Genomic DNA, 57,671 nt, shown 5'->3' with positions numbered 1-57,671 from the left:
GCTGGTCTATCCGGTCACGGTCGAGACCCACAAGGACGAGGCCGATTATCGCGGCCCGATCGCCGATTTCTTCGATCGCTCCGCGGACGACATCGCCACGCTCCTCGATGCCGGCAAGAATGTCGCCGTGCTGAGCGAGGGCGATCCGCTGTTCTACGGATCCTACATGCACCTGCATGTACGGCTGGCCGACCGCTACCAGGCGGAAGTCGTGGCAGGCGTCACCGCCATGTCCGGCTGCTGGTCGATGACCGGAATGCCGCTCGTCCAGGGCGACGATATCTTGAGCGTGCTGCCCGGCACACTGTCCGAAGAGAAGCTCGCGGAGCGGCTCGGAAACACCGACGGCGCAGTGATCATGAAAGTCGGCCGCAACCTGCCAAAGATCCGGCGAGCGCTGGCCTCGGTCGGCAAGCTGTCCGGCGCGCTTTACGTGGAGCGTGGCACCATGGCAAACGGGACCGCTCAAAGACTGGAAGAGCGCGACGAGAGCCCGGCTCCCTATTTCTCGATCGTCCTCGTGCCCGGCTGGAAGGCCCGGCCATGAAAGCGGGTTCGCTGACCGTCGTTGGCCTCGGCCCCGGCAACCCGGACCAGATGACACCGGAGGCTCTCACCGCAGTTGCGGCCGCAGAGGATTTTTTCGGCTATTTTCCCTATATCGACCGGCTGAACCTCCGGCCCGACCAACGCCGCCATGCATCCGATAACCGGGAAGAACTGGCGCGCGCCCGCGCCGCGCTCGAAATGGCGGCTGGCGGAGGCAAGGTCTGTGTCGTCTCGGGCGGCGATCCCGGCGTATTCGCCATGGCCGCCGCGGTCTGCGAGGCGATCGACGAAGGTCCAGCCTTATGGCGCCAGATCGATTTTTCGGTCGTTCCCGGCATCACCGCCATGTTGGCCGTCGCGGCCAAAGCCGGTGCGCCGCTCGGTCATGATTTCTGCGCCATCTCGCTTTCGAACAATCTGAAGCCCTGGGACGTGATCGAGAAACGGCTGATCGCCGCGGCGACGGCCGGTTTCGTGATGGCCTTTTACAATCCGGTCAGCAAGGCGCGTCCGCATCAGCTCGGCGAGGCCTTCGATATTCTGCGCGCCCATCTGCCCGCCACCGTGCCGGTGATCTTCGGCAGAGCCGCCGGCCGGCCGGATGAGGCTATCCGTGTCGTGCTGTTGTCAGACGCGAGAAGCGACATGGCCGACATGGCGACCTGCGTGATCGTCGGCACCGCGGAAACGCGGGTGATCGAGCGGGAGAACCAGCGGCCAATCGTCTATTCCCCGCGTTATTTCAAAGGCGCTGGCACATGATCGAGCCAAGCCAGCATTTCACCGACAGTTTCGACGGACGGCACATCCGGCAGGTCCGGACGGCGGATCAGAATGACGTCGATGCCGAGATCGCGCGCAGCGGCGATCTTCCCGTAGCTCGCCGGCCCGCCGCTGTTCTTGGCGACGATGACCTCGATGCCATGGTCCTGCAGAAGGCTGGCCTCGTCCGCCTGCCGGAACGGACCGCGCGCCGTCAAATAGACCGCGTTAGGGACGGCAAGCGGCGGCTCGACCGGATCAACGCTGCGGACCAAATAGGCGTGCTGCGGCGCAGCCTCGAAGGGCAGAAGCTCCTGACGTCCGAGCGTCAGGAAGGTTTTTCGCGGGACCACTCCCAGGATGTGGACCGCATCGGCAACGCTCTCGACTTCGATCCAGCGATCACCGTGCTGCCGCAGCCAGGGCGAGCGCCGCAAGGCGACCAGTGGAACGCCGGAAATCTCGGCAGATCGAGCAGCATTGCGGGAAATCTGCGCCGCATAAGGATGCGTCGCGTCGATCAGGATAGAGACGCCTTTTTGTCGGAGATAAGCGGCAAGCCCTTCGGTACCGCCAAAACCGCCGACACGCACCGGCACGGGTTGCTCGGCCGGCATGCGCGTGCGGCCGGCAAGCGACAGCTCGACAGTAAACCGTGGATCACCAGCGAGCTTTCCGGCCAGCGCGCGAGCTTCCGCCGTGCCGCCGAGAATGAGGATGGAGCGTTGCACGATGCCTCCTGAATCAGCGCAGAAACCTTTAAACCAAAGCCGCTGGCTGTCCATCGTCGGCATCGGCGAGGATGGGGTCGCGGGCCTCGGCGAAAATGCCCGCGCGGCGATTACCTCTGCCGCCGTGGTCTTCGGCGGCAGACGGCATCTGGAACTGGCAGCCACCCTGATCACCGGCGAGGCCCGGCCGTGGCCGACACCGTTTGACCCGACGATGCGCGATGTCGTCGCGCTGCGTGGCCAGAACGTCTGCGTGCTGGCCTCCGGAGACCCCTTTTTCTTCGGCGTCGGCGTCACGCTGTCCCGCCATGTCGCGCCTGAAGAATATGCCGCCTATCCGGCCCCCTCGGCCTTTTCGCTGGCCGCCTCAAGGCTTGGCTGGCCGCTTCAGGACATCGAAACGGTGTCACTGCACGGTCGGCCACTCGAACTCATTCGGCCGTCGCTTCATCCGGGTCGGCGGATCATCGCGCTCACATCCGATGAGAACGGGCCGGCGGCGCTGGCGGAGCTATTGTCCCGCACCGGTTTCGGGCCTTCTCGGATAACCGTTCTGGAATCTCTGGGCGGCGCGGCGGAACGTATCCGTTCGCAGCGGGCAGATAAGTTCGCGCTATCGGATATCGATGTGCTGAATGTCGTCGCCATCGACGTAAAGGTCGAAGCCGGGGCCTTTATCCTTCCGCGCGTCGTCGGGTTGGACGATACGCTGTTCGAACATGACGGGCAGATCACCAAGCGTGAAATCCGGGCGCTGACGCTCTCGGCACTGGCTCCGCACCGTGGCGAACTGCTGTGGGATATCGGCGCCGGATCGGGTTCGATCGGCATCGAATGGATGCTGGCCGATCCTTCCCTGAAAGCCATTGCGATCGAAGCCAACGCCAATCGTGCAGCACGGATCAGGCGGAATGCCGCGGCATTCGGCGTGCCGGGCCTGCGCATCGTCGAAGGCGAAGCCCCGGTGGCTCTGGCCGGCCTGCCGCCGCCGGATGCGATCTTTATCGGCGGAGGTGGCAGCGAGCCCGGCGTTTTCGACACGGCCCTGGATGCGCTGAAGCCAGGCGGGCGGATAGTCGCCAATGCCGTGACGCTGGAAATGGAGGCAGTCCTTCTGGCGGCGCATGCGAAACTCGGCGGCGAGCTGATCCGCATGGAGGTTTCGCGCGCGGCCCCGATCGGCGGCATGTCGGGCTGGAAACCGGCCATGCCGGTTACCCAATGGAGCTGGACGAAACCCGGAGTGAAGCCATGATTGCCGCGGGTCTCGGCTGCCGCAAAGGGACATCTGCGGAAGCGTTGCTTTCGGCGCTGACTGCTGCCTGCGCCGAGGCGAATATTCCGCGTGAATCCGTTTCCATACTGGCGACCGGCGAGATCAAGCGGCATGAGCCGGGAATGATCGAGCTCGCCGAACGGCTGGGCCTGACCTTGCGCATTCTCGACGCGGCTGCACTCAAACACGCTGAAGCCCGCACTAAAACCGTTTCGAAACACAGCCTTGCCCAAACCGCCACACCGAGCCTTTCCGAAGCCGCGGCACTGGCGGCTGCCGGCGAGGCTTCGGAACTGATTGTCGCGCGACTGATCGCCGATGGCGCTACCTGCGCGCTGGCACGCTCGAAGGACCATTCATGACCGTGCATTTCATCGGCGCCGGGCCAGGCGCCGCCGACCTCATCACCGTGCGTGGCCGCGATATTCTCGCCCGCTCGCCCGTCTGCCTCTACGCCGGCTCGATCATGCCGAAGGAACTGCTCGACTATTGCCCGAGGGATGCACGGATCGTCGATACCGGCTCTCTGTCGCTGGACGATATTGAGGCGGAATACGTGTCGGCACATCAGGCCGGCAAGGATGTCGCACGGCTGCATTCCGGCGATCTTTCCGTCTGGAGCGCCGTTGCCGAACAGATCCGCCGGCTGGAAAAGCACGGCATCGACTATACCCTCACTCCCGGCGTGCCCTCCTTTGCCGCCGCCGCGGCAGCTCTGCGGCGAGAGCTGACCATTCCGGAAGTGGCGCAGAGCCTGGTGCTTACCCGCGTTTCCGGTCGCGCTTCGAAAATGCCGGACGGCGAAACGCTGGCGGCCTTCGGCGCGACCGGCGCCACGCTGGCGATCCACCTCGCCATCCATGCGCTCGACCGTATCGTAGCCGAACTGACGCCGTTTTATGGCGCCGATTGCCCGGTCGCGATCGTGGTGCGCGCCTCCTGGCCGGAGGAACGGATCATCCGCGGCACGCTTGCCGACATCGAAGCGAAGCTGGCTGAGGAGCCCGCCGAACGCACGGCATTGATCTTCGTCGGCAAGGGCCTGGGCGCTGCGGATTTCGTCGAGAGCCAGCTTTACAATGCCGATTACGTGCGCCGCTTCCGGCCCGGCTGGCCTCAGGCCGGCGATAAGGATTCCGAATGATCGGACGGCGTAAACGCGGTCTGGCCGACCAACCGGCCCTCGCGATCGTAGACCAGGATTTCCAGCGCGATCTGCGGATCCTTGAGCGCCTTGGCGGCAGTCTTCCAGGCGAGCGCAGCAATCCGGTCGCCCAATGCCAGGCCGTTTTCGCCAGCGAGTGCGAATGCCTGCGACACGGTGTTGGCAGCGGCAATCTGCGCCGCAAGCTCATCGCTCGCCCCGGCTTCGCTTGCCAGTTTCGCCAGAGCCGCGAGATCGGCCAATCCACGCTTGGAATGAACGTCGAGCATGCCCTGAGCGAGCTTGGTCATCTTGGCGACACCGCCTGCGATGGTAACCTTCGGCACTGGATGGTCGCGCAGATATTTCAGCATGCCGCCGACGAAATCGCCCATGTCGATCAGCGCGATCTCGTGCAATCCATGATGCGCCTGCACCGCCTTTTCGGACGTGTTGCCGGTGGCACCCGCCACATGGGTGAGGCCGGCCGCACGCGCGACATCGATGCCGCGCCAGATGGAATGAATCCAGGCCGAGCAGGAAAAGGGAATGACGATTCCCGTCGTGCCGAGGATGGAAATGCCGCCCAGGATCCCCAGCCGGCCGTTCAGCGTCTTCTCGGCGATCTTCTCGCCATCGGCGACGGAAATCTCCACCTCAAAATCGGCCTCGGCGCCGGCGACCTCGGCGATCGCCTGGGCGATCATCTTGCGCGGCACCGGATTGATCGCGGGCTCGCCGACGGGGAGAGGCAGGCCGGCACGGGTGACGGTGCCGACGCCTTCGCCGGCCTTGAAGGTGATGCCGCTGCCCGCCGCGCCGCGCCGCACGGTGCTTTTGATCAGCGCGCCGTGCGTGACATCCGGATCATCGCCGGCATCCTTGACGATCCCGGCTCTCGCAAATCCCTCGCCGGTTTCTTCGACGGCGAGCGCGAAGGATGGCGTCTGCCCGCCGGGCAAAGTCACCTCGATCATATCGGGGAACTTTCCGGAAACGAGGGCAAGACAGGCCGCCTTGCTGGCCGCCGCCGCGCAGGTTCCCGTGGTCCAGCCACGACGCAGGTTCTTGCCATCCGCTTCCATGGCCGTTTCTATAGCCCGACCGGGGCCAAGCGTCACCGGTCAAAGGTCCGCATATGAATGAAAGCATCGAATCCATCGTCGCAGCACCCGTCTTCGAACCCGGCCATGTCTGGCTGGCCGGCGCCGGCCCCGGCCACCCGCGTTACCTGACGCTGGAAGTCGCCGACGCGCTTCGCAAGGCTGACGTGATCGTCCATGACGCGCTGGTCTCCGACGGCGTGCTGTCGCTCGCGAAAACCGTCGAGCTTATCTTCGTCGGAAAACGCGGCGGCAAACCCTCCGTCGCCCAGGACGATATTACCGGCCTGCTAATCGAACTCGCCCGCAAGGGCAAGCGCGTCTTGCGGCTGAAGGGCGGCGATCCCTTCGTGTTCGGGCGCGGCGGCGAGGAAGCGGAAGCGCTTGCCCGAGAAAACATCCCGTTCCGCATCCTGCCGGGCATGACCTCGGCGCTGGCGGCTCTCGCTTCCGCCAATATTCCCGCGACAATGCGGGGAATGAGCCGCGCGATCACCCTTGCCACCGGCCATGCGGCGGGAAGCCCCGGCGATCTGGACTGGAAGGCGCTGGCGAAAACCGGCGAGCCGATCGTCGTTTACATGGGCGTCGGCACGATCGGCACCATCGCCAGGCTGCTGGTCGAAGGCGGGCTGTCGCCGGAAACGCCGGTCGCGGTGCTGATGGCGGCAACCACGCCGGACGAACGCTCGCTGACGGCAACGCTCGCAACCGTGGAAGTGGAAGTCGAGCGGCAGAAATTCGCCGCTCCCGCCTTGATCGTCATCGGCCGGATCGTCTCCATGCAGACCGTCTTGTCGGGTGGCAAGTCATGACCGCCCGCGCGCTCATCATCGGTGCGCCGCGCTCCGGCTCCGGCAAGACCAGCATCACGATCGGCCTCTTGCGCGCCTTCGCCCGCCGCGGCGTCAAGGTCCGCGGCATCAAGACCGGGCCGGATTATATCGATCCCGGTTTCCATGAGGCCGCAACGCATCTGCCGGGCCTCAACCTCGACAGCTGGGCGATGGCGCCGGATCTGCTCCGGCATCTCGCGCGCGGCCAGGCGGAAGATGCGGAACTGCTTTTGATCGAAAGCGCCATGGGCCTGTTCGACGGCATCGTCAGCGAAGAGAACCGTTCGGGCGCCGCCTCCGATCTCGCACGGCTGTTCCATCTGCCCGTGCTGCTGGTGCTGGACGTCTCCGGTCAGTCCCAAACCGCCGGCGCGATCGCCTACGGCTTTGCCCATTATGATCCGACCGTGAAAATCGCGGCCTGCGTCCTCAATCGTGCCGGCAGTGAAAGGCACAAGAAGCTTTGCGGCGATGCCATCCAGGCGGCCGGAATTCCCGTTGTCGGCACCGTCCTGCGCGACCCCTCGCTTATCCTGCCCGAACGGCACCTCGGCCTCGTCCAGGCGAGTGAGCATCCGGAAATGGACGCACATATCGAGCGGCTGGCCGATGCCATGGAAGCCTCGCTCGACCTCGATGCGATCTATGCCGCTGCAAAACCCTTCAATATTCCCAGCGGCTCGACGGAAAAATCACTGCGGCCGCCGGGCCAGCGCATCGCTTTGGCGCAGGATGCCGCCTTCACCTTCCTCTACCCGCATCTGATGCGCGAATGGCGCTCCGCCGGCGCGGAGATCGTCCCCTTCTCGCCGTTGAGCGACGAGGCGCCACCAGCTGGCTGCGATGTCTGTTGGCTGCCGGGCGGGTACCCCGAACTGCACGCGGGACGGCTTGCGGCAGCCGAGAGTTTCAAGACCGGCCTGACGCGATTTGCGGAAACGAAACCGATCCATGGCGAGTGCGGCGGCTACATGGTTCTCGGCGAGACGCTGGAGGATGCCGAGGGCGTGACGCACGCCATGACCGGGCTGCTTTCCCACCGCACCAGTTTCGCCAAGCGCAAGATGAACCTCGGCTACCGCCAGGCGGAACTTGTCCAGGATAGCCCGCTCGGCCGAAAGGGCGACACCATCCGCGGCCATGAATTCCACTATGCCAGCGTGGTCTCGCCAGGTACCGACGCCGCCTTTGCGACGATCGCCGACGGTGGCGGCAAGCTGATCGGTCCGACAGGCGGCCGGCGCGGCCTGGTCAGCGGCGCCTTTTTTCACGCGATTGCTCGCGGTTAACGGCAAGACCGGATTCGCCCCGGAAATAATCGCGAAAGTCGTAAATCTGCCTTGCGCGGAGGATGCCAGCTTCTAGTCTGCGTTGCTTCGGAGCTTAGCTCCCCTCAAACGATTGGTTTCGAACAGCAAGGTGTTCCGGTGACGGATTTCGAAAAGACCCGCTCGCTCTTCTATCTGCCGGAAGGCGTGATCTATCTTGACGGCAATTCGCTCGGACCGCTGCCGCTTGCAGCCAGGGAACGCGTCGCCAAATTGATGACCGATGAATGGGGCGAGCTGCTGATCAAGGGCTGGAACAAGGCCGGCTGGATGATGATGCCGCGCCGGATCGGCGACCGGGTGGCCAAGCTGATCGGGGCGGCGGAAGGCACGGTCGTCATGGGCGACACGCTGTCGATCAAGGTTTACCAGGCGCTCGCTTCCGCATTGGAACTGGTGCCGGAACGCAAGGTCGTGCTGTCCGACAGCGGCAATTTCCCCTCTGACCTCTATATGGCGCAGGGCCTGATCGGCTCGCTCGGCAAGGGTCTTGAGCTGAAGATCGTCGAGCCGGAAGGCGTCGAAGCCGCGATCGACGAAACCGTCGCCGTGGTCATGCTGACCGAAGTCGACTACCGCACCGGCCGGCTGCACGACATGAAGGCGCTGACCGAAAAGGCGCATGCCGCAGGTGCGATCACCGTCTGGGATCTTGCCCATACGGCCGGGGCCCTGCCGGTCGATCTTTCCGGTGCGGACGCGGATTTCGCGGTCGGCTGTACCTACAAGTACCTGAACGGCGGGCCCGGAGCGCCGGCCTTCATCTATGTCGCCCCGCGTCATGCGGACAAGGTGCGGCCGGCGCTGTCCGGCTGGCTGGGACACGAACAGCCCTTCGCCTTCGATCTTGGCTATCGTCCGGGCGGCGGCATCGACCGCATGCGGGTCGGCACGCCGCCGATCATCGGGCTTGCGGCGCTCGACGCCGCACTCGATGCCTGGGACGGGGTCGATATGGCGGACCTGCGGCGGCAGTCGATAGAACTCTGCGATCTGTTCGTCGCGGAAGTCGAAAAGCGCTGCCCGATGCTGAAGCTCGGCTCGCCCCGCGATGGGATGAAGCGCGGCAGCCAGATTTCCTTCCTTCACGATGAAGGCTACGCGATCATGCAGGCCCTGATCGCCAGGGGCGTGATCGGCGATTTCCGCGCCCCGAACGCCATTCGGTTCGGCTTCACACCGCTCTATATCGGCGAGGCCGAGGTATTGGGAGCAGTGGGCATTCTCGAAGACATCATGACCAATCGCCTCTGGGATACCGCCGAATATAGACAGCGGGCGCTGGTGACCTGATCGGATGACGGAAGAACGACCCACGTCCCCCCGAAAGCTCTCCAAGGTCGTGCCTTACAGGCTGGCGCGTAGCAATGCGGAAATGGTCAAGCTGGTCAGCCTGCTCTGCGAGGCCAACGGTTTCAAGCTGAATATCTGGCGGGTCATGTCCGCGATCGGCACCTATAAGTCGATTTCGCCGATGGAAATCGGCAAGCTCACGACCATCGACAAGGCGATGGTATCGCGCGCGATCCGCGAACTCGTCGATCGCGGCCTGATTGACCGCCGCGCCGATGCGCGGGATGCGCGATGGGCCCAGATCGAGCTGACAGCATCAGGAACGGCCGTCTTCGAGAAGATGGCAGCCAGCATCGATGCCCTTGAGAAACATATGTTCGGCGATCTGCCCCCCGAAAAGACCGAGGCATTCATGGAGATGCTCGAACTGATCGAACGGCGCGCCAGATCGGCACGCGATATCGTGGAATTGAACGGCAAAGCCGGGTTCACGCGGCTGCTGGGGCACGACTTCGGTTAGAGAATTTTCAACAGCCGGCTCTATCCCAGGGGCGAATGTAAGCTTTCCATAACCAATATCTGAATTGTTTACAAAGAAACAATCTCCATGTAAACAAATGACAGGGCGGGAGGAGATCGCCCGCTTTTGTTCTGGGAGGATCCTATGAAGAACCGGTTTTTTGCTGGGATGGCGCCCGTTGCCGCCCTGTCCTTGTCCCTATTTGCAAGTTCTGCGCTTGCCGACATCACGATCGGCGTAACCATATCATCGACCGGCCCGGGTGCGGCGCTCGGCATCCCGCTCAAGAATTCCGTCGAGTTGTGGCCGACCGAAGTGGGCGGCGAAAAGCTGAAGGTCATCGTTCTCGACGATGCCGGCGATCCGTCCATCGCTACCACCAATGCCCGCCGCTTCGTCAACGACGACAAGGTCGATGTGATGGTCGGCTCGGCGCTGACCCCCGCTTCGATCGCCGTCGCCGGGGTCGCCGCTGAAAGCAGCACACCGCATCTCGGATGCTCGCCGGTTCCGCCGAACATTTCCAAGGGCAAGTGGACCTTCATCATGCCGCAGGATGCCGGCCTGATCGCCAAAAACCTGTTTGCCAAGATGAAGGCCGACGGCGTCAAGACAGTCGGTTATATCGGCTTCTCGGATAGCTACGGCGACCTGTGGATGGGCCAGTTCAAGGCAATCGGGGAACAGTACGGCCTGAAGGTCATCGCCGACGAGCGTTACGCCCGCCCGGACACCTCCGTTTCCGGCCAGGTGCTGAAACTCGTCGCAGCCCGTCCGGATGCCGTTTTCGTCGGCGCTTCCGGCACCGGCGCGGCACTGCCGCAGATCGGTCTTCGCGAACGTGGCTTTACCGGCAAGATCTACCAGACCCATGGCGCCGTGACCTTCGACTTCCTGCGCATCGCCGGCAAGGCTGCCGACAACACCATCTTCGCCTCCGGCCCGGCCATGGCGCCGGAAGCCCTGCCCGATACCGCCGAGACCAAGGCGGAAGGCATGGCCTATGTCACGGCCTATGAAAAGAAGTTCGGCCCCGGCACCCGCACCCAGTTCGGCCCGCATATCAACGATGCCATGGCCATCCTCAAGAAGGCCATCCCGATCGCGTTGAAGAAGGCAAAGCCCGGCACGCCGGAATTCCGCGCCGCACTCCGTGACGCGATCGAAACCGGCGGTCCGTTCGCGGCAAGCCAGGGCGTCTTCAACTTCAAGGCCGACGATCACCTTGGCCTCGACGACCGCGCCGTCGTGCTGTTCACGGCCAAGAACGGCAAGTTCGAAATCACCAAGTAAGCCAGCAACGAACGAGGCCCGGCGTCCGCGCCGGGCCTTTTTGCAGCGTCTTTTCGCTTATCGGGGGGAAATTCTTTGGACGCGATGATTGCGACCTTCCTGATCCAGGATGGTGTCACCAACGGCGCGATCTATGCGCTTCTGGGCCTCGCGCTGGTCCTGCTCTTCTCGGTCACGCGGGTGATCTTCATTCCCCAAGGCGAATTCGTCGCCTATGGCGCATTGACGCTGGCGCTTCTCGACGGCGGCAAGGTCCCTGCCACCATCTCGCTCCTCGTCTGCTTCGGCGCGATTGCTTTCCTGTTCGATCTCTGGAGCATGCGCCGCGGCACCGATGCACGCACGTTTCTGCGCAGCCTCGCCCTCAACCTGGTACTCCCCGGTGTGATCTACGGCATCACCATCATGCTTGCGCCGCTGGATCTTCCGTCCGTCGCCAAGGCGTTGCTCACCATCCTGATCATCACCCCCATGGGCGCCTACATCTACCGTATCGCCTACCGGCCGCTTGCTGATGCTTCCGTGCTCGTCCTGCTGATCGCTTCGGTTGGGGTACATCTCGCCATGATGGGGCTTGGTCTCGTCTTCTTCGGCGCCGAGGGGCTGCGCGCCGAACCGCTCGCGGACGACAACTTCAGCATCGGTTCGCTGATGGTGAGCGCCCAGAGCCTCTGCATCTACGGCGCGACGATCGCAATCATCGTCGGCCTCTACCTGTTCTTCGAGCGGACGCTGCTCGGCAAGGCGCTGCGCGCCACCGCCGTCAACCGGCTCGGCGCCCGGCTGGTCGGCGTGCGCACCCATCTGACCGGCGTCACCGCCTTCACGCTGGCGGCTGCGATCGGCGCTGTTTCCGGCGTGCTGATCGGCCCGATCACCACCATCTATTACGACACCGGCTTCCTGATCGGCCTCAAGGGCTTCGTGGCGGCGATCATCGGCGGGCTTGCGAGCTTCCCGATCACCGCGATCGCTGCGATCGGCGTCGGCCTGGTCGAAGCCTTCTCCTCCTTCTTCGCCAGCAGCTACAAGGAGGTCATCGTCTTCGGGCTCATCATCCCCGTGCTGATCTGGCTGTCGCTGAGCCACGGTTTCCACGAGGAGGAGTGAGCGATGAAGATCGAGCGTTGGCTTCCCGGCCTTGCCGGCATCGTTTTCCTGGCGGTCATCCCCCTCCTGCCGGTGCCACCCTACTGGCTGACGATCCTCAACAATATCGGCCTCGCCTCGCTGGTGACGATCGGCCTCGTGCTGCTGACCGGCGTCGGCGGCCTCACCTCCTTCGGACAGGCTGCCTTCTGCGGCTTCGGCGCCTATACGACCGCCGTGCTGAGTACCAATTACGGCGTGTCGCCGTGGCTGACCCTGCCGCTATCGCTGATTGTCGGTGCCGCAACCGCCCTGCCGCTTGGTCTGATCACCGTGCGCCTTTCCGGCCATTTCCTGCCGCTCGGCACCATCGCCTGGGGCCTGGCGCTCTATTATCTGTTCGGCAAGATCGACCTCCTCGGCCGTTATGACGGCATTTCCGGCATCCCGCCGGTTGAAGTCGCCGGCTATCGCTTCCTGAGCGACGGGTCGATCTATTACCTCATCTGGTTCTTCGTGATTGCGGTCGCGATCGGCGCGAAAAACCTGCTCGACTCGCGGATCGGCCGCGGCATCCGCGCCTTGCGCGGCGGCGGACAGGCGGCAGAAGCGTTCGGCGTCAACATCGTTCGCGCCAAGCTCACCGTCTTCGTCTTTGCCGGCGTCGTCGCCGCCCTTTCCGGCTGGCTCTACGCCCATATGCAGCGCTCGGTGAACCCGACGCCATTTGGCCTCAGCATGGGCATCGAATATCTGCTGATGGCCGTGGTCGGCGGTTCCGGCCATGTCTGGGGGGCGATCTTCGGTGCCAGCATCGTGCTGATCCTGAAGGACGTGCTGCAGCGTTTCCTCCCGGATCTGATCGGCACGACCGCCAACTTCGAAATGGTGGTTTTCGGCATCCTGCTGGTGGTGACCCTGCAGCTCGCCCGTGACGGCCTCTGGCCCTTCGTGCTGAAGCTCCTGCCGAAGCGGCCCGCGCGCGCCCTGCCGACCTCTGACGACAAGCTTCCCAAGCGCACGCTCGCGCCAGCCGGCTCGTCCCTCATCAAGGTGGAAAAGGCGCGAAAAGCCTTCGGCGGGCTGGTCGCGGTCAACGACGTCAGTTTCGAAGTGCGCGCTGGCCAGGTCGTCGGGCTGATCGGCCCGAACGGCGCCGGCAAAAGCACGACCTTCAACCTGATCACCGGCCTTGCTTCGCTGACCAGCGGATCGGTGTTCTACGAAGGCCAGCCGATGACCGGCGACAGCCCCCGCGAAGTCGCCAAACACGGCATCGCCCGCACCTTCCAGCACGCAAAGATCCTGCCGGACATGTCGGTGCTGGAAAACGTCGCGCTCGGCGCCCATCTGCGCGGCTCGGCCGGCGTCTTCAGGAGTTTCCTGCGGCTGGAGCGGAGGCAGGAGGCGACGCTGCTTGCGGAGGCCGCCTATCAGCTCGAACGCGTCGGGCTCGGCGCCTATCGCGACCGGCCGGCGGGCGATCTGGCGCTCGGCCAGATCCGCATCCTCGAAATCGCTCGCGCGCTTTCGGCCGATCCAGCCGTGCTGCTGCTAGACGAACCCGCGGCCGGCCTCCGTCACGGCGAAAAACAGGAGCTTGCCAACCTCTTGAAGAAGCTGCGCGAAGAGGGCGTCAGCGTCCTGCTTGTCGAGCACGACATGGGCTTCGTCATGGGTCTCGTCGATCATCTCGTCGTGCTCGACTTCGGCACCCTGATCGCCGAAGGCAAGCCGGCGGACGTGCGCAAACATCCGGCGGTCGTCGCCGCCTATCTCGGAGGTGTCGCATGAACGCGAACCTGCTCGAACTCTCCGGCATTCACGTTTCCTATGGCCGCGCCGAAGTGCTGCACGGCATCTCGCTGAGCATGAAACCCGGCAGCATCGTCACCGTGATCGGCGCAAACGGCGCCGGCAAGTCGACGCTGCTCAATGCCATCATGGGCATCGTCCCCTCCTCCGGCACGATCGTCTACGACGGGAAGCCGGTGCCCCGCTCTGTCGAAGGCCGCGTCGCCGCCGGCCTCTGCCTCGTGCCCGAAAAGCGCGAACTGTTCGCCACCATGTCGGTCGAAGACAATATCGAGCTCGGCGGTTTTCTGCGCAACGCCTCGGAACGCGCCGAAACGCGCGAAGAGGTCTACGCGCGGTTCCCGCGCCTGGCCGAACGCCGCAAGCAGCTGGCCGGCACGCTGTCCGGCGGCGAGCGGCAGATGCTGGCGCTCGGCCGCGCCCTGATGAGCCGGCCGCGCCTGCTGCTCCTCGACGAACCGAGCCTCGGCCTGGCGCCGAAGATCGTCATCGATATCCTCAACATCGTTTCGGAACTGCGTAAGACCGGCGTCTCCATTCTGCTCGTCGAGCAGAATGCCCGCGCAGCGCTCGAAATCGCCGACGAAGGTTATCTGGTCGAACTCGGCGAAGTCCGCCTTTCGGGTCCCGCCAGCGAACTCTCCGTCAATCCGGCGCTGATGGAAAGCTATCTCGGCACCCATTCCTGAGACAGCTCGTCAATCGAAACTCTCGACCAGCTTCCGGCGGAATTCGTCCATGCGATAAACCGGCGTCGCCTGTAGCGGAATCATGCCCTTCTGCCAGCTCCATTCATCGAGCCGCTTCAGGAGATCCGGATTGCCGGTAACGATATGCATCGGCACGTCGCGCGAGGCGACTTCGCCGGTGATGATCGATGCCGGCTGGTGGTCGCCGAGCAGGATGAACAGCGTGTTCTTGCCGTAGCGCGCCATGTAGGAACCGAGTGTTTCGAGCGTGTAGTCGATCGAGGTGAGGTATTGCGCCCGAACGCGGTTCGGATCGGCCCAGACGACCGAGGGTGGATCGCCGCTTTCCGCCTGCGCATTAAAGACCGTACCATCGCCGATCCGGTCCCAATCGACCAACGAGGGAAGCGGTGTCCAGGGCGCATGGCTGGAGATCAGCGCCATTTCCGCCATGACCGGCTTGTGGCCGGGTGACCGCTCCAGCCTCTCGAAAGCTTCGAGCGTGAACTGGTCCGGCATCGTCACCCAGTTGAACGGCTTGCCGTGATAGCCAAGGCCAGCGGCGGCATGGATGCCATCATAACCGAAATAACCGGCCTCCGGCCAGTCGAGCGTGATAGCCGGCATCACCGCCGTCGTGCGCCAGCCGGAGGAGCGGAAGAGGTTGTTGAGGCTCGTCCGCTCGCTGGTGATCATCCGGTCGTAACGCCCCTGATTATCGACCCAGAGGCCTGACAACAGGGTGCCATGCGCCAGCCAGCTGATGCCACCGACTGTCGGCGACGTGAGCCAGCCGCTGCGCGCCTCCAGCCCCGCCGCTTCGATCTCTTTCTCCACGGAGGTCAGCCGGCTGTTGATGCGCGCCGCATAACGCGAATCCTCGATTGCGTTGCGGCCATAGGATTCGATGAAGATCAGGACGACGTCGGTGCCGGCAAGCGCCGAGAAATGCGGACCGGGGGGAATCGGATCCTGCTTCAATTCGTCCTCGAAGCGGGTGAGATCGGCAATCGAGTCCTTCACCATGCTGATGCGGTTGACGACATAGGAAGCGGCATGCGCTTCGACCCCGAGATCGCGACGATCGGGGTTCTGCACCACCAGCGCAGCAAGTCCGATCAACAGCGCCGCGCTGCTGATGAGAACGGACTTGCGCCGGCCTCCGAATGAGAGGCGCCGAAAACCGCCGAGCGACCAATAAACAATGACGGCGACAACCAACCAGGCCAGAAGACCAACGCAGACGATTCCAACCGCCTCGGTGATGCCCAGGGCGCCGCTCAGGAGATTCCAGCCGTCGGTCAGGATCTTGAGGTCGAGATAGGGATTGAACGGCCGCTGGAAGGCGATGCCGGTGCCGATATCCGCAAGCTTCAGGAACAGCATTGCGGCAAGCAGCAGGGTGACGATCCAGCGCAGAAGAGAAAAGCTGATCCCCGTCATCACCGATGCCAGCAGCGCGATCCCGACAACCTCCAGCGGAAACCGCTGCTCCGAAAATTCGCTGAAATTGGAAGGCAGGGCCAGAATCGCGACCATGATCGCAAGCGCGATCGTGATCCTCGGAATCGGCGATCCGTTTGCCTTGCGTTGCGCGATATGCCCTATGCTGACGGCGTCACTCTGGCGGAAAGGCCTAGACTCGTTCATGCGCTGCTGTTCCTGCAAAACCCTGCGCTCATGCGTTTTCTGAAACTTATAAGCCTATCTGCGGCCCTCGCACTTCTCATTGCCGTGATCCTGCGCTTCGATCCGCAGCGGATTGCCGCAGGTCTCGCCTCGGCCAACCCGGCCTATGTGATTGCGGGGCTGCTCTTGGTGCAGGTGCAGATCGGGCTCTCGGCGCTCCGTTGGCGGTTTACGGCGGCCCGGCTGGGTCAGCACCTGGGTATGGGTCAGGCGATCGGCGACTATTATCTGGGAACGCTGCTCAATCAGCTCCTGCCGGGTGGAGTGGCAGGCGATGCGGTTCGCGCTGTTCGCAACCGCGCTCATGGTGAAGGAGGCTGGAAAGTGCCAGCTCAGGCCGTAGTCTTCGAGCGGATCGCCGGACAGGGCGTATTCTTTCTCGTCGCCACCGTCGGCGTCATGCTCTGGCCGTTTCTGGGCGGTGCGACGATCCCGGAAGACCTGCGCCATCTTCTCTCCGGCTTCGCGCTCGCCGTCGCAAGCCTCGCCATCGTGTTTATGCTGGCGCTCTGTTTCCCACCGCGCCGCATCCAGCCGAAGCTTGGGAAGCTGAAGACCGCCCTCGCGCAGGTCTTTTTGCGGGATAGAGCCTGGATCGTGCAGTCCTTGTTCAGCGTCGTCATCGTCGCAAGCTATATCGCCATGTTCATGCTCGCCTCGGCGGCTGTCGGCGCGCCCTTGCCGGCGCTTGCAACAATCACTGCCATTCCACTCTGTCTGCTGATGATGCTGATCCCTGCCACGATCGCGGGGTGGGGCGCCAGAGAGGCGGCCGCGGCGGCGCTCTGGCCGCTCTTCGGTTATACCGCGTCCGACGGCGTGGCCGCCAGCATTCTCTACGGCATCCTAGCACTTGTGGGCGCCGCGCCCGGCCTGGTGTTCGTCCTGGCGGCACTTTTCAGCAGACGGAACCGCTGATCTTTCAGCCCTCCACCCAGGCATAGATATCGCCGGACGACGTCTGGTCGGAAAGGCCGGCAATCTCGCCCAGCATGGCATCGGCGGCAATCCATTCGTCATGGACGAACCGATGCCGCTCGCCTTCGACCCGGTTGAAGCGATAGGGGCCGAGTTTCCGCAAATGGCCGATCGCCTCTTCGGCGATTTCCATCGTTGCCGGAATATATTCGAAGGCGATCAACGGGATGCGGTTGTGCAGCCCGGCGATGATATCCGCCTCCGCGCCCTCCACATCGATCTTGCAGAAGGCCGGCAGGCCGTATTCTTCGATCAGCGCATCGAGTGTCGTCATTTCCACCCGCTCGACCCGGTCCCAGGTGACGTTGCGGAACCCAGAGGTCTTCTCGACTTTCGAAATCCACGACGAGGAAATGCTCGTCACGGTCGGATGGCGGCTGGAAATGTGCAGATCGACGCTGCCGGGCTCCTTGCCGACCGCCTTGCGCAGCAGCGTCAGTTCTTCGCCGGCAAAGGATTTCGCCATGAAGTCCGCAAACACGGGCTGCGGCTCGAGAGCGACGATCCTGGCGCCGAGGGACAGAAGCGTGCGGCTGCGGCTGCCGGCATGCGCCCCGATATCAAAGACGAGATCCCCCTTGCGGATAAGGCCGGCATAAAACCGCTTCAGGGAAAAGCGCCGCCATGGCTGGCCATAATAGATCAGCAGCGAGCGCGTCAGCCCCAGAAAGGCGGAAAAATCAGGTCGCGACATGAGGGTTCCTGCTCGCGTTCACGAGGAAGACCACATCCACGGCGAAGGAATAGGTGAGCAAGGCGAGCGCCGCGGCCGCCAGCAGGGTGGAAAACGGCGAGGTAATGACCGGAAACAGCATCAGACAAAGCGCCACGCCCTGCACGACGCAAATCGCCTTGCGACGCATCGACTGCGGCAGCTCGCCCTTCAGCGCCGGAAAGATCGTCTGCGCCGCCACATAGCCATACCGCATCAGGCCGATCAGCAGGACCCAGAGCCCGGCCTTGCCGAGCAGCACGGCCGCGAGCGACAGGAAAAGGATCAGCAGTGCATCCACTTCCATGTCGAAACGCGCGCCGAATTGCGAGACGGTGTGGGTCTGCCGGGCGAGAAAACCGTCGAAACCATCGAGAAGCAGCGCGAAGGCAATCACGAAGCCAAGCATCCACGAGGCACTCTGGTCGAAACCCGCGCCAAATTGCGGCGACGCCAGCACCAGGCCGCCCATGACCGCCGTAAGTGCTGCCCGGATCGTCGTCACGATATTGGCCGCGCCGAAACGCGCGTGCCCGTGCATGCGCAGATTGCCGAGCGCGATGGCGGAGATCCCCGCATAGATGATGAAGGCACAGCCGGCGGCGGCCGTATCGATGCCGATCAGGTCGCCGAAGAAATGCATCGCCGCAACGAGCGCAGCAGCAACGGTCATGGTCACCGCATAGGCATCCAGGGAGAGCAGGCGGTGAGCTCTGCGCGCCGCCCGGCGATCCAGCGGCCCGGCATTCAGCCAGTCAGCCATCGGCCGTGCCTCGCTCATCCCATGCATGATGTGAAACATTCATGACGCTCTCCTCACAGGCATTACATGGAGAACAGTACGATGTGCAGCAAAGGCTGGATCCGCAAAACCGGCGTCAAATAAACGTGATAGCGATATCGCCCTCTCGCAGAACAACTCCCTTGCCGTCACCGTTGAAGCCTCTAGGTCTGGATTGTTATGGCGTGAAAGGTGTTACGTGTGACAAGGCGTGAAACAGCTCCGAATGCGGAGACGCAGAAGGACGGAACAGCCCTCTGGATCGAGGGGACTGGCCGTTGCGCACTTCGGCACGAGAAGCTGCCGGCGGAGGGCGAAGGGGAGGTTGTCGTCCGTACGCTTTACAGCGGCATCAGCCGCGGCACCGAATCACTGGTCTTTGCCGGGCAGGTGCCGGAAAGCGAATACGAGCGCATGCGTGCCCCGCATCAGGCCGGCCAATTCCCCTTCCCGGTGAAATACGGCTATGCCGCCGTGGGCGTGGTCGAAGAAGGGCCCGAACGCCTCGTCGGCAAAGCGGTGTTCTGCCTGCATCCCCATCAGGACCGTTTTCGCGTGCCCGTTTCCGCCACCCACCTCCTTCCGGAAGGCTTATCCCCACACCGCGCCGTGCTGGCCGCCAATATGGAAACCGCGCTCAATATCACTTGGGACGCAGGCATCCAGCCGGGTGACCGCGTGGCCGTTTTCGGCGCTGGCGTCGTCGGACTTCTGGTCGCCTACCTCGCCTCGCGGATCATCGGCACCGAAGTGGTGATTTCCGATGTCGAGCCGGAGCGTGCCGAAACCGCCAAGGCTCTCAGTCTCCGATTTTCGCTTGCCGATGATGTGCCCCATGACTGCGACGGGCTGATCAACGCTTCCGCTTCGGCCGACGCTCTGGTATCCGCGCTCGATCATGCCGGTTTCGAAGCACGGATCGTCGAGGCAAGCTGGTATGGCGAAAAGCACGTGGAGATCCCGCTTGGGCATGCTTTCCATGCCAAGCGCCTTTCCATCGTGAGCTCGCAGGTCGCCTCGCTGCCGCCCGGGCGGCGGGCCCGCTGGGATACGAGGCGACGCATGGGCAAGGCGCTTCAGCTTCTCGCCGACGACAGGCTCGACCACCTGATTTCGGGCGAAACGCCGTTTGTAACCCTCGCCGCCGATTATGCCGGGATTATCGGCTCGGCCGCCACGCTCTGTCATCGCATCAGGTACTGAAGGAAATCCCGCATGTTCGCCGTCGAAGTCCGTGATCACATCATGATCGCGCATAGTCTGGCCCGCCCGGTTTTCGGCCCCGCCCAGGGCATGCATGGGGCAACCTTCGTGGTCGACGCCGCCTTCTTCACCAGCGATCTGGACGACAACGGCCTTGCGGTGGATATCGGGCTCGCGACCGACGTTCTGAAGGAAGTGCTGGCACCGCTCAACTACCAGAACCTCGACACGCTGGAGATTTTCGCCGGCAAGGTGACGACCACCGAATTCCTCGCCAAACACATCTTCGACCGTATCGCCGAGGCCATCAGGAATGGTCGGCTCGGCGAGGGCGGCACACGCATCCGCAAACTGCGGGTCATGCTGCATGAATCGCATACCGCTCGCGGCTGGTTCGAGGCCGAGCTGTGAACCGCCTTCTGTATTTTGCCTATCCTGGCGACCTAGAAACCCGCACCGGTGGTTATGGTTACGACCGGCGCGCCGCTTCGGCCCTTGGCGATCTCGGCTGGAATATCCAACTTATTTCCCTCGGAGAAGGTTTCCCAAATCCGAACCCCAGACAGCTCGACGATGCCGGGCGAAGGCTTTCCGAACTTGCAGATGACAGCTTTGTGCTGATCGACGGCCTGGCCTTCGGCGTGATGGACGAATGGGCGAGCCGCGAGGCAAAACGCCTGAAGATCATGGCGCTCGTGCATCATCCGCTGGCACTGGAGACGGGGCTCGACAGTGGCCAGCAGGCAGCAGCGGCCGCCCGGGAGAAGACGGCATTGGCACAGACCCGCGGCGTGATCGTCACGTCACATGCCACCGCTGCCGAACTCGCCGCCCATTACGCTGTTCCCGCCGAAAGGATTACGGTTGCCATTCCGGGCATGGACCCCGCACCACTGGCCGCCGGTGGCGGCGACCCGCCCTTGATCCTCAGCATCGGCACACTGACCCGCCGCAAGGGGCACGACGTTCTGATCGCTTCGCTCGAAAAGCTGCGTGATCTGCGATGGAATTGCCGCATCGTCGGCAGCAAGACACTCGATCCTGGCGTCGCAGCAGAACTCGAACGCCAGATCGCCCAATCCGGGCTCGGTGACCGCATCGAACTTACCGGCCAGATCGACGACACGCGCTCGGAATTCGCCAAGGCTGACATCTTCGCGCTCGCGAGCCGCTATGAAGGTTACGGCATGGTGTTTGCCGAAGCGCTCGCCCAGGGCCTGCCGATCGTCGGCTGCGTGGCAGGGGCCGTGCCGGACATCGTGCCGAAAAGCGCGGGCTTCCTTGTGCCACCAGACGATCGGCAAGCTTTTGCCGCCGCTCTGCGACGGCTGCTGGAGGAACCCGAAACCCGCGTTTCCATGGCCGATGCCGCAGCGATCGCCGGCGCCAAGCTTCCTTCCTGGCGGGACACAGCCGTTATCATCTCCAACTTTCTGGAAGAGGCGCGATGAGCGGCTTCGACAAGCATTGGCTGGCGCTGCGCGAACCCGTGGACGTTCGCGCCCGAAACGAGAACCTTCTGAAGGCGGCGCTCGAAGCGGCCGAAAGCGCATCGCCCGCAGCAATCCTCGATATCGGCTGCGGCACCGGCTCGACCTTCCGAGCGCTCTCGCCCAGGCTTCGGAAGCCGGCTCATTTTCGGCTTTTCGACTCCGACCAGCGGCTCCTGAACGAAGCGCATCGCCTGCATGGCGATGTGGTCGAACTCATCCAGGGCGATCTCAACGGGACCGAAGCGTTGCCGCTCGCTGATGTCAATCTCGTCACCGCCTCCGCGCTCTTCGACCTCTGTTCGGAACAATTCATTCGCCGCTTCGTCGCCCACGTCTCACAGACAGGCGCCAGCCTCTACGCGGCCCTGAACTATGACGGCCGGATGCGCTGGTCGAAACCGCATCCCCTGGATGAAGCGGTCGAAGCGAACTTCAACGCACACCAGCTGAGCGACAAGGGTTTCGGGGCTTCCCTCGGCCCCGCGGCCTGGAAAATCCTGGCCGATTGCCTTGAGGAGAGCGGTTATGCGGTGATGACAGCCGAAAGCCCCTGGGTGATGACCGTCGACGATCGCGAACTGCAGTTCCTGTTCCTCGATGGCGTGATCCGTGCTGTCTATGAATACGGCCAGCTGGACGAGAGCGAGATCCGGGACTGGGCCGATTTCCGGCGGAAAATGGTCGATCGGGACGGCAGCCTATGCGAGGTCGGCCATCAGGATATCCTCGCGATCCGCTGAAGCGGTCCCATGCCGCATTTCAGCGCGGAAATTACAATCGAACACGATGTCCGTGCCGATATTGTAGACCTGAACCTCCGGACGGCGTGCTTCCGACAGCCGGTCGATCGGCGAAAGCCGGATGCCAGCGGGACCCGAGCCGATGATGATCGGCGCGACCGACACATGCAGCCGGTCGATCAGCTGCGCATCGACGAAGCGGGAAATCGTATTCGCTCCGCCTTCGACGAGCACGGTGGTTAGGCCGCGTTCGGCCAGCGCTTCGAGAATATCGGGCGGCGCGAGCCCTCCATCCGCCTGGCGCGGTAGCTGGATAACCGCATGACGGCTGCTGCGGAGCGGGACGTCGTCGGCCTGCAGAACAAGCACGGGTGCGCCTCCGTCATGCAGCATCTTTGCACGCTCCGGCATGCGGCCGTTGCAATCCACCACGACGCGCACCGGGCTTCTGCCGCTGACGGCACGCACCGAAAGGCTAGGATTGTCGGCAACCACCGTCCCGACGCCGACGACCACCGCGTCCACCAGCGCCCGGCACCGGTGCAGATGAGCAATCCCGTCACATCCCGACACATCCTGGGCATCGCCGGTCGGAGTCGCGACGCGGCCATCCAGAGACTGACCGACCTGGGCCAGAACCATCGGCTCGCCGCGGATCGCGATGGGCCTGTAGAGCGACAGGCAGGACGCATCGACATCAGTGGAAAGCGCAACCGGGCGCACGGAGCCCTCACGAAGCGAAAGCAGATGCTGCCACAGCTCTTCGGTCATCCTTACTGATCGCATATTCCGCCTCGTCTTCCGGCCGAAAAGAAAGAATGCCGGCATCTCTTAAAGGTTCCTCGCCCGCAACACTCTCCTGTAGCTGTAATACGAGCGGAAAATTTCACCAGATCAACATTCCGTCAATGGTCTAGCTGGAGAAGGCATCAAGCCGATGTCCCCGCCAGTATCCGATAGTCGCGATGCGATCTGCGTGGGTATCCCCAAAGCCGCGCAAATGTAGTAGATGAAGCCCGGCCAATCGAGTGCAGCTGTGATGAGAGATACCCAGGAACAGAATATTATCGAAGGCCTGTCCCTGCGGCACGGGTTCAGCTCTGGTGTGGTCGAGCATCTTGCGATGGCCTTGACCGCCGGGCATGCCAGCCAGGCACAGTTCAACCATGTCGAGCTTGGCGGCATGGGGCAATGGTCAAGTGGTGGCATGATCATGATCGGTGACATGTTCAACAATGGGCTGAAACACCGGGTGGATATGCTTTGCTCGGAGATCGCCGCTTATATCCGGTCTGGTGAACTCTCCGGCCCGAAAGTGGATCGGCCGTATCAATCCCAGAGCCAGGGAGATGGAAACAGCTTCTTTTACCAGTCAAGTTCGCATGGCAGTTCTTGGCCGCAACAGCTCGGCCAGCCCTCATCGACCGGCGCGCAGAACAATCTTCGCTATGCTTTCTTTCCGGCAAGCCGACGCCTGGCCATTGATGTAAACGGGCAAATCACGGTTTACGATACAAGGGACCATAACATCGGCGGCTTTTCGCAGCAGCAGAGCGGCGACCAGTCGCTGACCTTCACCTCACAGCATGGCCTCGTGCGCGTATCGGAACTGGAGATCGTATCTGCCGTCGATAACGCGCCGGCCCCAAAAGAAGAGCGGCAAACGCCGTCAGCCCAGAGCGAGCAGGCCGCTATCCAATCCGTGGCGCCTCAGAATACGAATGTTCTCTCCGCGCCGGCAGGTTTCGATCCCGACGACATCTTCAGCAAGATTGAGCGACTTGCTGGTCTGCATTCGAAAGGCATACTTTCCGACGATGAATTTGCGGCCAAGAAGACCGAACTGCTTCAACGGTTGTAGGGTTTAGGCCAGCAGCTCAGATATCTCGAAATAGGTGTTCGCGACGAAGCATGGACCCGGCGGGTTCTAAACCGAAATGCCATGAGGTTTGCAGCCAGGCGGGTCGTAGCGTCAGTGTGGCTCGAGCCGATGCCCCGCCATGGTCAAGCACGTCCAGAAATGGACATCAGAGGGAAGACACGGGCAACCCAGGCGCTCGATAGGTGACATTCATAATGGCGGAGAGGGTGGGACTCTTCCCCAATTAGCCGCACGATACCCAGTTTTGCAGGGTTCTCGGCAAACCGCTGATGCAAAAGCACCGTTTGCGATACCTGAAGCGATACCACGCGCGATACCGGATCTCAAGAGAGCGAGCAGGCAAGCAGCCTAAGTATTCTACCGGCTAAACGCTGTGACTGCTTCAACGATCCGCGGGGACAAATCCGGAGGCTACACCAAGAAGGAGTTTGCCAGCTAACGGGTAGTTTTCCATCCCAAAGTATGAGAGCTCGTCGACTGGTCGCCGCGTGACGCTGAAGATGATGCTCGGTGCGATCGGCGACCTTGTTTGACCGGCGACCGTCTGGAACTTCTTGATGTACTGATCGTCAACGTACTGGTCCGCAACTCGTATACCCCACGCCCAAAACGATTCGATCCTGATCGGTGCGGGCGGGTCTGCGAACGCGGCGCCGCTCCACGACTTGACGTGCGCCGCGGTGTATCGCACCGTCGATCACAGCCTGCCTCAAAGCATCAGCGCTCGTTTCACAGCACCAGATTTGCGTCGGCGCGATTGGCAAGTGGTGGCCAGGGAAATCGGGTTGAACAGTGGGTCGAATGTTAGGCGGGTCGAGGAACTTGGGCAGCGGTTGGTAGCGAGTGCGAGGGAGTTGCGATGCGAATGTGGGAACCGCTGGCGATCCGAGAAGCTCTGGAGCGGCGACATTGCTGACGGCGCAACATTTTGTTGTGCTTTCAAGTTGCAAAACCACTTTACAGTGCGCGCTATTTGATCAAGATTTGGGGAAAATCAAATGTTTACTTCGGGCAGGAACAATCAACGATGGATGAAGTCGGGGCAGTCATAGAAAATGCGGCGAGGACATCTCTCGACTGCATGGAGAAGATTGCGCGCAAGGTTGACGCGGATGCAGAGAGGCCGCTCACCGAAGCGGTCGGGCAATTTGCGTACGTCAATTCTGTCACGGCACCTAATCAGGTGGAGGAGTATGCGAAGGTGCGCCGCGAAACCGCGGCCTCTCTCGGGCGGCTTCGCAAGGAGCCGCTCCTAGCGCGTGTCGATTTCGAGGATGAAGATGGCAGGCCTGATGCTATTTTCATTGCGCCGTCTGCGCCGCCAGGGGGACTTGGTGGGCTGCGTGTTGCCAGCCTCAATTCCCCAGTCGGAAGTATTGCATCCAGAACGCCCGGCGCTGAATACACGGTCAAGATCGGAGGTCGCGAACAAAATGTTCTGATCACTGCCGTCACGAAGCTGTATCCTGAGAAGCGCGCGAACGAGTGGGATTCCGTCAACAGCTTGATTAGCTTGCGGGGTGGGAACCGCACAGTGCCCTCGCTGGTACGCTATCTCAAAAGCGGGACATCTGGCCTTAAGCCCACTGAAGAGCAGGAGGATGTACTCGCGCAAATCCTCGCGGCAGCGGAGCAAAGCGCCCTTATGATATCGGGCATCGTTCGACCCGAGGTCGACGGTGTTACCTTGCGCCAGCAACGAATCGTCGACGAGTATCAGGACGAAATCTTCCGCATGCCAATCAACCGGAGACTGTTCCTCTCTGGTCCGCCGGGTACCGGCAAAACCACAACATTGATACGCAGGCTGGGTCAGAAAGTCGATTTAAATGAAGATGCGCTCTCAGAGATGGAACGGGCGGCAATTCGGCGAGCTGGCGAGCTTGCCGATCATCCAAGAAGCTGGATGCTGTTTTCACCGACTGAGCTGCTCAAGCAATATGTGAGGGAAAACTTTGGTCGGGAAGGCGTCCCGGTATCTGAAGAGAACATCAAAACCTGGAGCCAGTACCGTGAAGAAGTGGCCCGTGACTATCTCGGGCTATTGAACACAACCAACCGCAAGGGTCTGTTTGTTCTCGCGAAAGAAAGCCAAGATTATCTGGCTGCACGATGCGGTTCATCTCAAGACGCCACCTGGTATGATACCTTTGTAGAATATTTTTGGGCGGCTGTCGGCAATGATCTAACGTCCGAGGCAGACGCGCTTGCCCGATCGTCTGACCCCGAGGTGTCGAGGATTGGAGCAAGAGTTGCCAGCGTCATAGCCGCTCAACGGCGTGGCACCGATGGCAATATAATCGTGGAACTGGCTCGCGTTCGAGAGGAACTGCACCAGGCACTATCTCGTCTGCAGACAGAGTTCGGAAAAATATCTGACGGCTTGCTGAGAATCTTACTGACGTCGGACAAGCAGTTCTTGGATAAGTTCGGCAAGATCTCGGCAGAACTTAGCCGGGGTCAGCAGGAAGAACAGGAAGAGGAGGACGCGGACGAGGTTTTCGATGCCGAAGACGATGACGAAGCTTCAGTCCCAACGTCTCAGACCGTTCAAGCAGCTTACTTACGTTATTCGAAACTCTTGAGGACTTTCGCCAACGCTCGTTCGAACGGCAAACGGCCTGGACCGAGAACCTATGGCGGCAAATTGTCCGCTTGGCTGGGTGAGGATCGACTTCCTAATGACGAGCAGATGAAGCAGCTTGCGCAGATTTCGCGGTCCCAGCGAAGGATACGGAAATTCCTTCGCCCGGATCGCCTCATGATGCGTTCGATTATCCCAAAATTTCGGGGCTTTCGAGCGGAGGAGGCTTTTTCAAGTAAATGGTACAGGCTATCGCCATCGTCCAACTCGGTTATCTCGTGGCAGGAACTAGATCTATTGATGCTGGCCACGATGCGAATTGGCGCGGAGGTCAACAGCAGGCTTGCTCAAGTCCCTGGCGTCGAGCCCCCAAGCCGAGGTGTCCTGGCCAACATCCGCTCCCTTTATCGCAATCAGATCCTAGTCGACGAGGTGACGGACTTCTCACTTATTCAACTAGCCCTGATGCATCAGCTTGCTCATCCGAGCCTGCACTCCTTCTTTGTATGCGGTGATTTTAACCAGCGTTTGACGGAATGGGGTATAACTTCCGACCACGATTTTGATTGGATCAGCAAGAATTTCGAGCGACGCTCTGTATCAATTTCCTATCGCCAGACGCGGAAGCTGGTGGAGCTCGCAAGTGCTGTAACTGCCCTTGATGGCTCAAGCCAGGAAGTAAGTCTGCCGGACTTCAATGACCTCGAAGGGATCGCTCCGGTGTGGGGAGATGGGCTGAATACGGTCGAGGCTAAAGCTCATTGGCTCCGGGAGCGCATCGGAGAGATCGAAGCGAGGGACAATCGGCTTCCTTCCATTGCCGTTCTGGTCAACAGTGAGGACGACGTCGAGCCTTTGGCACTCGAGCTCAACAAATTGCTGCGCGACATCAATTACAATGCTGAGGCATGCAAGGACGGTAAGTCGATTGGGAGCGAGAAGACCATAAGGGTCTTCGATATCCAGCACATTAAAGGGTTGGAGTTTCAGGCGGCGTTCTTCATGGACATGGATGGCCTCATCCAGAGAAAACCAAGCTTGTTCAATAAATTCCTCTACGTTGGTGCAACGCGAGCGGCTACGTACTTCGGTCTTACTTTTTCTGGCAAAGTGCCGCCTGACATGGCCCCAATATCCGAGCACTTCACAGATCGGTGGGAAAGCTGAGATTACCTTGTGGATGCAGCAGGTTAAGGGGTCGGATCGGAAAAGTGCGGGTTAATTGCGGACGCGAGGGAGCGAACATGACTCCCTCAGTGGGTCGAACGATTAGTCGAGCGGAAATAATTTCCGCGCGTAAACACGTGCCAGTAACGAGCTGGATCCCTACCGCAATGCAGCGTTGCACAGCGCTTGTCTAGTGCCCCCACACAAGGCATATCGTTTGTGTGTGTTCCCTCGTTCGACAGATGATCCATCCATATCCAAGGCGTTCTTCAACCAATGAAAATCATCGACAACACCTCCCAGCTCCTTGGCGATGATCTGAAGGAAACGCTCAGCCGCGGCTCGCGCGTGAAAATTGCGGCGTCATGCTTCTCGATCTATGCATATGAGGCTCTGAAGTCCGAGCTCTCGAAAATCGACAGGCTCCAGTTCGTCTTCACGTCTCCGACGTTCGTACCTACGGAGGCGACTGACAAGCTGCGGAAGGAGAGGCGCGAATTCTTCATTCCCAAGGATGGTCGGGAGAATAGCCTCTACGGCACCGAGTTCGAGATCAAGCTTCGCAACAAGCTCACGCAGCGCGCTGTGGCTCGTGAATGTGCAGAATGGATCCGCAAGAAGGCACGGTTCAAGTCCAATGCAACGCAAGCCGCCATGCAGCCGTTTGCGCATGTGGAGACCGGCGGAGCCGCCGTTGCCTATATGCCGATCAGCGGGTTTACGGCCGTGGACCTTGGCTATCAGAAGGGCAACGCTGTCTCCAACTTCGTGACCCGCATGGACGAGCCTGTCCATGCGGGGGTCTATCTGCAGCTCTTCAACCAGATCTGGAACGACGCTGACAAGCTGAGGGACGTGACGGACGCCGTCTGCGACCACATCGAATCCGTCTACCAGGAGAACGCTCCCGAACGCGTCTACTTCCTGATGCTCTACAACATATTCCGCGAATTCCTGGAGGACATCAACGAAGACGTGCTGCCGAATGACCTGACCGGCTATCAGGAGAGCATCGTCTGGAACAAGCTGTTCAACTACCAGCGGGACGCGGCGACCGGGATCATCAACAAGCTCGAGACCTATAACGGCTGCATCCTCGCGGACTCCGTTGGCCTAGGCAAAACGTTCACCGCCCTTGCCGTCGTCAAATATTATGAGCTGCGCAACAAGTCGGTGCTGGTGCTTTGCCCGAAGAAGCTGGCCGACAACTGGCGGAACTATAACAGCAACCTCACCACCAATATCTTCGCCAAGGATCGCTTCAATTATGACGTGCTCTGCCACACTGATCTGTCGCGCACGTCGGGTGAGTCGTTCGGCATTCCGCTGAACCGGGTGAACTGGGGCAATTACGATCTCGTGGTGATCGACGAATCCCACAATTTCCGGAATAACGACGTCTTCAAGGATCGGGAGACCCGTTATCAAAAGCTGATGAACAAAGTGATCCGCGCGGGCGTGAAGACCAAGGTGCTGATGCTCTCGGCAACGCCGGTGAACAACCGCTTCAACGATCTGCGTAATCAGCTCGCACTCGCCTATGAAGGGCAATCGGATACACTCAGCAAGAGCTTGAAGTCGCAGACCAGCATCGAGGAGATCTTCCGGCGCGCGCAGAAGGCTTTCAACGAATGGTCAGCGCTGCCGCCAGACGAGCGGACGGCTGCCACGATTCTCAAGACGCTGGACTTCGACTTCTTCGAGCTACTCGATGCTGTGACCATCGCGCGGTCGCGCAAGCATATCGAAACTTTTTACGACACGAAGGACATAGGCAAATTCCCCCAGCGCCGCAAGCCGCTGTCGTTCCACTGCCCGATCACGCAGCGACCGGATGTGATGGGCCTAAACGAAATCTTCGGCCAGTTGTCGGTATTGAAGCTCGCGGTCTATGCGCCGATCAGCTATATCCTGCCAAGCCGGCTCAGGAAGTACGAGGAGATCTACGACACCCAGGTCGAAGGTGGCCGCGGAAAACTTCGGCAGGCCGATCGCGAGCGCAGCCTTCAGGCGCTTATGACCACGAACCTCCTCAAGCGCCTCGAAAGCTCGGTTGCGGCCTTCCGCCTGACCTTGCGCGCTCTGGGCGGCAACATCACGCGGGCGCTCGATGCCATTGCTGAGTATGAGACAACCGGGCGCGGTGGAAGCATCAGCGACCATCTGGAGGATATGAGCGATTTCGACCCGGAGGACGATGACCTCTCGGGGCTCGACGAGTTTACCGTCGGCAAGAAGATGCAAATCAGCCTCAGCGACATGGACCTACCGTCGTGGAAGCACGATCTCGCAGGGGATCGTGCCCTGATCGACGCCTTGATCGCGTCGATGGACAAGGTGGCGCCAGAGGACGATGCCAAACTTCAGCACTTGCTTTCCTTGCTGAAGCAAAAAATCGAGAAACCGCTCAACCCCGGCAACCGGAAGGTCATTGTCTTCACGGCCTTTGCCGACACTGCCAACTACCTCTATGAAAATCTGGCACAATTTGCTCATGGTCTGGGCCTGCATGTGGGCCAGGTGACAGGCTCGGGCTCCCCGAAAACCACGCTCAAAAAAGCTTATGACTTTCAGAGCGTGCTGACGCTGTTCTCACCCCGCTCGAAGGAAAAGTCGGTCGTTCTACCTCATGAGACAGCCGAACTGGATATCCTAATCGGCACGGATTGCATTTCGGAAGGCCAGAACCTGCAGGACTGCGATTTCCTGGTCAATTACGACATCCACTGGAACCCGGTCCGGATCATCCAGCGCTTCGGTCGTATTGACCGCATCGGCTCGCCTAATGACCAGATCCAGCTCGTCAACTACTGGCCGGACATAACGCTGGACGAATATATCAATCTCAAGGAGCGCGTTGAAAACCGCATGGTGATCGCCGACGTCACGGCGACCGGCGACGACAACGTGCTGACCGCCAAGTCCAGTGACATTGCCTATCGCAAGGAACAGCTCAAGCGGATGCAGGAAGAGGTGATCGAGTTGGAAGACGTGAAGGCCGGCATCTCGATCACCGACCTTGGCCTTAACGATTTTCGCATGGATCTGCTCAACTACGTCAAGGAACACGGGGACCTGGAGGCCGCGCCGTTTGGCATGCACGCCGTCGTGCCGGCGGCTGACGAGCTTGGACTGCGGCCCGGCGTGATCTTTGCCCTGAAGAACGTGCACCATGGCGTCAACATCAATCAGCAGAACCGCCTGCATCCCTTCTACCTGGTCTATATCGACGACGACGGCGAGATCGTCGCAGACCATACCGAGGTGAAGCGGCTCCTCGACCTGATCCGCAGCAGTTGCAAGGGGCGCGCCGAGCCGATCCCGGATGTCTGCCGCCTATTCAACGCGCGGACAGAGGATGGCCGCCAGATGGGGCGCTACTCCGATCTGCTCAGCCAGGCGATCCGCTCGATGATCGAGGTGAAAGAAGAAAAAGACATCGATAGCCTATTCAGCGGCGGCCGAACGACCGCGCTGACGCACACGATTAAAGGGCTGGATGATTTCGAGCTGATCGCCTTCCTGCGCGTCGAAGGAGGCCAGCGCGTAAGCGGGGGTGCCACGTGACCCTTTACGATTGGCCCCGCGCCAGTACCTTCGGGCGGATCATCCCCAAGAACAAAATCTATGAGCATTCGGGCGCCAACACTGCGCTCAAGGAGCTGTTCGTGCGGGAGATCGATCAGATCGTCTGGTCGCACAAGCTGGCACCGGAGACAATCAATCTGCCGGCGACGAGGGCCGTGACCGAAATCCAGGTGTTTCGGATCGCGCAACGGGAAAAAAACCTCAGCATTGACGTGCTGCGCGCCATCGATCGCGCTATCCCGTTTCCGTTGCTGTTCGAGCTGGCGCATGGCGGCAAGGTCAAGCTCGCCGCGGCCTATAAACGGCCGAGCGAGGCCGACAGCACGAAGTGGGTGCTGGGCGACTATTTCGAGAGCGAGTGGGTGAACGAGGACACGCAACGGACGGCGCTCCCCGTGGCGCTAACGATGGGAGCGCTGTACGAACAGATTCTCGGTCCCCTGGTCGAGGAGCAGACCGGATGGCTGGCGCCCGGCGCCACCGCCGGCTTTGCCGAAGCTCCGCAGGCTTCGTTTGCAGCGGCGCCAGTGGTACAGCCGCTGTCACTGGAGGAAAGGATTGTCCAGGCCGAGGCGATCAGGACCATGACCCGCGAGGTCGAACGGATCAAGGCGCGGTTGGCCCGCGAGAAGCAATTCAATAAGCGCGTGGCAATCAATGCCGAGCTGCGCGCTGCGAAACAGGAGCTGGAGCGGCTGGCCGGTAAAAGTCCGATGCAGGCTCTGGTGAAGGAATAAGAGGACAAAGATGGAAAAGCTGAAGATGCACAGCCCTGACTTGAGCCAGGAGAACATCGACAAGATCCGCAACTTGTTCCCCGGCTGCGTGACTGAGGCGCGCGATGAGGCGACCGGGCAGTTACGTTTGGCCGTGGACTTCGATCAGCTTCGGCAGGAACTGAGCGACAGCATCGTGGAGGGGGCGCAGGAGCGATATAGGCTGGACTGGCCGGGGAAGCAGGAGGCTGTGTTGGCCGCCAATTTGCCGATTGCAAAGACATTGCGGCCCGTCCGAGACCAGAGCATTGACTTCGATGCGTCGAACAACCTTCTGATCGAGGGCGACAACCTTGAGGCTCTAAAGGTCCTTCAAGAGTCGTTTCTTGGTCGAGTGAAATTGATCTACATCGACCCACCTTACAACACCGGCAGAGATTTCATCTACGACGATGATTACTCACAGGGCACCGCAGATTACCTGAACCTATCTGGGCAGGCGGATGAGAATGGCATACGACTCGTGGCCAACACCGAGGCAAACGGTCGATTCCATTCGGATTGGCTTTCTATGCTGTATCCTAGGCTGCGTTTGGCCAAGAATCTCCTCGCAGATGACGGCGTCGTCTTTGTCTCGATCGACGACAACGAGGTCGATAGCTTGAGAAAGATGGGAAGCGAGATTTTCGGCGACTCGAATTTTGTCGCTACAATCGTCTGGCAGAAGGTCTATGCACCGAAGAACTCCGCGAAGTGGTTCTCAGAAGATCATGATTTCATTCTGGTGTTCGCGAAGAATAAGGAGGTTTGGTTCCCCAACCCCCTACCTCGCACAGACGAGATGGAGGCGCGCTACAAGAACTTGGACAACGACTCTCGCGGGCCGTGGAAGGCCGAGAACATGACCGCGCGCAACCCTTACGATGCGGGCGTCTATTCTCTTACAACCCCATCTGGCAGGGTAATTTCCGGACCACCAACTGGAACCTACTGGCGCATCAGCAAAGAGAAATTCTTGGAGCTCGATGCAGACAATCGAATCTGGTGGGGAAAAGATGGAACCAACTCCCCAGCCGTGAAGAAATTTCTTTCTGAGGTGTCGTCGGGGCGAACACCTCAGACCCTCTGGTTCTATAATGACGTAGGCCACACCCAAGATGCCAAGAAAACACTTCTTAAATACGTTCCCTTTGAGCATACCGAAAATGTCTTGAACTCGGTAAAGCCTGTGGAGCTGCTTCAGCGCATCGTTCAACTGGCCACTAAGCCCGAAGAGGGCGCTATCGTGTTGGATTTCTTCTCCGGCAGCGCGCCGACTGCCCATGCCGTCATGCTGCAAAACCGTATGGACGGCGGCAATCGGCGCTTTATTGGTGTTCAGATTGCTGAGCCCTTGCCTATCCCCGAAACCAAGATGGAAACTATCTTCGATATGGGACGGCTTCGCCTAACCAACGTTATTGAGGAATTCAAGGCTGAGGGCGACGAGGTCACGGGCTTCCGGGTGTTAAAGCTCGACACCTCGAACATGAAGGACGTCTACTACCGCCCCGACGAACTGAAGCAGAGCGATCTGCTCGATATGGTCGACAACGTCAAGGAAGACCGCACGGCTGAAGACCTGCTGTTCCAGGTGCTGGTCGATTGGGGTGTGGATCTGACACTGCCCATCCACCGCGAGGCGGTGCAGGGAAAGACCGTGTTCTTCGTAGATGAAAACGCCCTGGTCGCCTGCTTCGATAAGGGCGTTTCCGAGGATCTGGTCAAGGAGCTGGCAAAGCGCGAGCCGCTGCGCGTCGTGTTTCGCGACAGCGGTTTCATCTCGGACGCCGTGAAGATCAATGTCGAACAGATTTTCCGCCAGCTTTCCCCGACCACTGAAGTCAAGTCAATCTGAGGTCGCGACATGGATCACGCCGCGCTTTCCGCCCTGTTGACCCAACTCATCTCCAACTGGGAGAGCGAGGTGGTCGAGTTCAAACGTGGAAAGGACGGCTTTTCAAGCAATGAACTGGGCAAGTATGTCTCGGCGCTGGCAAATGAGGCCAATCTGCACGGTCACGATCGCGCCTGGCTGGTATTCGGGGTCGATGACAAGACGCGATCTGTAGTCGGCACGTCCTACAAGGATAACCCCGCTCACCTGCAGGCCGATAAGATGCAGATCATCAATGGCACGGGCAGCTTCACGGTCCGCGATATTTACGTGCTGGATCATGCGGATGGCAGGGTCGTTTTGTTCGAAATCCCGGCAGCGCCCCGCGGCATGCCGATCAACTGGAACGGCCACTACTATGGCCGGGCCAACGAAAGCCTCGTGGCTCTGGGGCAGGATAAGTTGGATGAGATACGGTCTCAAACGCTCGCAACCGACTGGACGGCTCAGCTTGTCGAAGGGGCCACACTTGCCGATCTCGATCCGCAGGCGCTGAAGGTTGCGCGCGAACGTTTCGCTGCCAAGCATGCGAACCGCTTCAATGCTGATGAGATCGCCGGCTGGAGCGATGCGGCGTTTCTCAACAGGGCAAAGCTGACGCAGGATGGCGCGATGACGCGTGCCGCCCTCCTGTTGCTGGGCAAATCCGAATCCGCCTGGAGGCTCAATCCGCATCCTGTGGAGATGACCTGGAAGCTCGAAGGAGAAGAGCGCGCCTACGAGCATTTTGGCCCGCCCTTCCTGCTGACATCGTCACAGGTCTTTGCCCGTATCCGCAATATTCAGCTCCGGCTTCTTCCGGAAAACGAACTACTGGCCCACGAGGTGGCGAAGTACGATCAAAAGGTCGTACTTGAGGCCCTGCACAACTGCATCGCCCATCAGGACTATGCCCGCCTGGCGCGTGTCATCGTGACGGAACGGCCCGATCGGCTCATTATGGAGAATGAGGGTGGTTTCTTCGAGGGACAGCCAGAAGATTATGTTTTGCACGACCGAGTGCCACGGCGCTATCGCAATCCGTTCCTTACCCAGGCGATGACCGAGCTGAACATGATCGACCATATGGGTTATGGCATTCAGGACATCTATCGTCGCCAGCGCGAGCGCTTCTTTCCCCTGCCAGATTACGACCTCAGCGAGCCCCACTTTGTCCGCCTGACCATCCACGGCCGCGTTGTTGATGCGGCGTACAGCCAGCTTCTCATGCAGCAGACCGGGCTACCATTGGCAGATGTCCTTGCCCTGGACCGAGTGCAAAAGCATCTGCCTATCACCGACGACGCCATCCGCCACCTCCGGCAGAAGCATCTGATTGAGGGCCGAAAGCCGAATTTCTTCGTATCCGCCAGCGTGGCGAATGCGACTTCGCAGAAGGCGCGCTACATCAAGATGCGCTCTTTCGATGATTATCATTATGAGGAAATGATCGTTGGATATTTACGAGAGTTTCGACAGGCTTCACGTAAGGAACTTGATGAACTTTTAAGAGCGAAACTCAGCGACGCGCTTGATGAAACACAGAAGACACACAAAATTGGCAATCTTTTGAGTGCGTTAAGGCGCAAGGGACGAATTCACAATTTTGGTTCTACGGCCTCACCCAAGTGGCAGTTGACGGAATAAAACAAGAACACTTTACGAAAGCTCTATGAGAGCTACGAGAGAATTTACGAAAGCCAACGTCCGATGAAGCTCAAATTCAAGGTCCAGCCGTACCAGACCAACGCCGTCGATGCGGTGGTCGATTGCTTCGCGGGCCAGCCCCATAACGATAGCCTGTCCTACCGGATCGATCCAGGTCGCAAGGCACAGACAAGCGCATTCGAAGAGGGATTCAAGAACGCCGACTTTGCTCTTAGTGAGCCGCAGATCCTGGAGAACATTCAAAAAGTTCAGCGGCGTCAGAACCTACCTCTGTCGCAATCCCTGATCGAATTCACCAGCTTCAACAACCGTGGTGAGCGCGTAGCCGTGTCTACGACTTACAAGAAGGACGCCCTTGCCGCAACCCGCGTCCACCTCGACGTCGAGATGGAGACCGGGACAGGCAAGACCTACTGCTACATCAAGACCATCTTCGAGATGAACAAGCGCTATGGCTGGTCAAAATTCATCATCATGGTGCCGTCCATTGCCATCCGCGAGGGTGTTTCCAAGTCACTGCAGATCACGGCCGAGCATTTCACGGAAAGCTATGGCAAGAAGGCCCGGTTCTTCATCTACAATTCCAAGCGCCTGCATGAGCTCGAGAGCTTCTCGTCAGACGCCGGCATCAACGTGATGATCATCAACATCCAAGCCTTCAATGCGCGTGGCGCCGATAATCGTCGAATCTATGACGAGTTGGACGACTTCCAATCGCGAAAGCCGATCGACGTCATCGCCTCGAACAGGCCGATCATCATCCTCGACGAGCCGCAGAAGATGGAAGGCGCGGCGACGATGGAGGCGCTACCAAAGTTCAAGCCGCTGATGATCCTGCGCTACTCGGCCACTCACAAGACGCAGCACAGCCGCATCCACCGGCTCGACGCGCTCGACGCCTATAACCAGAAGCTGGTGAAAAAAATCGCCGTGCGCGGAATCCATACCCGCGGGCTGGCCGGCACCAACGCCTACCTCTATCTCGAAGGCATCGACATCTCGAAGAAGGCCCCAGTTGCCCGTATCGAACTGGAGGTGAAACTGGCTTCCGGGGAGATCAAGCGGCAGCTTCGGCGCCTAGAGTTTCGAGATGATCTATTCGCCCGGTCAGGTGAGCTGGACCAGTATCACGGCTTCACGATCAGCCAGATCGATGCTGTCAGTGAAACGGTCGAGTTCACGAATGGCATCATCCTGAGGGCTGGCGAGGCCAATGGCGACGTTTCGGAGCGTGATATTCGCCGCATTCAAATCCGCGAAACCATTAAGGCGCATTTCGACAAGGAGAAGCAGCTCTTTTCCCGCGGCATCAAGGTGCTCTCGCTATTCTTCATCGACGAAGTGGCGAAGTATCGCGACTACTCGCAGGCGGACGAGAAGGGCGAGTATGCCCGCGTCTTTGAGGAGGAGTATGCGCTCCTAAAGGAAGAATATCTGTCGGAGCTAGCGATCGATAATGAGGCCTACCGGAAGTATCTGGGCGGAATCGACGCGGCGGCTACCCACAATGGCTATTTCTCGATCGACAAGAAGACCAATCGTCTGAAGGACCCGGACGTTGCCAAGACGGGCGACAACAAAGGGCAGTCCGAGGATCCGGACGCCTACGACCTCATCTTGAAAGACAAGGAACGGCTACTGTCTTTCGGCGAGCCCACACGGTTCATCTTCTCCCACTCGGCCCTGCGTGAAGGGTGGGACAACCCAAACGTCTTCGTCATGTGCATGCTCAAGCACAGCGACAACACGATCTCCCGTCGACAGGAAGTCGGCCGCGGATTACGCTTGAGCGTCGACCAGAATGGCGACCGGATGGACAGTCCTGCGACAGTGCACGACATCAACGTGCTGACGGTCGTCGCCAGCGAGAGCTACAGGAACTTCGTGGATGCACTCCAGAAGGAGATGGTCGAAGCGCTCACGGCACGGCCTCGACAGGCGAATGAAGAGTATTTCAAGGGCAAGGTGCTGCAGACCGAGGACGGAAGCGTCGAGGTATCGTCGGACATGGCCGCAGGTATCGAGTTCTACCTGGTGCAGAACGGGTATGTAGATCGGCAAAAAAACATTACCGAAAAGTACCAGATTGCCCAACAAAGCGGCGCGATTGCAGAGCTGCCCGATGATCTGAAGCCCTATACGGACCAGATCGTCGAGCTCATCGACGGGGTCTTCAACGAGCGACAATTGCCCAAGCTGCAGGATGACCGCCGCTCCAAGACCAATCCCCTGAATGACAACTTTCACCGCAAAGAGTTCAAGGAGCTCTGGGGCAGGATCAACCAAAAGGCCGTCTATCGGGTAGAGTTCGATCCCGGCGAGCTGGTCCGCAAGAGTGTCAGCGCGCTCGACAGCCACCTTCGCGTGACCCCGCTGCAATATACCGTCACGAGTGGGATCCAGCAGGACGGCCTCACCTACGATACGATCGGAGACAGCAAGAGCTTTCGCGAAAACGAGCAGGCAACCTATCAGGCCGAAACAGTCACATCGTCGGTGAAGTACGATCTGCTTGCCAAACTTGCGGAGGCCGCGCAGCTCACGCGTCAGACAATCGCGGAGATCCTGTCGGAGATCCAGCCTGGTGTTTTTGTCCAGTTCAAGCAGAACCCCGAACACTTCATCAGCGAGGCGTCCCGCCTGATCATCGAGCAGAAGGCGACGATGGTCATCGAGCGCCTGACCTATGACGCCGTTTCGGAACGTTACGAGACCAATATCTTCACCGCGAACCAGACCGTTCAGGACTTCACCAGGGCGAGCGAGAAGCTGAAGAAGCACGTCTACGACTATGCCCTTCTCGATTCCGATATAGAGCGCAAGTTCGTCGAGCAATTGGACACCAGCAACGAGATCGTCGTCTATGCCAAGCTCCCCAAAGGGTTTGCAATCCCGACCCCGGTCGGTGATTACAATCCCGACTGGGCTATCTCGTTCAAGGAGGAATCAGTCAGGCACATCTATTTCGTCGCCGAGACCAAGGGTACCCTATCTTCGCTCAAGATGCGGGAATTCGAGAGCACAAAGATCGAGTGCGCTCGCCGGTTCTTCGAAGAGATCGGCAACAAGGTGACATCCGATCGGGTGAAGTATGACGTGGTCACGGATTATTCGAGACTGATGGACGTGGTGAGGAGCACATGAATTCGACGTGGGGCCGGTGCCGTCAGTCTTATGTAAGCGGGAGTCATGATCGATGATCCCCGACTATCAGACACTCATGCTGCCGGTCCTACGCCTCGCCGCCGAGGGTGAAACAAGGGTGGCCGAGGTTGCAGAGCGCATTGCCGATGATCTTGGGCTGACGTTGGAGGAACGGGACGAGCTTCTGCCGAGTGGACGCCAGCGTCTGCTGCACAATCGCATTCACTGGGCGAAGTTCTACATGAGCAAGGCCGGGCTGATCGCTTCGCCAGCGCGGGGCCGCTTTGTCGCGACGAAAAAAGGCAAGGCGCTGCTGTCCGCAGCGCCGGAACGGATCGACGTTGCACTCCTAATGCACGAGCCGGAATTCCGCGAGTTCTATAGGAACGAGGGTGGTGCCACCGAAGAAAAAAGCATTGCCGTGAGGCCAAGTGAGGCAACTCCTGCGGCGACCACACCAGAGGAGCAAATCGACGCAGCACACGCCGCGCTAGCGGCAGCCTTGCGCGACGATCTTCTTGAACGCATCCTCTCCAACAGCCCAACCTTCTTCGAGCAACTGATCGTCGATCTGCTGGTTGCCATGGGCTACGGCGGCAGCCACAAAGATGCCGCCGCCCAACTCGGGCGCACCGGTGATGGCGGAGTCGACGGCATCGTTAACGAAGATCGCCTCGGCCTCGACCGGATTTACGTCCAGGCCAAACGCTATGTTCCTGGTAATCCGGTAGGCCGGCCTGACGTCAACGGCTTCGTCGGGAGTCTCGTCGGCCTCGGAGCAACTAAGGGCGTCTTCGTCACTACCTCGACCTTTAGCCAACCAGCCCGCGACTACGTCAAGCATCTCGCACAGCGGGTGATCCTCATCGACGGGCGAGAGCTGGCGGACTTGATGATCGAACACGGCGTCGGCGTGCGCGGCTATCGCACGGTCGAATTCAAGCGGTTAGATGAAGATTTCTTCAGTGACGATTGAGTGTCTCCCCCAGGCGGTACGAGCGGAAATAATTTCCGCACTCTCTATTTCTTCTCTCATAATCCGCTGCTCCTAAGCAGCTACGAGGGAATCAGGTACCAATCAAGAAGTCAGTCGAAAAGGCCGGGCTGATTTGGGTCCGATCCGGAATCCTCAGCTCGCCGATCGGCGTCACTCGCAGGGCGAGGTCGACCAGAAAGTTCGGCAAGCGCCTTGAAATACCCCTCGGCAAAAGCCTCAAGCATGGCCACCTTCCGGGGCCCATCGACACGAGGAATTTCTTTAGCGTTAATTACAGTCAACGATCGCGGCAACTTCGGTCCAGGACAACTGAAATCCAGTATCTCGAACCGAGCGTTTTCTAAGTCGGGATCCTGCAGCAGCACTTCCTCTACGAGCGTCACGAAAAGGGACAGGCGCTCTTTAGCAAGCGGATTTTGTCGCCAGAAGCTAAACCATGGAAAGTAAAGCTGGCCGCCAACACCATAAATCATAGGCGGCTCAAACGGGATCATGAGACCCCGGCCGACTGGATAATAACGTTTTTCGACCATCTGGAAGAAATCGGGTGTCATCCCCGCAAAATGATCTCGTATCAACGGCAACACGCTAAGCAGGTTATCGCGGACTTTTTCTCGCTTGATCTTCCGAATTCCTTCGACGACCTGATCGTAAGGAATACCGAGTACAAGCAAATCGCGTACAGCTCCGTAGAGTGGACTATAACTGAAGCGCGGCGGGTCTATGGCTAACTTTACCAACCCTTTCGCAATTGCGGCAGGATCGTCGCGCCAGTTGCGAGCGAGATGCTGGACGGAGGGAACACGCAAGTCTGCCATATGTTTAACCCGTTATTGGATTGAAAATGGACGCACTGCTTTCGAGTAAAATTCTACAATTTTAGCATCATCGATTTTCATGCCCGGATTCACCGCCCCCCCGTGATTCCAGACTCGATGCCAGGGTCCTCCGTCCGCATGACTTAGCTCGACAAGATCACTAGCTCTGAGTCGGCTATAGAAGCTTACTATATCTTCCAGTAGCGAGTCTGTCTCTGAATCAAGATTATACGCTGCAACCCTGTGCCTGCCGTCCACAGGATCGATATGAGTTGCACGGCTGGCTATCGGCGACCGGTCATAGTTGCGAAATTCTCGATAGAGATACGGCAATACTGGGCCGAATTCCCAAGCCTCGAATTTATGGCGAATAAGGGGACGGTGCAGATCAATGAGTGACCAGACATGGCAGAAATAAACAATCTTCTGCAACGCAAGATTCGTGACGCCACGATTCCGGTTGTCGCAAAAATCCAAAATATAGTTGGCAATCGCTCGCCCGTCATAGCCAGTAGTCATAGAAACTCGCCATTCAAGTTTTATCCTAGGATAGCACGATTTTCCAGTGCAGTAGCTGAAATGGGATTTGCGCCGGGCGTTGACTCCCCCGCACGCCGAGCAGCGGTCTATCGTTTCGAGATCGCTGAAAGCACACTATACGCTTTTTACACAGCCGTCAGAAAAGCGACGTTGCCGGGGCGGGCCGTTACCCTACCATCCCATATATGATTTACGGCGCCATGAACCGCTATCGTTCGATACATTTGTGGAGAGACGCAACTCGGGCGAGATGTCCTTCTCGAAGCCTAAGGCACATTTGATAGCCACAACCGTCGAAACGTCTCCTAAGGGCACCATCTGCAATTCCTTCCACACAACGATGTCTGGGAAGTGCGTGTGATTTGATGCCAGAACGCCAGTTCAGTCTGCCACGAAGCGGAGCATATCACCCTCCAATTCAACCTTAGATTTTACAAAGTAAAAATTTTTATTTAGCGCACCTCCATAGCCAGAAGAAGCCAAAATATAAAGTATAGAATGTATAATCTATAGTAATAATTAGAGGTTTTCTGTCTGATACACAGGACAACCTATTGTAAATATTCACAAATTCGTCATTTCCTGTTACAATGATACACCAGTCACATGGTGTGACTGTGTGAGTACTGTGTGAACAGGGATGTTTGACATGACGAATACGACAGAAAAGCCAGCGCGCGGCGCTGGCTTCAACTACGCTGCGCTCGATATCCCGAGCGAATTGGTGAACGAACTGGAGAAGGCGGCCACCGACATTCTCAGCCTTGGTCGCAAAAGTACCGAGCAGGTCTTCCTGACTGGTGCACTTCTGGACAAGGCAGCCGAGCTCATTCCGAACGGACAGTTCGGCGAGTGGGTGAAGCAGCGCTGCGGCGTCGAACCCAAGACCGCCCGGAACTACCGTGCGATTCACCGGAACCTGACGCCGCACAAAGAGCGGATCCTGGATCTCGGTATCAGTCCAACGGTGCTGATCCACCTGAGTTCGGCATCGGAGGAAAAGCTGGAAGCAGCCTTTGTCCATGCCGAAGAACATGGGCGCATTCAAGTCGATGAGGTCAAAGCACTGCTCAGGGGCGGGAATGCCGTTGAACCTGAATTGGATGCTGAGCCGGCGGATATCGGCGGTATGGATGGTCTGAAGGCACTCGTTGCCTTGAAGGCGAAATCCGGGGTGATGGCTTTCATCAAGCACACAACGGCGGTCCACAAGATCATCGGCAATGCCCTCGCCCCAACAGACAAAGGCAAGCGCAAGCGTCTGGTGAAGGGCAAGCTGACCGACGAGGTGTTACCGATGGCACGCCTGGCAAGGCATGAGCTCGAAAGCCTCATTCTCTTCGTGCTGCCTGACGACATCGATCCCCGTGTCATTCACGAGGAGAAGTTGCCGGCATGGATGCATTGGGCTGCAGTAATCGAGGTGTTGGAAGATCTTGGGGACGTGGAAGCATGGCCAAGCAAGGACACACTCGAAGCATGGCTGAGCGGGACTGTGCTGCCCTTGCTCGAGTGGGCAACGACGCGTAGCAAGTTGCCGGAATGGCCGCTCGGCGCCTGTGAGACCCGGACATCGACCTCAGCGACGGTTGAGGCTGAAGACGACGATGGAAATCTCGTCGAGGCGCCGAGTATCGATCCGGTCGATGTGCTGGAGATCGAGACCGGCGACTTCGACGATGACGAACCGGAGATCCCGACTTCCAACGTGGTCCCGCTTGCCGAGCCGGGAAAGGGATTGCGACCAGACTTCCTTCCAAGGAAGGTTCCGGAGTCGGTGGTCGAGTGAAACATAAAAGGGGGCTTCGGCCCCCTTTCTTGATTCCGCTTTTCCCGCATGATTGAATGCATGCAAGGAAACCTGGTCGGGCCTTTCCCGGCTTCACCATCGTCATTGGGCTACACGGGACGTGAGCCCTGCGTTAACCGTGTTCCGGACCTGTTCTCTTTTAGCGTTTGAGATCCTTGAGATCTGGTCCCGGTCCTGTCAGGTATGGGTGGCTTCGATGCGATCGAAGCTTAGCGGCCCAAGGCAGCGCGCCAACGCTACCGAGGGCCTGACCCTCAACCTTGGTTAGAAGGAATCAGGCTGTGACCATCCATACTGCCATCCCCCGCAATGGGGAAGTTCTCCAATCCGTCGTCGCAATCGCGGGTCCGTGTGTCCGTCGCCTGGCTGCCGCCTTCGACGCGTTACCACGCCTCGGTCAGAACTGACCTCACCCTACCAATTCGACGATTGCCTTATCTGCCGACCACCGCGAAGTGGCGGCGGGGCGAGATCGATCGTCTCGTGTTTCCGATGGAGAACAGCATGACCAACACGTCTACTTTCACTTCGCCCACCACTGCAACCGGAACGTCGCCGGCCTTTCGTCGTTCGCCCGGATCGGCCCCTGAGGGCCAGCCGGAGCCGCCGCTCCTTCGCCGTCACCCGCATCTCGTCCGCTACTCTGATGTCGAGGCTGACTTCCATGCCCTGATCGATAAGGCCATTGCGGCGATTGCCGATGGCGAGCCGGTCGAGGATGAGATCCTTGGCCGCTATGTCAACATCGCATCGATGGTCCGGGCTGTATCGTTTCGCGAGGGCAAGTTGCTCGAGCTGGCGTTCGAGCGGTTGTCGAAGGTCAATCCGGATCTTACTGTCCTTATCCAGTCGCTCAAACTCCCCCTGGTCAAGGCTGCGGTCGAAGCCGTCACCGGAAACGATTGGCGGCATCTCGACGGTATCCGGCTCGACTGCGAGGCGCCGGCCAAGGGAAGTTATACGCCCGACCTCATTCTGGTGAACCGCGCAAGGCACGTGGCCTTCCTCCTGGACCTGAAGCGGTCTCTCGCTTCCTACGGGGACACGACGCGCCTCGAGGAATTGAAGCTCAAGATGTTGGCCTCGGCGATGATCCTGCCCGACTGGCTTTACAAGCACCACAAGCGGATGATGGTTGACAGCGTCGGCGTCGCGATCATCGATGGCGCAAGCCGGCCAAGCGATCATGCAGCCGGCGTATGGGCTCTCTCGGAAATTGATGATCTCCTTGAGGTCGATGGCGCCGCGGCCTGCATGGCGGAGTTGCGTTGCCGCTTCGGCCGCCGGGTTCAAACGTTGCTTGAGGCAGAGGCGCGCCGCGCACTCGGAATTGTCGATGCCCCCATCTCGGCAAGCTTTCCGCATATCTCGCGCTTCCGGCTGCGGCAGCCCGTCCGTCGTCCGACCCTGGACATCACGGGTGTGTCCCCGCTGCGGCAAGAGTGCGATATCCATGTCGTCGACGAGAGTGGCGACGAGCCGGGTGCTGAAGCGGCGGAGGCAGAGGACGACGTTCTGCCAGCCGTACGCATTCGCGTCGGATTTGCGCGCCGGCTGCTCGACGCCTGACCGCCATTCGGCTGCGGTGATCGAAGCCGCAGCCGACTCCCCACTCCCGTTCTGAACAACGCCGACCGACTTAGCCCGGTCCGGCGAGGAGATATTGCATGTCCAGAAGAACTGATACCGCTGCCCGCGGCATTCGTTGCGAAACCGTCGACCAGCACGCCAATACGGTTCGCCCTTCCCTCACCCACCATGACGATGCCGCCATCATCATCGGGCTTGCCCTTGGCTATGCCCGCCAGGCGACCGATGCCGCCTTTATTCCAGAGACAGTCCTGACCCGGCTCAATACTCTGGCAGATCAGGGCGAGCCGACCTGCCGAATGGTCCGCGACTGGCTCAAACGCAAGCGTCCGAAAAGCGACAGGCTTCCGCTTGCCCACAGGTTGCGCCGTACCGCCCAACTCCCCGTCTGCGCGGAAATTATTTCCACGACAGCCACAACGGAGGTGCAATGATGGATCGCCTTGCCGCTTTCCTTATCCGGCGCCTGCAACACCTAAACCGCCGCGAAGTGCGGCGCCTGGCGTTGCGGAACGGCCTGTTGACCCCGAAGATCATCGAGATTGAAGGACATCTGGTCGCCCGCTATGCGCCGACCTTCGATCCATCTCATCTGACCGGTGATGCTGAACGGGATGTAAGATGGATCCGTACTCGTTTCGCGGCCTTCCTCACTGAGCCGCCGACCAACCGGCGGGATCATGTCGATCCGTTCGCCTCTGCGCCGGCTCTGCCTGCTTATCTGCGTCGCGGCTCCGGAGTGGCGCCGGCAGATCGCCACGTACTGAGGGATGAGTGGCTCGCCTATGCCGTCTGGCTTGTCGGCGAAGCCGGGGCTGCGGTCAGCGTCAAACATCTCGCTCCCACATTGCTGCTTGCCGGCGCTATTCGCGAGGCTGGGGTTTCGTTGCGCATGGCTGTCGATCTTCTTCGTCAGCCGGCGCCGATCATCTCGGTCGAGATCAGCGTCGATGGCTTCGAGCGGGCTTTGCTGCAGCTTGTCGAGGAGACTGCGCTCGTTCCGTTTGGTCCCTATGTCGGCATGACCGCTGAGTTCATGGAGGGTGATGAAATCTGGGCGTGGAAGGAGAGCGAGGTCAAGCGTGTTTTCCTCCACGTGCTGTCCAGAGACGATGCTCGACTGAACCGGCCTGCCATGCGCCGCAGACTGGTGTCGGCCCTGGCGCACGGCTCACCGGTGCTTGCCATTGCGGAGACGGAAGGCGGCGTGTCTGACCAGATCGACATCGTCTCGGATATCCGGCTGACCGGCCGCGGGATGGATAGACGGCTGATTACCGATCTTCTGGAAGTGGTCTATGGTGAGGCAGTGTCCGACCATGCGAATGGCATCAGTCAGATCGACACAGCGGCGTTGACACTCGGCGATCTCGGTCTTGCCATCCGTCAGGGCCGGGCAATAGAGACAACCATTGAGGCGCTCACCAGGCTCGCGGCGCGAAACCGTGACGAAGAGAATGACGACGAGCGTAGCGACGGTTCCTCTACCCGCAGAATAGTCTCGCAAACTCCGTCACAGAAGACACGAACAGATGAAGAGGCATCGAAGAGTGCCCCCTCTAAGTCTGGCACCGATCGCAAGGACAGATCGAAGCGCAAGCCCACCGGGGCCGAAGTCGTAAAGCCGCAGCCTTTGGCGCCGGAGGATGGAGGTGATGGCAAGCCGTCGCTGATCGTCGAGACCCTGTCCGGTTATGGTGGCGCCAGGGATTGGGCACTGGGATTGAAGGGCGACCTTGCCGACTATCTGGCCGGCGATCTCGACTGGTCGGAGATGAGTACCAAGTTGCTGCTGTCCGGTCCGCCGGGAACTGGCAAGACGACGTTTGCACGAGCGCTCTGCAACAGCCTGCAGATCCCCTTGGTCGTCACGTCGGTCTCAACATGGCTGCAGGGTGAATATCTGCACGCGGTTCTCGACCGCATGGCAGATACGTTCGCCGAGGCGCGCGCCCAGGCACCCTGTATTCTGTTCATCGACGAAATCGATGGAATCGGCACACGGGTCAGCGCATCACGACAATACGCGGACTACTGGAATGCCTGCGTCAACAAGTTGCTCGAATTGCTCGACGGGGCGGTGAAGAGCGAGGGCGTCATCGTCGTCGGGGCCACGAACCGCCCGCACGAGATCGATGAAGCCATCCGGCGCTCCGGACGCCTCGAAACCCATATCGAAATTCCGCGTCCGGACATTCCGGCGCTGGCCGGCATTATCGCGCATCATCTTGGCGCCGACATTGGCCACATCGCCGCGAATGCGGAGCATGAAGGAACGACGTCATGATCAGAACCGGATCCGATAACTGGAACGACGATGCCATCGAAGGCGCCCACGATCCGCTCACCTCGAGGCGGCAGCCTAGGTCGAAGCCGCTCGATCCGACGGAACAGGCATTGCGGCATCTGGCCACGCGGGCGGTGGGCCTGACCGGCGCGGACATCGAGCGCATCGTTCGCGAGGCAAGGCTGAAGGCAAGACGCGAGAAGCGCTCAATGACCTATGATGACCTGGAAGCTGGCATTCGCGGACATCGCCCGCCGGTCCCCTACGACGTTCGTTGGCGTTACGCCATCCATGAATCCGGTCATGCTGTCGTTCATCATGCCCTGCGGCTTGGCGCGATCAGGGAACTGACGATCGATACCAAGGATGGCGGCCATAATTCTCTCACGTTCGCCAACGGTGGTTCCGAGAACGAGGAATGGTACGGTCGCATCCTTGCGATGTTGCTGGCCGGGCGCGCGGCCGAACTCATCCTCTTCAAGTCAGTCTCGGCTGGCTCTGGCGGCGGCGAGAACAGCGATCTCGCACGCGCGACCCGAATTGCCCTCGATATGGAGCAGGCGCTGGGCTTCGGCGGTAGACATCCACTCCTTTATCTCGATCACCGCGAGCCGACAGGGATCCTCAGCCGCGACGCCGATCTAGCAGGGCGTGTCCATCGGCGGCTCGAGTTCGCGCAGGCGAGAGCAACGCAGATCATCCTTGAACACCGTGCCACGTTCGATCGTCTGGTTCGGGAATTGTTCGACGCCCAGGCCCTCGATGGCGATGCCGCGGTGGAGATTCTGTCCGCGTCCCGTTGAAACGCTGCAAGCAACCGGCCGGGCGTCGGCTGTCCATCAGCAACAGGCGGCGCTGATCTGGCTTCGACGTCAGGTCCGCCGATGGACGGAACGGTCGCGCGGGCCGACAATCAATCGCTGGCACGTTGCAACCGCATCGCTTCAACGTGCCGGCAATGTGAAACAAATTGCGCTCATTCGATTCCAAGCTCTTGGCCATCGATTCGAAGTTTTAGGCCGTCGATTCAGATCTCTGGATTTCTGATTCAGAAATCGGAACGAAAGATTCTGCTAGGTCTCCGTGAACCGCCCTGACGAACGCCGGTATGCGTAATGAGTTGCCGGCAACCGGTCTCGACGTCCCCGCATGTTGAGACAAATTGCGCTCATTCGATTCGAGATTGAAGGTTATTGATTCGAACGCCGAGAATTCCGATTCGTTGACAAATGGCTTGCGTCGATCCGCCGGTCCCCTGACCATGAAAGGTGCCATCAACGAAAAGAGGAGGAGCGAATGGCACGCCAATCGCGCAGCGAGCGCAACAGGAAACAGAGGGACCGACAGCGGCAGCTTCGGGAACGCCAGAAGGAAGAGCGGCGTCCGGATCGTGACGACATCGCCCGGATCGCGCTTCATTGGATGATCACCCGGTCAATCAAGACGGACAACGAGAGGCAGCTCGGCGCCGTCGAGGACGTTGTGGTCGAGAGGCTAGTTGCCCAGGGCTTTGACAAGCAGGCTTGCTATGCCGTCTTTGACGATCTCGTCGACAAGTACGCTGATACCGACTGGGCTTTCCGAAGGAAAACCCATCTGCTTTTTCGATCCGGCCATCTTTTCGAGGAAGAACGGCGCCATTAGGGCTTCGACGCCCTCCCATTATGGAAAGGATATGGCCTTATGCAAACGGCGTTCTCATTGGGGGAGACTCTTCTCCCCGTTACTTCTTGAAACGCCGTTTGATTCTGAATCGAATATCTGGAACGGTTGCTGCGGCCAAACGGCTGTTCCGAGTGCAAGGTCACATGCCTTAGCTCCATTAAAGGTACCGATTTGGTGCAAGAAAGCTTGATGTTTCTCCCCGAAGTCGGTCTGTATTACAGGACCCGCAGCGGCCTGCGGGCTTTCATTTCCAGTGATGTAGGCATTAACCCCTTCCGGCAAAACCGGATCGATTTCTACCCCTTGATTGGCTACATCGAAGGCGTGAACCACGTGTGCTCCTGGAGCATCGACGGACGTGTGCGGAAGGGAGTCGATCGGCCACTCGATTTGGTCAAGGAGATCCCGGCCCCGGCTCCGATAAAGGGCTGGATCGCGATCGGGCACCGCGCCGCTAGCCCGGTTTCGGCAACGCCCGATCAAGCGATTAGCATGCTCCAGGCGCTCGACAAGGATGCATCGACCTTGGCAATTATCGCGGTCGATGCGCTTGTTGGTGATGGATTGGAATAACCGGCCGACCGCAGAACGAAATCTGTTCGCATCCCGCTATTATATTGCCAGCTATTTTGCCTTCGCTGCCCGGCCGAGCGTCCGCTTTTTCGCGGCAAGTTTCCCGAAATCGAGGCCTTGGAACACCGAAAAATCGACTTCGGGATTGAGAGGCAGCCTTGCAAGCTCGCGAGCACGCTTCTCGGTGATATTACGGAAACCGTATTTATCATGCTCATCGTTACCGAGCTGGTGACCCGCTTGCATCCTCCGATCGCGTGCATCGACATTGGCATCGCGCATCTCTTCGATCTGGCCTCCACGAAGAGAATGGAACACTTCCCGATTACCACCCACGATGCCAGCTTTCTCGAACAGACGCTGCATATAGGACGAGGCGCTTTTGCTGGGGTCTGCCAGTTTCATCAGCTCCGAAAAGATGAATTTATCGCCTTGAGTCATTGCCCATTGTACGAAGCCGATCTCGTGCAGAAACTCATGAAGTACGAAGAAGGTCAGGCTCGCGCCGGTCTTGTAGGGCACGCGCTTCCACGTGCCGTTGATGAGGGCGATGCCCGACGTCTGAGCCACCCAGACATGGTCGAACTTTTCGCGGAAATCATTTCCGGTGAGATGGACGAGCAGCCCCAGTCGACGGCCCGTCAAATGCCCGAGCAACGGCAGCATCGCGTTATCGAGGAAGCCCGTGGACATGCCAGTCCGAAAAATGCCAGAGACCTGGCTCGCGCCCAGGGGCTCAGCCGAAACTGGTTCGGCAGCCGTTTTGGGATAATGGATTTTGGCGCCGCCGAACGGGTCCTGATACTCATGCTCCGTCATGCCGGATCGAGCTGTGGTCTTGACAACCGAGACATAGCCCTCCTTGAAGGTTTTGATAGCCATCGGCTGCAGGCGAAGATCCCGATTGCCGGCAAGGATCTCCCGGACCGACATGTTGGGGTCACGCTTGTTGCTGTCGCCGGGCCAGTATTGCATCAAGTCAACGAAGGCCTGCAGATCGGTGCCGTTATAGGTGTCGACGGGATGGTCGCCGATCAGCTCCAGAAACACGTCGATCCGAGCGCGGGCGATCCTGACATCACTATGACCTACACCCAGCGCTGTCTCCCTTAAAGCGAGATAGGTGGCCGCAATGTCGCTGAACAATGGTCGCGATGACGGTTTGCGCGGTACGGTGCGGCGATCCAGCTTGAAGGCGGGGATCGGATTGCCCTGCTCGTCAAGAGGTGGCCGCCGCGTTTCGGGAAGCTCGATTGGGGGCCGAGCTTGCTGCTCGGGACCTACGATCGGAACCGCTAACGGGACAGCCCCGTGCAGCATCGTGGATCCCTGCAGTTTCTGGAGCGCCTTCTGTTTCAGAAACTCAGCATTCTCGACAAGCATTTCCTCATAGGCCTGCCCATCATCACGTTTGGCGATTTCTTGGTTGAGACGGACAAGATCACGAATGGCTGCAGTTTTTTGCAGCTCTTCCGGCGTGAAGGGTGCTTCGGGTCTGTCGATCATGCGCAGGTACTCTTTCAGCGCACCCCGCATCTCGATAACCGTTTCTTCGGGCGTCTCCCCGGAGAACATCGGTTCGACGCCGCCTTCGTCCTTGTCCGTCGTATGCCGAGTCATCACCTTCCTGCCTGCTTCATCGAAAAGAATACGCGCTCTTGCCACGAGTAGATCCGCAAGCCGGCGAGCGGCCTTGTGCGACCGGGCTCCCATGCTGATCCGGATCAGCGCTGGGTCCCCAGTGTCACAGATCTGCTTCGGCAGTTTAATCTGAAAAAGATAAACCGAACCTGACCTGACAAGATAAGGACCGGGGGATGGCTGCCGCCTGTCGCCGCTCGCCTTCTTCTGCTCTTTGATTTGCGATACCGGAAGAGATACTTCGAGGTGTACCCGGCGCGATACTTTCATGACTGAAGACCCTGAATTGTGGGCTTTCGGTCAGAGATTTGCAAAGAAAACCAAGATCTTGCAGGAAATTGGGGAAGAGTGGATCACCCAATGGCGGAGAGGGTGGGATTCGAACCCACGATACGGTTGCCCGTATGCCGCATTTCGAGTGCGGTGCTTTCGACCACTCAGCCACCTCTCCGCTTGAGCATGATGACGCGTTGGTCAGCGCGGGCGTTCTCATAGCGGGCAAACATGGGGCTGGCAAGGGGCGAATATCAAGTCTTTATATCCTTTCGTCTTGACAGTTTTTTGTCGCTCGCGTATGTCCGCTCGCGATCAGGCGTGGAAAAGTATCCATGCCTCTTTGTTTGTGTGGAGGTTGTTGGAACCGCCACACGAATTCCACCGGCAGACAAGTTTTAAAGATCACCTCTTTCGAAACCCTGCTAGAGCCCGACTGATAAAAAGACGGCCGCCTTTTATGAAGGCAGAGCCGGAAACGAACATGAAAGGATAAAAAATGTTCGCAGTCATCAAGACCGGCGGTAAGCAGTACCGCGTGGCAGCCAACGACGTGCTCACCATCGAAAAGCTGGAAGCCGAAGCTGGTTCAGTTGTAGAATTCAACGAAATCCTGGTCGTCGGCGTTGGCGCCGATGCCAAGTTCGGCGCACCCTTCGTTGCGGGTGCGACGGTCAAGGCCGAAGTGGTCGAGCATAATCGCGGCAAGAAGGTTCTTTCCTTCAAGAAGCGTCGCCGTCAGAATTCCAAGCGGATTCGCGGTCATCGCCAGCATCACACGGTCGTCCGCATCACGGACATCTTGGCTTAACAACGGGTTTCGAAGGGTAAAGGAGAACTCCAATGGCACATAAAAAAGCTGGCGGTTCGTCGCGCAACGGTCGCGATTCGAATTCCAAGCGCCTTGGCGTGAAGAAGTTCGGCGGCGAAGCCGTCATTCCGGGCAACATTATCGTGCGCCAGCGCGGTACGCAGTGGCATCCGGGCCAGAACGTTGGCCTCGGTAAGGACCACACCATTTTTGCGCTTACCGCCGGCAATGTGAATTACCGAACCAAGGCCAATGGTCGTGTGTTCGTGTCCGTAATGCCGAAAGCCGAAGCAGCAGAATAAAGCCGGCAAGCGTTTTAAGCAGCCGGTGTCACATCGACCCGGCTGAACGCCCAAAGGTTCAGTCAGAAAAAGGGAAGATGGGACACCACCATCTTCCCTTTTTCTTTACCCCCAACAGGAGGACTGAACATGCAAGGCGAATTACTGAGGGCGAGCCAATCCCGGCCGCCAGAGGAACGGTTAAGACCCGACCGGTCGAGAAGCGATTGCCCCGTCTTATTGTCGCAGAGGTTAGTTCTGCGCACCCCCCACGAAGAAGACATCGACGCACTTGCCCATCTCGCCAACAATGCGAATATCGCGACTATGGTGTCGCGTATGCCGCATCCCTATACGGCTAAGGACGCAGCCGATTTCGTGCGACGCACGAAGGCCGGCGAGATTGGCAAATGCGTCTACGCCATCACGCGAGGAGACAACGGCGCCTTTCTCGGTTGCTGCGCACTTGAGCCGCAACAGGACGAGAGAACGCTCGAACTCGGCTATTGGCTGGGCGAACCCTATTGGAACAGGGGTTACGCCACGGAAGCCGCCCATGCCCTGATCGACATGGCCTTCCGGACCCGCAACAACATCGACCATATCGATGCCCGCTGCCGGGTGACCAACATCGCATCCCGGCGGGTGATCCAGAAATGCGGCTTCCAGTTTCAGGGCACCGGCATGATCGATTGCCTGGCGCTTGGCGGCATGGTCGCGGTCGAATGGTTCCGGCTCGACCGCAAGACCTGGATGTCCTTGAGAAGCTGGGGAGAACTGCGATGAACGCCGCCGTTCTCCAGAAGACGAGCACGACCGCAACGATGCCAGGCCCCTGCCCGGTCATCACCACGGAAAGGCTGGTGCTTCGCCCGCACAAGATCACCGATGCGACGGCGATTGCCGAATCGCTCGGCGATTTCAAGGTCGCCCGCATGCTGGCGCGGGTGCCGCAGCCCTATGACCGCCAGGACGCGCTGGATTGGCTCGTCCCGCATGCGTCCGGGATCCTGCCGGACTGGACGCTGGCGATCACCACCGGTGATGACATCCATATCGGCATGGTCGGTCTGGAGCCGAGACGCGGTCAATGGCGGCTTGGCTATTGGCTGAACCGGCTCTACTGGGATCGGGGCTACATGACCGAAGCGGTGGCCGCGACGCTGGAACGTTTCTTCCGGCGGATGCCGGAAGCGCAGGTGTTTTCCGGGGCATTCGCGGACAATCTGGCCTCGCTGAACGTCCAGAAGAAGCTTGGCTTCACAATCGTCGATGCGAACCAGCTCTTCAGCACCTCCCGCAACCGCATGGTGCCGCATATCGAGACCATGCTGTTGCCCGAGGACTTCCAGCGGCCTGCACGACCGTGACGCTCAGATAACAAAAATCCGGCGGAGGAAACTCCGCCGGCCCTCACTCGACCTCGACCCAGAGCGGAAAATGGTCGGAACCGAGCGCCTCATTGTCGACCCAGGCGTTTTTCAGCCGCGGCACCAGGCCCGCATTCACGAAGCAATGATCGAGATGCATCTTCATCGGCCCGTCGCCCGGCGGTTTCGCCCAGGTATAACTTTCCGGCGTCAGCAATCCGAGGCGATCCAGCACGTCGACGGGTTCGTTGGCGCGCAGGGTGCGGCCGTAATAGCGGTCCCGCTGACCCGTCAACGCAATATATTCGGTCGATTCCGGCTCCATGTTGAAATCCCCCATCAGCAGAAAATCCTCCGGCAGCGGCAGATCGGGGAAACCTTCTTCCGCGGCACCGGTCAGCGAGCCCCCCTCGGAGACGAAGTTCAGCACCCGCTCCTTCAGATAGCGAATCTGGCCGAGCCGTTCGTCGGGGGAGACATGATCGAGGTGGACGGAATAGACCCGAAGCGGCCCGCCAGGCGCAACGATGACCGCTTCCAGCGCGCCGCGCTGCAGGTTGAGCATCTCCACAGTGCGGCTGCGGGGCAGCAGGAAATGGCGCGTGGCAAGGATCGGCCAGCGCGACAGGATCATGTTGCCGAACTGGAAGCGGCGTTCGACGCGGCGGCCATTCTCGACGAAGACGTCGAGCAGCAGGTCGCAGGGCGCGCCATAGACATGAAAATGCTCCGGAAAGAGATCCGAGAAACAGGTGACGAGATCGACATGACCGTTCCTGGGAAAACCGCGCGTCACTTCCTGAAGCGCGATCACATCCGCTCCCTCGATACGCGCGGCAATACGTTCGGGATCGAACATCCCGTCCATGCCTATCCCGTATTGGATGTTATAGCTGACGAACTTCATGATATTCTTTGACCTCCGCCCCAACCGACGATATCGAAACCTCCATCGACATGCACTGGGTGCCCGACCTAAAACGGCAGACTTCCCGACTAACACAAGACTGACGGTTGCAAGATGAAATTTCTCGACGAGGCAAAAGTCTATATCCGCTCCGGCGACGGCGGCGCGGGCGCAGTCTCGTTCCGGCGGGAAAAGTTCGTCGAGTTCGGCGGGCCGGACGGCGGTGACGGCGGGCGCGGCGGCGATGTCTGGGTGGAGGCCGTCAACGGCCTCAACACCCTGATCGATTTCCGCTTCCAGCAGCATTTCAAGGGCCAGACCGGCACCCATGGCATGGGCCGCAACCGCACCGGCGCCAATGGCGGCGACGTGACGTTGAAAGTGCCGGTCGGCACCCAGATCTTCGAGGAAGACAACGAGACACTGATCATCGACCTGACCCGCGAAGGCCAGACGTTCCGGCTCGCCAAGGGCGGTAATGGCGGCTTCGGCAACACTCATTTCAAGAGTGCGACCAACCAGGCGCCGAACTGGGCCAATCCGGGCCTCGAAGGCGAGGAAAAGACCATCTGGCTGCGGCTGAAGCTGATCGCCGATGCCGGCCTCGTCGGAATGCCGAATGCCGGCAAGTCGACCTTCCTTGCCAGCGTCACCCGCGCCCGTCCCAAGATCGCCAACTACCCGTTCACGACGCTACATCCCAATCTCGGAGTCGCCACTATCGACGGTCGGGAGTTCGTGCTCGCCGATATCCCCGGCCTGATCGAAGGCGCCCATGAGGGTGTCGGCATCGGCGACCGGTTCCTGGGCCATGTCGAACGCACCCGCGTGCTCTTGCATCTGGTCTCCTCCGTCGAGGAAAAGGTCGGCAAGGCCTACAAGACGGTGAAACACGAGCTCGAAGCCTATGGCGGCGGCCTGATCGACAAGCCGGTCATCGTGGCGCTGTCGCAGATCGACGTGCTCGACGACAAGGAACTGAAGAAGAAGGCGAAAGAGCTGGAAAAGGCCTGTGGTCAGACGCCGTTCCTGATCTCCGCCGTCACCGGCAAGGGCATGACGGAGGTACTGCGCGCGCTGCGTGACGTGATCGTCGAGGCAAGCGGCGTCAATGAGACCGCGCTGCCCGATCGCTCGACCCCCATTCAGGATTTCGATGAGGACGAGGACGCATGACGGCTGTCCGTAAACCGCTCGCCAGCCATCGCCGCATCGTCATCAAGATCGGCTCGGCGCTGCTCGTCGATCGCAAGACGGGCCTGAAGTCGCAATGGCTCGACGCCATCTGCGCCGATATCGCCGCGTTGAAGGCGAGAGGCATCGACGTCCTGGTCGTGTCTTCGGGCGCGATCGCCATGGGCCGCACCGTGCTCGACCTGCCCTCCGGCGCGTTGAAGCTCGAGGAAAGCCAGGCGGCGGCGGCCGTCGGCCAGATCGCGCTTGCCCGGGCCTGGTCGGAAAGCCTCTCCCGCGACAAGATCGTGGCAGGTCAGATCCTGCTGACGCTGGGCGATACGGAAGAGCGCCGCCGTTACCTGAACGCCCGCGCCACCATCAACCAGCTTTTGAAAATCGGCGCCGTGCCGATCATCAACGAGAACGATACGGTCGCCACCACCGAAATCCGCTATGGCGACAACGATCGCCTTGCCGCCCGCGTCGCCACCATGACCAGCGCCGATCTGCTCGTGCTCCTGTCCGATATCGACGGCCTTTACACGGCCCCGCCGCATCTCGACCCCGATGCGCAATTCCTGGAGATCGTCCCGGCGATCACCCCGGAGATCGAGGCCATGGCCGGCGGCGCTGCGTCCGAACTGTCGCGCGGCGGCATGCGCACCAAGATCGATGCCGGCAAGATCGCTACCGGTGCCGGCTGCGCGATGATCATCGCATCCGGCAAGACGGATCATCCGCTGCGCGCCATCGAGCAGGGCACCCGCTCGTCCTGGTTCGCACCATCGGGAACGCCGGTCACGGCGCGAAAAACGTGGATTGCGGGGCAGCTTCAGCCGGCCGGCGAACTCTTCGTCGACGAAGGCGCCGAAAACGCGCTAGGCACCGGCAAGAGCCTGCTGCCTGCGGGCGTGCGCCGCATCGACGGCCATTTCCATCGCGGCGACACGGTCGCGATCATCGGCATCGACGGTCGCGAGATCGCCCGCGGGCTGGTGAGCTACGATGCCGAGGAGGCCCGCCAGATCACCGGCCGCAAGTCGGGCGAGATCGAGGCGATCCTCGGTTATGCCGGCCGCGCCGCCATGGTCCATCGCGACGACCTGGTGATGACGGGGCCGGCGAAGCGCAAAGCCAAAAAAGAAGATCGCAAGGAGGATGCCGCCCATGCTTGATATGGTTGCGAAAACGGGCGACGTCGCCGCTGTGATGGATCAGATCGGTCGGAACGCCAAGTCGGCGGCCCGCCAGCTCGCTACAGCCTCGACCGAAGCGAAGAACAAGGCGCTGAACGCCATGGCGGATGCCATCCTTGCCGCCAAGGACAGGATTCTTGCCGCGAATGCCGCGGATCTCAAGAATGTCGAAGGCAAGGACCTTCTGCCGTCGTTCATCGACCGGCTGACGCTCACCGAAAAGTCGATCGCCGGCATGGCGCAGGCACTGCGCGAGATCGCCGAGTTCAAGGATCCGGTCGGCGAAGTCATCGCCGCCTGGGACCGCCCGAACGGCCTCCATATCGAGCGCGTCCGCACCCCGCTCGGCGTCATCGGCGTGATCTATGAAAGCCGCCCGAATGTCACCGCCGATGCCGGCGCGCTCTGCCTCAAGGCCGGCAACGCCGTGATCCTGCGCGGCGGCTCCGACTCGGCCCAGTCGTCGGAGGCGATCCACGATTGCCTCGTCGCCGGACTGAAGGCTGCCGGGCTTCCGGAACATGCGATCCAGATCGTACCCACCACCGACCGCGCCGCCGTCGGCGCCATGCTGTCGGGCCTTAACGGCGCGCTCGACGTCATCGTGCCGCGTGGCGGCAAGAGCCTGGTCGCCCGCGTCCAGAACGAGGCGCGTGTGCCGGTCTTCGCCCATCTCGAAGGCCTCTGCCATATCTATGTCGACGCTTCAGCAGACCTGGAAATGGCGAAAAAGATCATCGTCAACGCCAAGATGCGCCGCACCGGCGTCTGCGGCGCGGCCGAGACCCTGCTGGTCGACAGCGCGGGGATCGGCACACATCTGATGCCGATCCTGGAAGCACTGACGGAAGCCGGCTGTGAAATCCGCGCCTCGGCCACCGTTCTCAAGGTCTTTCCGGGCTTCAAGCCTGCGACGGAAGAAGACTGGCGCACCGAATATCTCGATGCGGTGATCTCGGTCGCGATCGTCGACGGTATTTCCGGCGCCATCCGCCACATCAACACCTATTCCTCCAACCACACGGAGGCTGTCATCGCCGAGGATCCG

The 57,671-nt window shown here is 60.2% G+C and carries 50 protein-coding genes and 1 tRNA gene (2 of these 51 only partly in view); 40 read left to right on the top strand and 11 right to left on the bottom strand.

Going from position 1 to position 57,671, the window contains the following annotated elements:
- Both PMI07_RS05830 and PMI07_RS05825 read left to right on the top strand, forming a co-directional pair.
- A protein-coding gene (locus tag PMI07_RS05830; RefSeq protein WP_024163597.1) for a precorrin-2 C(20)-methyltransferase crosses the window boundary here: on the top strand, positions 1–547 show its 3' portion. The gene continues 194 nt to the left of window position 1, outside the view; the window shows 547 of its 741 coding nt (coding positions 195–741); its start codon lies beyond the left edge, outside the window; its stop codon occupies positions 545–547.
- Complete coding sequence (locus PMI07_RS05825) at positions 544–1,311, top strand: precorrin-3B C(17)-methyltransferase (protein WP_007754415.1); 768 nt, start codon at positions 544–546, stop codon at positions 1,309–1,311. Before PMI07_RS05830 ends, PMI07_RS05825 begins: the two co-directional genes overlap by 4 nt.
- Here PMI07_RS05825 and PMI07_RS05820 read toward each other — a convergent pair.
- Positions 1,287–2,042 (bottom strand): cobalt-precorrin-6A reductase, encoded by a 756-nt coding sequence (locus PMI07_RS05820; protein ID WP_007754417.1) that lies wholly within the window; start codon positions 2,040–2,042, stop codon positions 1,287–1,289. The genes PMI07_RS05825 and PMI07_RS05820 overlap by 25 nt on opposite strands.
- A gap of 1 nt (position 2,043) precedes the next feature.
- Between PMI07_RS05820 and PMI07_RS05815 the strand changes: the two genes are divergently transcribed.
- The 3 genes from PMI07_RS05815 to cobM are packed head-to-tail and all read left to right on the top strand — an operon-like array spanning position 2,044 to position 4,462.
- Positions 2,044–3,297 carry a bifunctional cobalt-precorrin-7 (C(5))-methyltransferase/cobalt-precorrin-6B (C(15))-methyltransferase gene (locus PMI07_RS05815; protein WP_007754419.1) on the top strand — a complete coding sequence of 418 codons (1,254 nt, stop codon included), beginning with the start codon at positions 2,044–2,046 and terminating at the stop codon, positions 3,295–3,297.
- Positions 3,294–3,680, top strand: a complete 387-nt coding sequence (locus tag PMI07_RS05810; protein ID WP_024163596.1) for a cobalamin biosynthesis protein — start codon at positions 3,294–3,296, stop codon at positions 3,678–3,680. The genes PMI07_RS05815 and PMI07_RS05810 overlap by 4 nt, the downstream gene beginning before the upstream one ends.
- Entirely contained in the window at positions 3,677–4,462 is a 786-nt protein-coding gene (cobM, locus tag PMI07_RS05805) for a precorrin-4 C(11)-methyltransferase (RefSeq protein ID WP_007774540.1), read from the top strand. Before PMI07_RS05810 ends, cobM begins: the two co-directional genes overlap by 4 nt.
- Here the strand turns inward: cobM and PMI07_RS05800 are convergent.
- On the bottom strand, positions 4,435–5,547 hold the full coding sequence (locus tag PMI07_RS05800; RefSeq protein ID WP_037085287.1) for a cobalt-precorrin-5B (C(1))-methyltransferase: 1,113 nt from the start codon (positions 5,545–5,547) through the stop codon (positions 4,435–4,437). The genes cobM and PMI07_RS05800 overlap by 28 nt on opposite strands.
- Positions 5,548–5,600: 53 nt before the next feature.
- On the opposite strand from PMI07_RS05800, the gene cobA reads away from it, so the two are divergent.
- From cobA to PMI07_RS05760, 8 genes are all read left to right on the top strand, one after another.
- Positions 5,601–6,380 (top strand): uroporphyrinogen-III C-methyltransferase, encoded by a 780-nt coding sequence (gene cobA / locus PMI07_RS05795; protein WP_024163595.1) that lies wholly within the window; start codon positions 5,601–5,603, stop codon positions 6,378–6,380.
- A complete protein-coding gene (locus PMI07_RS05790) occupies positions 6,377–7,690 on the top strand; it encodes a cobyrinate a,c-diamide synthase (protein WP_007767034.1) in 1,314 nt (437 codons plus the stop codon). Before cobA ends, PMI07_RS05790 begins: the two co-directional genes overlap by 4 nt.
- A gap of 138 nt (positions 7,691–7,828) precedes the next feature.
- On the top strand, positions 7,829–9,022 hold the full coding sequence (gene kynU, locus PMI07_RS05785; protein ID WP_007767036.1) for a kynureninase: 1,194 nt from the start codon (positions 7,829–7,831) through the stop codon (positions 9,020–9,022).
- A 4-nt stretch (positions 9,023–9,026) separates the two neighbouring features.
- Positions 9,027–9,542 carry a MarR family winged helix-turn-helix transcriptional regulator gene (locus PMI07_RS33475; RefSeq protein ID WP_007767038.1) on the top strand — a complete coding sequence of 172 codons (516 nt, stop codon included), beginning with the start codon at positions 9,027–9,029 and terminating at the stop codon, positions 9,540–9,542.
- A gap of 144 nt (positions 9,543–9,686) precedes the next feature.
- Positions 9,687–10,835 carry an ABC transporter substrate-binding protein gene (locus PMI07_RS05775; protein WP_007767039.1) on the top strand — a complete coding sequence of 383 codons (1,149 nt, stop codon included), beginning with the start codon at positions 9,687–9,689 and terminating at the stop codon, positions 10,833–10,835.
- Positions 10,836–10,919: 84 nt separating this feature from the next.
- The gene (locus PMI07_RS05770) at positions 10,920–11,945 is read left to right on the top strand and encodes a branched-chain amino acid ABC transporter permease (protein WP_024163594.1); all 1,026 of its coding nucleotides are present in this window, start codon (positions 10,920–10,922) and stop codon (positions 11,943–11,945) included.
- 3 nt (positions 11,946–11,948) lie between these two features.
- A complete protein-coding gene (locus PMI07_RS05765) occupies positions 11,949–13,718 on the top strand; it encodes a branched-chain amino acid ABC transporter ATP-binding protein/permease (protein ID WP_007755877.1) in 1,770 nt (589 codons plus the stop codon).
- Positions 13,715–14,428, top strand: a complete 714-nt coding sequence (locus PMI07_RS05760; RefSeq protein ID WP_007755873.1) for an ABC transporter ATP-binding protein — start codon at positions 13,715–13,717, stop codon at positions 14,426–14,428. The genes PMI07_RS05765 and PMI07_RS05760 overlap by 4 nt, the downstream gene beginning before the upstream one ends.
- Positions 14,429–14,437: 9 nt before the next feature.
- Here PMI07_RS05760 and PMI07_RS05755 read toward each other — a convergent pair whose 3' ends face one another.
- Complete coding sequence (locus PMI07_RS05755) at positions 14,438–16,078, bottom strand: sulfatase-like hydrolase/transferase (RefSeq protein ID WP_007755870.1); 1,641 nt, start codon at positions 16,076–16,078, stop codon at positions 14,438–14,440.
- A gap of 30 nt (positions 16,079–16,108) precedes the next feature.
- Between PMI07_RS05755 and PMI07_RS05750 the strand changes: the two genes are divergently transcribed.
- Positions 16,109–17,035, top strand: coding sequence for a lysylphosphatidylglycerol synthase transmembrane domain-containing protein (locus tag PMI07_RS05750; RefSeq protein ID WP_007755866.1), 927 nt, complete (start codon positions 16,109–16,111; stop codon positions 17,033–17,035).
- A 4-nt stretch (positions 17,036–17,039) separates the two neighbouring features.
- Here the strand turns inward: PMI07_RS05750 and PMI07_RS05745 are convergent, their stop codons facing one another.
- Together PMI07_RS05745 and PMI07_RS05740 are read right to left on the bottom strand one after the other, a co-directional pair.
- Positions 17,040–17,789: an FkbM family methyltransferase gene (locus PMI07_RS05745; RefSeq protein WP_007755854.1), complete on the bottom strand. Its 750-nt coding sequence runs from the start codon at positions 17,787–17,789 to the stop codon at positions 17,040–17,042.
- A complete protein-coding gene (locus tag PMI07_RS05740; RefSeq protein WP_007755851.1) occupies positions 17,776–18,609 on the bottom strand; it encodes a CDP-alcohol phosphatidyltransferase family protein in 834 nt (277 codons plus the stop codon). Before PMI07_RS05740 ends, PMI07_RS05745 begins: the two co-directional genes overlap by 14 nt.
- 180 nt (positions 18,610–18,789) lie before the next feature.
- Between PMI07_RS05740 and PMI07_RS05735 the strand changes: the two genes are divergently transcribed.
- Genes PMI07_RS05735 through PMI07_RS05720 form a run of 4 tightly spaced genes read left to right on the top strand, consistent with a single transcriptional unit; the run spans position 18,790 to position 22,024 of the window.
- The gene (locus PMI07_RS05735) at positions 18,790–19,791 is read left to right on the top strand and encodes a zinc-binding alcohol dehydrogenase (protein WP_024163593.1); all 1,002 of its coding nucleotides are present in this window, start codon (positions 18,790–18,792) and stop codon (positions 19,789–19,791) included.
- A 12-nt stretch (positions 19,792–19,803) separates the two neighbouring features.
- Positions 19,804–20,202, top strand: coding sequence for a 6-carboxytetrahydropterin synthase (locus PMI07_RS05730; RefSeq protein WP_007756091.1), 399 nt, complete (start codon positions 19,804–19,806; stop codon positions 20,200–20,202).
- Positions 20,199–21,242: a glycosyltransferase family 4 protein gene (locus tag PMI07_RS05725; protein WP_007756085.1), complete on the top strand. Its 1,044-nt coding sequence runs from the start codon at positions 20,199–20,201 to the stop codon at positions 21,240–21,242. The genes PMI07_RS05730 and PMI07_RS05725 overlap by 4 nt, the downstream gene beginning before the upstream one ends.
- The gene (locus PMI07_RS05720; protein ID WP_007756081.1) at positions 21,239–22,024 is read left to right on the top strand and encodes a class I SAM-dependent methyltransferase; all 786 of its coding nucleotides are present in this window, start codon (positions 21,239–21,241) and stop codon (positions 22,022–22,024) included. Before PMI07_RS05725 ends, PMI07_RS05720 begins: the two co-directional genes overlap by 4 nt.
- On the opposite strand, the gene PMI07_RS05715 is transcribed toward PMI07_RS05720, so the two are convergent.
- Positions 21,983–22,810: a dihydrofolate reductase family protein gene (locus PMI07_RS05715; protein ID WP_007756078.1), complete on the bottom strand. Its 828-nt coding sequence runs from the start codon at positions 22,808–22,810 to the stop codon at positions 21,983–21,985. The two genes, PMI07_RS05720 and PMI07_RS05715, sit on opposite strands and share 42 nt — an antisense overlap.
- Before the next feature lie 253 nt (positions 22,811–23,063).
- Between PMI07_RS05715 and PMI07_RS05710 the strand changes: the two genes are divergently transcribed.
- From PMI07_RS05710 to PMI07_RS05670, 8 genes are all read left to right on the top strand, one after another.
- Positions 23,064–23,885 (top strand): SHOCT domain-containing protein, encoded by an 822-nt coding sequence (locus PMI07_RS05710; protein ID WP_007756076.1) that lies wholly within the window; start codon positions 23,064–23,066, stop codon positions 23,883–23,885.
- 1,048 nt (positions 23,886–24,933) lie between these two features.
- On the top strand, positions 24,934–27,657 hold the full coding sequence (locus PMI07_RS05700) for an ATP-binding domain-containing protein (protein ID WP_007757969.1): 2,724 nt from the start codon (positions 24,934–24,936) through the stop codon (positions 27,655–27,657).
- Between the two features lie 276 nt (positions 27,658–27,933).
- Positions 27,934–31,224 carry a helicase-related protein gene (locus tag PMI07_RS05695; RefSeq protein WP_007757972.1) on the top strand — a complete coding sequence of 1,097 codons (3,291 nt, stop codon included), beginning with the start codon at positions 27,934–27,936 and terminating at the stop codon, positions 31,222–31,224.
- Positions 31,221–31,982, top strand: a complete 762-nt coding sequence (locus PMI07_RS05690; protein WP_007757974.1) for a DUF4391 domain-containing protein — start codon at positions 31,221–31,223, stop codon at positions 31,980–31,982. The genes PMI07_RS05695 and PMI07_RS05690 overlap by 4 nt, the downstream gene beginning before the upstream one ends.
- A 10-nt stretch (positions 31,983–31,992) precedes the next feature.
- Positions 31,993–33,858, top strand: coding sequence for a site-specific DNA-methyltransferase (locus PMI07_RS05685; RefSeq protein ID WP_007757980.1), 1,866 nt, complete (start codon positions 31,993–31,995; stop codon positions 33,856–33,858).
- 9 nt (positions 33,859–33,867) lie between these two features.
- Positions 33,868–35,523, top strand: a complete 1,656-nt coding sequence (locus tag PMI07_RS05680; protein WP_007757982.1) for an RNA-binding domain-containing protein — start codon at positions 33,868–33,870, stop codon at positions 35,521–35,523.
- A 63-nt stretch (positions 35,524–35,586) separates the two neighbouring features.
- Entirely contained in the window at positions 35,587–38,688 is a 3,102-nt protein-coding gene (locus PMI07_RS05675) for a DEAD/DEAH box helicase family protein (protein WP_024163592.1), read from the top strand.
- 52 nt (positions 38,689–38,740) lie between these two features.
- Positions 38,741–39,664, top strand: a complete 924-nt coding sequence (locus PMI07_RS05670; protein ID WP_024163591.1) for a restriction endonuclease — start codon at positions 38,741–38,743, stop codon at positions 39,662–39,664.
- A 110-nt stretch (positions 39,665–39,774) separates the two neighbouring features.
- Here the strand turns inward: PMI07_RS05670 and PMI07_RS05665 are convergent, their stop codons facing one another.
- Both PMI07_RS05665 and PMI07_RS33925 read right to left on the bottom strand, forming a co-directional pair.
- A complete protein-coding gene (locus PMI07_RS05665) occupies positions 39,775–40,503 on the bottom strand; it encodes a hypothetical protein (RefSeq protein WP_007757425.1) in 729 nt (242 codons plus the stop codon).
- A 12-nt stretch (positions 40,504–40,515) separates the two neighbouring features.
- Positions 40,516–41,022, bottom strand: coding sequence for a type II toxin-antitoxin system antitoxin SocA domain-containing protein (locus PMI07_RS33925; RefSeq protein ID WP_081760639.1), 507 nt, complete (start codon positions 41,020–41,022; stop codon positions 40,516–40,518).
- 670 nt (positions 41,023–41,692) lie between these two features.
- Between PMI07_RS33925 and PMI07_RS05660 the strand changes: the two genes are divergently transcribed.
- The 7 genes from PMI07_RS05660 (at position 41,693) to PMI07_RS05630 (ending at position 48,968) form a co-directional block, all read left to right on the top strand.
- Positions 41,693–42,832 carry a hypothetical protein gene (locus tag PMI07_RS05660; RefSeq protein WP_007757424.1) on the top strand — a complete coding sequence of 380 codons (1,140 nt, stop codon included), beginning with the start codon at positions 41,693–41,695 and terminating at the stop codon, positions 42,830–42,832.
- Positions 42,833–43,204: 372 nt separating this feature from the next.
- The gene (locus PMI07_RS05655; protein WP_245277089.1) at positions 43,205–44,422 is read left to right on the top strand and encodes a hypothetical protein; all 1,218 of its coding nucleotides are present in this window, start codon (positions 43,205–43,207) and stop codon (positions 44,420–44,422) included.
- 98 nt (positions 44,423–44,520) lie between these two features.
- Positions 44,521–44,877 carry a hypothetical protein gene (locus PMI07_RS05650; RefSeq protein WP_007757421.1) on the top strand — a complete coding sequence of 119 codons (357 nt, stop codon included), beginning with the start codon at positions 44,521–44,523 and terminating at the stop codon, positions 44,875–44,877.
- A complete protein-coding gene (locus tag PMI07_RS05645) occupies positions 44,874–46,730 on the top strand; it encodes an ATP-binding protein (protein WP_245277088.1) in 1,857 nt (618 codons plus the stop codon). The genes PMI07_RS05650 and PMI07_RS05645 overlap by 4 nt, the downstream gene beginning before the upstream one ends.
- Entirely contained in the window at positions 46,727–47,533 is an 807-nt protein-coding gene (locus PMI07_RS05640) for an ATP-dependent Zn protease (RefSeq protein WP_007757419.1), read from the top strand. The genes PMI07_RS05645 and PMI07_RS05640 overlap by 4 nt, the downstream gene beginning before the upstream one ends.
- A 493-nt stretch (positions 47,534–48,026) precedes the next feature.
- A complete protein-coding gene (locus tag PMI07_RS05635; protein WP_007757418.1) occupies positions 48,027–48,374 on the top strand; it encodes a hypothetical protein in 348 nt (115 codons plus the stop codon).
- Between the two features lie 210 nt (positions 48,375–48,584).
- Entirely contained in the window at positions 48,585–48,968 is a 384-nt protein-coding gene (locus PMI07_RS05630) for a hypothetical protein (RefSeq protein WP_007757416.1), read from the top strand.
- A 51-nt stretch (positions 48,969–49,019) separates the two neighbouring features.
- On the opposite strand, the gene PMI07_RS05625 is transcribed toward PMI07_RS05630, so the two are convergent.
- Both PMI07_RS05625 and PMI07_RS05620 read right to left on the bottom strand, forming a co-directional pair.
- Positions 49,020–50,879 carry a hypothetical protein gene (locus tag PMI07_RS05625; RefSeq protein WP_155956381.1) on the bottom strand — a complete coding sequence of 620 codons (1,860 nt, stop codon included), beginning with the start codon at positions 50,877–50,879 and terminating at the stop codon, positions 49,020–49,022.
- Between the two features lie 91 nt (positions 50,880–50,970).
- A tRNA-Ser gene (locus PMI07_RS05620) sits at positions 50,971–51,060 on the bottom strand.
- 321 nt (positions 51,061–51,381) lie between these two features.
- Here PMI07_RS05620 and rplU point away from each other — a divergent pair.
- The 4 genes from rplU (at position 51,382) to PMI07_RS05600 (ending at position 53,344) form a co-directional block, all read left to right on the top strand.
- Positions 51,382–51,693, top strand: coding sequence for a 50S ribosomal protein L21 (rplU, locus tag PMI07_RS05615; protein ID WP_007757413.1), 312 nt, complete (start codon positions 51,382–51,384; stop codon positions 51,691–51,693).
- A 32-nt stretch (positions 51,694–51,725) separates the two neighbouring features.
- Complete coding sequence (rpmA, locus tag PMI07_RS05610) at positions 51,726–51,995, top strand: 50S ribosomal protein L27 (RefSeq protein WP_007757411.1); 270 nt, start codon at positions 51,726–51,728, stop codon at positions 51,993–51,995.
- Positions 51,996–52,124: 129 nt separating this feature from the next.
- Complete coding sequence (locus tag PMI07_RS05605; protein WP_007757409.1) at positions 52,125–52,760, top strand: GNAT family protein; 636 nt, start codon at positions 52,125–52,127, stop codon at positions 52,758–52,760.
- A complete protein-coding gene (locus PMI07_RS05600) occupies positions 52,757–53,344 on the top strand; it encodes a GNAT family N-acetyltransferase (protein ID WP_007757407.1) in 588 nt (195 codons plus the stop codon). The genes PMI07_RS05605 and PMI07_RS05600 overlap by 4 nt, the downstream gene beginning before the upstream one ends.
- Positions 53,345–53,387: 43 nt before the next feature.
- Here PMI07_RS05600 and PMI07_RS05595 read toward each other — a convergent pair whose 3' ends face one another.
- Positions 53,388–54,251 (bottom strand): endonuclease/exonuclease/phosphatase family protein, encoded by an 864-nt coding sequence (locus PMI07_RS05595; protein WP_007757402.1) that lies wholly within the window; start codon positions 54,249–54,251, stop codon positions 53,388–53,390.
- A 114-nt stretch (positions 54,252–54,365) separates the two neighbouring features.
- Between PMI07_RS05595 and obgE the strand changes: the two genes are divergently transcribed.
- The 3 genes in view from obgE to PMI07_RS05580 are tightly spaced (each overlapping or abutting the next) and all read left to right on the top strand, a layout consistent with a single transcriptional unit that may run on beyond the window.
- Entirely contained in the window at positions 54,366–55,427 is a 1,062-nt protein-coding gene (obgE, locus tag PMI07_RS05590; protein WP_024163588.1) for a GTPase ObgE, read from the top strand.
- Positions 55,424–56,602 (top strand): glutamate 5-kinase, encoded by a 1,179-nt coding sequence (gene proB, locus PMI07_RS05585; RefSeq protein ID WP_024163587.1) that lies wholly within the window; start codon positions 55,424–55,426, stop codon positions 56,600–56,602. The genes obgE and proB overlap by 4 nt, the downstream gene beginning before the upstream one ends.
- Positions 56,595–57,671 carry the 5' portion of a glutamate-5-semialdehyde dehydrogenase gene (locus tag PMI07_RS05580; protein ID WP_007772354.1) on the top strand. The gene runs 207 nt beyond the window's last position, so 1,077 of the gene's 1,284 nt are visible here — the first part of the coding sequence; the start codon lies at positions 56,595–56,597; the stop codon falls past the right edge of the window. Before proB ends, PMI07_RS05580 begins: the two co-directional genes overlap by 8 nt.

Source organism: Rhizobium sp. CF080, from assembly GCF_000282095.2.
Taxonomy (GTDB): domain Bacteria; phylum Pseudomonadota; class Alphaproteobacteria; order Rhizobiales; family Rhizobiaceae; genus Neorhizobium.
This window is presented reverse-complemented; position numbering and strand designations above follow the sequence as displayed.

Bases quoted from the DNA above. Each gene is read 5' to 3' on its own strand.
- PMI07_RS05625 (WP_155956381.1), bottom strand. From the start codon at position 50,879: ATGAAAGTATCGCGCCGGGTACACCTCGAAGTATCTCTTCCGGTATCG.
- PMI07_RS05685 (WP_007757980.1), top strand. From the start codon at position 31,993: ATGGAAAAGCTGAAGATGCACAGCCCTGACTTGAGCCAGGAGAACATC.
- PMI07_RS05600 (WP_007757407.1), top strand. From the start codon at position 52,757: ATGAACGCCGCCGTTCTCCAGAAGACGAGCACGACCGCAACGATGCCA.
- PMI07_RS05800 (WP_037085287.1), bottom strand. From the start codon at position 5,547: ATGGAAGCGGATGGCAAGAACCTGCGTCGTGGCTGGACCACGGGAACC.
- PMI07_RS05650 (WP_007757421.1), top strand. From the start codon at position 44,521: ATGTCCAGAAGAACTGATACCGCTGCCCGCGGCATTCGTTGCGAAACC.
- PMI07_RS05660 (WP_007757424.1), top strand. From the start codon at position 41,693: ATGACGAATACGACAGAAAAGCCAGCGCGCGGCGCTGGCTTCAACTAC.
- PMI07_RS05810 (WP_024163596.1), top strand. From the start codon at position 3,294: ATGATTGCCGCGGGTCTCGGCTGCCGCAAAGGGACATCTGCGGAAGCG.
- cobM (WP_007774540.1), top strand. From the start codon at position 3,677: ATGACCGTGCATTTCATCGGCGCCGGGCCAGGCGCCGCCGACCTCATC.
- PMI07_RS05640 (WP_007757419.1), top strand. From the start codon at position 46,727: ATGATCAGAACCGGATCCGATAACTGGAACGACGATGCCATCGAAGGC.
- PMI07_RS05715 (WP_007756078.1), bottom strand. From the start codon at position 22,810: ATGCGATCAGTAAGGATGACCGAAGAGCTGTGGCAGCATCTGCTTTCG.
- PMI07_RS05790 (WP_007767034.1), top strand. From the start codon at position 6,377: ATGACCGCCCGCGCGCTCATCATCGGTGCGCCGCGCTCCGGCTCCGGC.
- PMI07_RS05595 (WP_007757402.1), bottom strand. From the start codon at position 54,251: ATGAAGTTCGTCAGCTATAACATCCAATACGGGATAGGCATGGACGGG.
- PMI07_RS05645 (WP_245277088.1), top strand. From the start codon at position 44,874: ATGATGGATCGCCTTGCCGCTTTCCTTATCCGGCGCCTGCAACACCTA.
- rpmA (WP_007757411.1), top strand. From the start codon at position 51,726: ATGGCACATAAAAAAGCTGGCGGTTCGTCGCGCAACGGTCGCGATTCG.
- PMI07_RS05825 (WP_007754415.1), top strand. From the start codon at position 544: ATGAAAGCGGGTTCGCTGACCGTCGTTGGCCTCGGCCCCGGCAACCCG.
- PMI07_RS05665 (WP_007757425.1), bottom strand. From the start codon at position 40,503: ATGGCAGACTTGCGTGTTCCCTCCGTCCAGCATCTCGCTCGCAACTGG.
- PMI07_RS33925 (WP_081760639.1), bottom strand. From the start codon at position 41,022: ATGACTACTGGCTATGACGGGCGAGCGATTGCCAACTATATTTTGGAT.
- PMI07_RS05765 (WP_007755877.1), top strand. From the start codon at position 11,949: ATGAAGATCGAGCGTTGGCTTCCCGGCCTTGCCGGCATCGTTTTCCTG.
- rplU (WP_007757413.1), top strand. From the start codon at position 51,382: ATGTTCGCAGTCATCAAGACCGGCGGTAAGCAGTACCGCGTGGCAGCC.
- PMI07_RS05730 (WP_007756091.1), top strand. From the start codon at position 19,804: ATGTTCGCCGTCGAAGTCCGTGATCACATCATGATCGCGCATAGTCTG.
- PMI07_RS05815 (WP_007754419.1), top strand. From the start codon at position 2,044: ATGCCTCCTGAATCAGCGCAGAAACCTTTAAACCAAAGCCGCTGGCTG.
- PMI07_RS05605 (WP_007757409.1), top strand. From the start codon at position 52,125: ATGCAAGGCGAATTACTGAGGGCGAGCCAATCCCGGCCGCCAGAGGAA.
- PMI07_RS05635 (WP_007757418.1), top strand. From the start codon at position 48,027: ATGGCACGCCAATCGCGCAGCGAGCGCAACAGGAAACAGAGGGACCGA.
- PMI07_RS05630 (WP_007757416.1), top strand. From the start codon at position 48,585: ATGTTTCTCCCCGAAGTCGGTCTGTATTACAGGACCCGCAGCGGCCTG.
- PMI07_RS05675 (WP_024163592.1), top strand. From the start codon at position 35,587: ATGAAGCTCAAATTCAAGGTCCAGCCGTACCAGACCAACGCCGTCGAT.
- PMI07_RS05775 (WP_007767039.1), top strand. From the start codon at position 9,687: ATGAAGAACCGGTTTTTTGCTGGGATGGCGCCCGTTGCCGCCCTGTCC.
- PMI07_RS05750 (WP_007755866.1), top strand. From the start codon at position 16,109: ATGCGTTTTCTGAAACTTATAAGCCTATCTGCGGCCCTCGCACTTCTC.
- PMI07_RS05755 (WP_007755870.1), bottom strand. From the start codon at position 16,078: ATGAACGAGTCTAGGCCTTTCCGCCAGAGTGACGCCGTCAGCATAGGG.
- obgE (WP_024163588.1), top strand. From the start codon at position 54,366: ATGAAATTTCTCGACGAGGCAAAAGTCTATATCCGCTCCGGCGACGGC.
- proB (WP_024163587.1), top strand. From the start codon at position 55,424: ATGACGGCTGTCCGTAAACCGCTCGCCAGCCATCGCCGCATCGTCATC.
- PMI07_RS05770 (WP_024163594.1), top strand. From the start codon at position 10,920: ATGATTGCGACCTTCCTGATCCAGGATGGTGTCACCAACGGCGCGATC.
- PMI07_RS05760 (WP_007755873.1), top strand. From the start codon at position 13,715: ATGAACGCGAACCTGCTCGAACTCTCCGGCATTCACGTTTCCTATGGC.
- PMI07_RS33475 (WP_007767038.1), top strand. From the start codon at position 9,027: ATGACGGAAGAACGACCCACGTCCCCCCGAAAGCTCTCCAAGGTCGTG.
- PMI07_RS05710 (WP_007756076.1), top strand. From the start codon at position 23,064: ATGAGAGATACCCAGGAACAGAATATTATCGAAGGCCTGTCCCTGCGG.
- PMI07_RS05720 (WP_007756081.1), top strand. From the start codon at position 21,239: ATGAGCGGCTTCGACAAGCATTGGCTGGCGCTGCGCGAACCCGTGGAC.
- PMI07_RS05700 (WP_007757969.1), top strand. From the start codon at position 24,934: ATGGATGAAGTCGGGGCAGTCATAGAAAATGCGGCGAGGACATCTCTC.
- PMI07_RS05680 (WP_007757982.1), top strand. From the start codon at position 33,868: ATGGATCACGCCGCGCTTTCCGCCCTGTTGACCCAACTCATCTCCAAC.
- PMI07_RS05670 (WP_024163591.1), top strand. From the start codon at position 38,741: ATGATCCCCGACTATCAGACACTCATGCTGCCGGTCCTACGCCTCGCC.
- PMI07_RS05740 (WP_007755851.1), bottom strand. From the start codon at position 18,609: ATGTTTCACATCATGCATGGGATGAGCGAGGCACGGCCGATGGCTGAC.
- cobA (WP_024163595.1), top strand. From the start codon at position 5,601: ATGAATGAAAGCATCGAATCCATCGTCGCAGCACCCGTCTTCGAACCC.
- PMI07_RS05695 (WP_007757972.1), top strand. From the start codon at position 27,934: ATGAAAATCATCGACAACACCTCCCAGCTCCTTGGCGATGATCTGAAG.
- PMI07_RS05745 (WP_007755854.1), bottom strand. From the start codon at position 17,789: ATGTCGCGACCTGATTTTTCCGCCTTTCTGGGGCTGACGCGCTCGCTG.